At 65.9% G+C, this 56,294-nt stretch carries 55 protein-coding genes (1 of these 55 running past the window's edge); 28 read left to right on the top strand and 27 right to left on the bottom strand.

The window, feature by feature from the left end:
• From EA346_RS05455 to msrA, 8 genes are all read left to right on the top strand, one after another.
• Positions 1–985: the end of an ATP-binding protein gene (locus tag EA346_RS05455; RefSeq protein WP_296756438.1), read on the top strand. It extends 1,220 nt beyond the left edge of the window; only the last 985 of its 2,205 coding nucleotides appear in the window; its start codon lies beyond the left edge, outside the window; its stop codon occupies positions 983–985.
• Positions 982–2,364 carry a sigma-54 dependent transcriptional regulator gene (locus EA346_RS05450; protein WP_296756436.1) on the top strand — a complete coding sequence of 461 codons (1,383 nt, stop codon included), beginning with the start codon at positions 982–984 and terminating at the stop codon, positions 2,362–2,364. The genes EA346_RS05455 and EA346_RS05450 overlap by 4 nt, the downstream gene beginning before the upstream one ends.
• A 13-nt stretch (positions 2,365–2,377) precedes the next feature.
• Complete coding sequence (gene trkA / locus EA346_RS05445) at positions 2,378–3,757, top strand: Trk system potassium transporter TrkA (RefSeq protein WP_296756434.1); 1,380 nt, start codon at positions 2,378–2,380, stop codon at positions 3,755–3,757.
• Positions 3,758–3,844: 87 nt separating this feature from the next.
• Positions 3,845–4,186 (top strand): tetratricopeptide repeat protein, encoded by a 342-nt coding sequence (locus tag EA346_RS05440; protein WP_296756432.1) that lies wholly within the window; start codon positions 3,845–3,847, stop codon positions 4,184–4,186.
• Positions 4,183–5,157: a lipid A biosynthesis acyltransferase gene (locus tag EA346_RS05435; RefSeq protein WP_296756430.1), complete on the top strand. Its 975-nt coding sequence runs from the start codon at positions 4,183–4,185 to the stop codon at positions 5,155–5,157. The genes EA346_RS05440 and EA346_RS05435 overlap by 4 nt, the downstream gene beginning before the upstream one ends.
• A 69-nt stretch (positions 5,158–5,226) precedes the next feature.
• Positions 5,227–6,240, top strand: coding sequence for a CHAD domain-containing protein (locus EA346_RS05430; protein WP_296756428.1), 1,014 nt, complete (start codon positions 5,227–5,229; stop codon positions 6,238–6,240).
• 64 nt (positions 6,241–6,304) lie between these two features.
• Positions 6,305–7,459, top strand: a complete 1,155-nt coding sequence (locus tag EA346_RS05425; RefSeq protein WP_296756426.1) for a PQQ-dependent sugar dehydrogenase — start codon at positions 6,305–6,307, stop codon at positions 7,457–7,459.
• A 10-nt stretch (positions 7,460–7,469) separates the two neighbouring features.
• Entirely contained in the window at positions 7,470–8,114 is a 645-nt protein-coding gene (gene msrA, locus EA346_RS05420; RefSeq protein ID WP_296756424.1) for a peptide-methionine (S)-S-oxide reductase MsrA, read from the top strand.
• On the opposite strand, the gene EA346_RS05415 is transcribed toward msrA, so the two are convergent.
• Both EA346_RS05415 and EA346_RS05410 read right to left on the bottom strand, forming a co-directional pair.
• Positions 8,115–8,960, bottom strand: coding sequence for a gamma-glutamyl-gamma-aminobutyrate hydrolase family protein (locus EA346_RS05415; protein WP_296756422.1), 846 nt, complete (start codon positions 8,958–8,960; stop codon positions 8,115–8,117).
• On the bottom strand, positions 8,947–9,939 hold the full coding sequence (locus EA346_RS05410; protein WP_296756420.1) for an amidoligase family protein: 993 nt from the start codon (positions 9,937–9,939) through the stop codon (positions 8,947–8,949). Before EA346_RS05410 ends, EA346_RS05415 begins: the two co-directional genes overlap by 14 nt.
• Positions 9,940–10,207: 268 nt before the next feature.
• On the opposite strand from EA346_RS05410, the gene folB reads away from it, so the two are divergent.
• From folB to fetB, 6 genes are all read left to right on the top strand, one after another.
• Entirely contained in the window at positions 10,208–10,561 is a 354-nt protein-coding gene (folB, locus tag EA346_RS05405; protein WP_296756418.1) for a dihydroneopterin aldolase, read from the top strand.
• Positions 10,558–11,061, top strand: a complete 504-nt coding sequence (gene folK / locus EA346_RS05400) for a 2-amino-4-hydroxy-6-hydroxymethyldihydropteridine diphosphokinase (protein WP_296756416.1) — start codon at positions 10,558–10,560, stop codon at positions 11,059–11,061. The genes folB and folK overlap by 4 nt, the downstream gene beginning before the upstream one ends.
• A 316-nt stretch (positions 11,062–11,377) precedes the next feature.
• On the top strand, positions 11,378–11,716 hold the full coding sequence (locus EA346_RS05395) for a P-II family nitrogen regulator (protein WP_296756490.1): 339 nt from the start codon (positions 11,378–11,380) through the stop codon (positions 11,714–11,716).
• Positions 11,717–11,758: 42 nt separating this feature from the next.
• The gene (locus EA346_RS05390) at positions 11,759–13,006 is read left to right on the top strand and encodes an ammonium transporter (protein WP_296756414.1); all 1,248 of its coding nucleotides are present in this window, start codon (positions 11,759–11,761) and stop codon (positions 13,004–13,006) included.
• Positions 13,007–13,337: 331 nt separating this feature from the next.
• On the top strand, positions 13,338–13,946 hold the full coding sequence (locus tag EA346_RS05385) for an ATP-binding cassette domain-containing protein (RefSeq protein WP_296756488.1): 609 nt from the start codon (positions 13,338–13,340) through the stop codon (positions 13,944–13,946).
• Positions 13,947–14,256: 310 nt separating this feature from the next.
• A complete protein-coding gene (fetB, locus tag EA346_RS05380) occupies positions 14,257–15,060 on the top strand; it encodes an iron export ABC transporter permease subunit FetB (RefSeq protein WP_296756411.1) in 804 nt (267 codons plus the stop codon).
• Between the two features lie 263 nt (positions 15,061–15,323).
• Here the strand turns inward: fetB and argA are convergent, their stop codons facing one another.
• The 3 genes from argA to EA346_RS05365 all read right to left on the bottom strand — a co-directional run bounded on the left by argA (position 15,324) and on the right by EA346_RS05365 (position 18,963).
• Complete coding sequence (gene argA / locus EA346_RS05375) at positions 15,324–16,646, bottom strand: amino-acid N-acetyltransferase (RefSeq protein WP_296756408.1); 1,323 nt, start codon at positions 16,644–16,646, stop codon at positions 15,324–15,326.
• A gap of 248 nt (positions 16,647–16,894) precedes the next feature.
• Positions 16,895–18,220, bottom strand: a complete 1,326-nt coding sequence (locus EA346_RS05370) for an ATP-binding protein (RefSeq protein ID WP_296756406.1) — start codon at positions 18,218–18,220, stop codon at positions 16,895–16,897.
• 17 nt (positions 18,221–18,237) lie between these two features.
• On the bottom strand, positions 18,238–18,963 hold the full coding sequence (locus tag EA346_RS05365; protein ID WP_296756404.1) for a response regulator: 726 nt from the start codon (positions 18,961–18,963) through the stop codon (positions 18,238–18,240).
• A 523-nt stretch (positions 18,964–19,486) separates the two neighbouring features.
• Between EA346_RS05365 and EA346_RS05360 the strand changes: the two genes are divergently transcribed.
• Together EA346_RS05360 and EA346_RS05355 are read left to right on the top strand one after the other, a co-directional pair.
• Complete coding sequence (locus tag EA346_RS05360) at positions 19,487–20,704, top strand: GNAT family N-acetyltransferase/peptidase C39 family protein (RefSeq protein ID WP_296756402.1); 1,218 nt, start codon at positions 19,487–19,489, stop codon at positions 20,702–20,704.
• Complete coding sequence (locus EA346_RS05355; protein WP_296756401.1) at positions 20,697–22,211, top strand: RimK family protein; 1,515 nt, start codon at positions 20,697–20,699, stop codon at positions 22,209–22,211. The genes EA346_RS05360 and EA346_RS05355 overlap by 8 nt, the downstream gene beginning before the upstream one ends.
• A gap of 61 nt (positions 22,212–22,272) precedes the next feature.
• On the opposite strand, the gene EA346_RS05350 is transcribed toward EA346_RS05355, so the two are convergent.
• The gene (locus EA346_RS05350) at positions 22,273–22,629 is read right to left on the bottom strand and encodes a TusE/DsrC/DsvC family sulfur relay protein (RefSeq protein WP_296756399.1); all 357 of its coding nucleotides are present in this window, start codon (positions 22,627–22,629) and stop codon (positions 22,273–22,275) included.
• A gap of 128 nt (positions 22,630–22,757) precedes the next feature.
• Between EA346_RS05350 and EA346_RS05345 the strand changes: the two genes are divergently transcribed.
• Entirely contained in the window at positions 22,758–23,705 is a 948-nt protein-coding gene (locus tag EA346_RS05345) for a LysR substrate-binding domain-containing protein (RefSeq protein ID WP_296756397.1), read from the top strand.
• 114 nt (positions 23,706–23,819) lie between these two features.
• On the opposite strand, the gene EA346_RS05340 is transcribed toward EA346_RS05345, so the two are convergent.
• The 3 genes from EA346_RS05340 to EA346_RS05330 all read right to left on the bottom strand — a co-directional run bounded on the left by EA346_RS05340 (position 23,820) and on the right by EA346_RS05330 (position 28,159).
• The gene (locus EA346_RS05340) at positions 23,820–27,266 is read right to left on the bottom strand and encodes a mechanosensitive ion channel domain-containing protein (protein WP_296756395.1); all 3,447 of its coding nucleotides are present in this window, start codon (positions 27,264–27,266) and stop codon (positions 23,820–23,822) included.
• A gap of 123 nt (positions 27,267–27,389) precedes the next feature.
• The gene (locus EA346_RS05335) at positions 27,390–27,857 is read right to left on the bottom strand and encodes a DUF192 domain-containing protein (RefSeq protein WP_296756394.1); all 468 of its coding nucleotides are present in this window, start codon (positions 27,855–27,857) and stop codon (positions 27,390–27,392) included.
• A gap of 29 nt (positions 27,858–27,886) precedes the next feature.
• Positions 27,887–28,159 carry a heavy metal-associated domain-containing protein gene (locus EA346_RS05330; protein ID WP_296756392.1) on the bottom strand — a complete coding sequence of 91 codons (273 nt, stop codon included), beginning with the start codon at positions 28,157–28,159 and terminating at the stop codon, positions 27,887–27,889.
• A gap of 81 nt (positions 28,160–28,240) precedes the next feature.
• Between EA346_RS05330 and ilvD the strand changes: the two genes are divergently transcribed.
• Positions 28,241–30,145: a dihydroxy-acid dehydratase gene (ilvD, locus tag EA346_RS05325; RefSeq protein WP_296756390.1), complete on the top strand. Its 1,905-nt coding sequence runs from the start codon at positions 28,241–28,243 to the stop codon at positions 30,143–30,145.
• A 315-nt stretch (positions 30,146–30,460) separates the two neighbouring features.
• On the opposite strand, the gene EA346_RS05320 is transcribed toward ilvD, so the two are convergent.
• Both EA346_RS05320 and EA346_RS05315 read right to left on the bottom strand, forming a co-directional pair.
• Positions 30,461–31,213 (bottom strand): FKBP-type peptidyl-prolyl cis-trans isomerase, encoded by a 753-nt coding sequence (locus tag EA346_RS05320; RefSeq protein WP_296756486.1) that lies wholly within the window; start codon positions 31,211–31,213, stop codon positions 30,461–30,463.
• A gap of 98 nt (positions 31,214–31,311) precedes the next feature.
• Positions 31,312–31,908, bottom strand: coding sequence for a DUF502 domain-containing protein (locus tag EA346_RS05315; RefSeq protein ID WP_296756388.1), 597 nt, complete (start codon positions 31,906–31,908; stop codon positions 31,312–31,314).
• A 131-nt stretch (positions 31,909–32,039) separates the two neighbouring features.
• Here EA346_RS05315 and EA346_RS05310 point away from each other — a divergent pair, with 131 nt between their 5' ends.
• Positions 32,040–33,755, top strand: coding sequence for a potassium/proton antiporter (locus tag EA346_RS05310; protein ID WP_296756386.1), 1,716 nt, complete (start codon positions 32,040–32,042; stop codon positions 33,753–33,755).
• 164 nt (positions 33,756–33,919) lie between these two features.
• Here EA346_RS05310 and EA346_RS05305 read toward each other — a convergent pair whose 3' ends face one another.
• On the bottom strand, positions 33,920–35,935 hold the full coding sequence (locus EA346_RS05305) for a UvrD-helicase domain-containing protein (protein ID WP_296756384.1): 2,016 nt from the start codon (positions 35,933–35,935) through the stop codon (positions 33,920–33,922).
• Between the two features lie 221 nt (positions 35,936–36,156).
• Here EA346_RS05305 and EA346_RS05300 point away from each other — a divergent pair, with 221 nt between their 5' ends.
• From EA346_RS05300 to EA346_RS05290, 3 genes are all read left to right on the top strand, one after another.
• A complete protein-coding gene (locus tag EA346_RS05300; protein WP_296756484.1) occupies positions 36,157–36,285 on the top strand; it encodes an entericidin A/B family lipoprotein in 129 nt (42 codons plus the stop codon).
• Positions 36,286–36,351: 66 nt separating this feature from the next.
• Positions 36,352–36,924 carry a 1,6-anhydro-N-acetylmuramyl-L-alanine amidase AmpD gene (gene ampD, locus EA346_RS05295; protein ID WP_296756482.1) on the top strand — a complete coding sequence of 191 codons (573 nt, stop codon included), beginning with the start codon at positions 36,352–36,354 and terminating at the stop codon, positions 36,922–36,924.
• Positions 36,921–37,514 carry a histidine phosphatase family protein gene (locus EA346_RS05290; protein WP_296756382.1) on the top strand — a complete coding sequence of 198 codons (594 nt, stop codon included), beginning with the start codon at positions 36,921–36,923 and terminating at the stop codon, positions 37,512–37,514. Before ampD ends, EA346_RS05290 begins: the two co-directional genes overlap by 4 nt.
• On the opposite strand, the gene EA346_RS05285 is transcribed toward EA346_RS05290, so the two are convergent.
• Complete coding sequence (locus EA346_RS05285; RefSeq protein ID WP_296756381.1) at positions 37,511–37,840, bottom strand: DUF2322 family protein; 330 nt, start codon at positions 37,838–37,840, stop codon at positions 37,511–37,513. The two genes, EA346_RS05290 and EA346_RS05285, sit on opposite strands and share 4 nt — an antisense overlap.
• Before the next feature lie 144 nt (positions 37,841–37,984).
• On the opposite strand from EA346_RS05285, the gene EA346_RS05280 reads away from it, so the two are divergent.
• Entirely contained in the window at positions 37,985–38,749 is a 765-nt protein-coding gene (locus tag EA346_RS05280) for an inositol monophosphatase family protein (protein ID WP_296756480.1), read from the top strand.
• 50 nt (positions 38,750–38,799) lie between these two features.
• Here the strand turns inward: EA346_RS05280 and fis are convergent, their stop codons facing one another.
• The 13 genes from fis to EA346_RS05215 form a co-directional block, all read right to left on the bottom strand.
• Positions 38,800–39,081, bottom strand: coding sequence for a DNA-binding transcriptional regulator Fis (gene fis / locus EA346_RS05275; RefSeq protein ID WP_296756478.1), 282 nt, complete (start codon positions 39,079–39,081; stop codon positions 38,800–38,802).
• A 45-nt stretch (positions 39,082–39,126) separates the two neighbouring features.
• Positions 39,127–40,125 (bottom strand): tRNA dihydrouridine synthase DusB, encoded by a 999-nt coding sequence (dusB, locus tag EA346_RS05270; protein WP_296756380.1) that lies wholly within the window; start codon positions 40,123–40,125, stop codon positions 39,127–39,129.
• A gap of 19 nt (positions 40,126–40,144) precedes the next feature.
• The gene (locus EA346_RS05265; protein ID WP_296756377.1) at positions 40,145–40,639 is read right to left on the bottom strand and encodes a DUF3426 domain-containing protein; all 495 of its coding nucleotides are present in this window, start codon (positions 40,637–40,639) and stop codon (positions 40,145–40,147) included.
• Between the two features lie 361 nt (positions 40,640–41,000).
• Positions 41,001–41,885 carry a 50S ribosomal protein L11 methyltransferase gene (prmA, locus tag EA346_RS05260; RefSeq protein WP_296756375.1) on the bottom strand — a complete coding sequence of 295 codons (885 nt, stop codon included), beginning with the start codon at positions 41,883–41,885 and terminating at the stop codon, positions 41,001–41,003.
• Complete coding sequence (gene accC / locus EA346_RS05255; RefSeq protein WP_296756373.1) at positions 41,882–43,228, bottom strand: acetyl-CoA carboxylase biotin carboxylase subunit; 1,347 nt, start codon at positions 43,226–43,228, stop codon at positions 41,882–41,884. Before accC ends, prmA begins: the two co-directional genes overlap by 4 nt.
• A gap of 24 nt (positions 43,229–43,252) precedes the next feature.
• A complete protein-coding gene (gene accB / locus EA346_RS05250) occupies positions 43,253–43,708 on the bottom strand; it encodes an acetyl-CoA carboxylase biotin carboxyl carrier protein (RefSeq protein ID WP_296756371.1) in 456 nt (151 codons plus the stop codon).
• 6 nt (positions 43,709–43,714) lie between these two features.
• Positions 43,715–44,158: a type II 3-dehydroquinate dehydratase gene (gene aroQ, locus EA346_RS05245; protein ID WP_296756368.1), complete on the bottom strand. Its 444-nt coding sequence runs from the start codon at positions 44,156–44,158 to the stop codon at positions 43,715–43,717.
• Positions 44,159–44,637: 479 nt separating this feature from the next.
• Entirely contained in the window at positions 44,638–45,204 is a 567-nt protein-coding gene (locus EA346_RS05240) for a TlpA disulfide reductase family protein (protein ID WP_296756366.1), read from the bottom strand.
• Positions 45,201–47,495, bottom strand: a complete 2,295-nt coding sequence (gene dsbD / locus EA346_RS05235) for a protein-disulfide reductase DsbD (protein ID WP_296756364.1) — start codon at positions 47,493–47,495, stop codon at positions 45,201–45,203. The genes EA346_RS05240 and dsbD overlap by 4 nt, the downstream gene beginning before the upstream one ends.
• A complete protein-coding gene (gene cutA, locus EA346_RS05230; RefSeq protein WP_296756362.1) occupies positions 47,483–47,827 on the bottom strand; it encodes a divalent-cation tolerance protein CutA in 345 nt (114 codons plus the stop codon). Before cutA ends, dsbD begins: the two co-directional genes overlap by 13 nt.
• Positions 47,828–47,829: 2 nt before the next feature.
• The gene (locus EA346_RS05225) at positions 47,830–48,630 is read right to left on the bottom strand and encodes an efflux RND transporter periplasmic adaptor subunit (protein WP_296756361.1); all 801 of its coding nucleotides are present in this window, start codon (positions 48,628–48,630) and stop codon (positions 47,830–47,832) included.
• Between the two features lie 14 nt (positions 48,631–48,644).
• Complete coding sequence (locus EA346_RS05220; protein WP_296756476.1) at positions 48,645–49,922, bottom strand: TolC family protein; 1,278 nt, start codon at positions 49,920–49,922, stop codon at positions 48,645–48,647.
• 47 nt (positions 49,923–49,969) lie between these two features.
• Complete coding sequence (locus tag EA346_RS05215; RefSeq protein WP_296756359.1) at positions 49,970–50,512, bottom strand: thioredoxin family protein; 543 nt, start codon at positions 50,510–50,512, stop codon at positions 49,970–49,972.
• A gap of 165 nt (positions 50,513–50,677) precedes the next feature.
• Between EA346_RS05215 and EA346_RS05210 the strand changes: the two genes are divergently transcribed.
• From EA346_RS05210 to EA346_RS05190, 5 genes are all read left to right on the top strand, one after another.
• Positions 50,678–51,154, top strand: a complete 477-nt coding sequence (locus EA346_RS05210; RefSeq protein WP_296756357.1) for an FxsA family protein — start codon at positions 50,678–50,680, stop codon at positions 51,152–51,154.
• A 230-nt stretch (positions 51,155–51,384) separates the two neighbouring features.
• A complete protein-coding gene (groES, locus tag EA346_RS05205) occupies positions 51,385–51,675 on the top strand; it encodes a co-chaperone GroES (RefSeq protein WP_296756355.1) in 291 nt (96 codons plus the stop codon).
• A 55-nt stretch (positions 51,676–51,730) separates the two neighbouring features.
• Positions 51,731–53,389 carry a chaperonin GroEL gene (gene groL, locus EA346_RS05200; protein ID WP_296756353.1) on the top strand — a complete coding sequence of 553 codons (1,659 nt, stop codon included), beginning with the start codon at positions 51,731–51,733 and terminating at the stop codon, positions 53,387–53,389.
• Between the two features lie 287 nt (positions 53,390–53,676).
• Positions 53,677–54,303 (top strand): OmpA family protein, encoded by a 627-nt coding sequence (locus EA346_RS05195; protein WP_296756351.1) that lies wholly within the window; start codon positions 53,677–53,679, stop codon positions 54,301–54,303.
• Positions 54,304–54,489: 186 nt separating this feature from the next.
• Positions 54,490–55,452, top strand: a complete 963-nt coding sequence (locus EA346_RS05190; protein WP_296756474.1) for a sigma-54 dependent transcriptional regulator — start codon at positions 54,490–54,492, stop codon at positions 55,450–55,452.
• Between the two features lie 231 nt (positions 55,453–55,683).
• On the opposite strand, the gene EA346_RS05185 is transcribed toward EA346_RS05190, so the two are convergent.
• Positions 55,684–56,184 (bottom strand): nitrous oxide reductase accessory protein NosL, encoded by a 501-nt coding sequence (locus EA346_RS05185; RefSeq protein WP_296756350.1) that lies wholly within the window; start codon positions 56,182–56,184, stop codon positions 55,684–55,686.
• Positions 56,185–56,294 lie beyond the last annotated feature (110 nt).

Here is a 56,294-nt window from a genome sequence, read left to right as displayed (position 1 = left end):
CCTGGAATGTGATCTGCGCGCCGGACACAACCGCTTCCCCTCGGAATTCAACGAGGACTGCCCGCTGGTGGCCCAGTTTTTCGACGCCATCAGCGACGCCCTGACACGACGCGAAAAGGAGTGGTCGCGGGAGGTGGTGGTCTTTACACGCAGCGGCCGCAAGGTTCTGATGACCCGTGCGGTCTGGCTGCCCAACCCCGGCAACAACCGCGGGCTGCACGCCATCGTGTTCGACGATATGACCGAGTTCCTGCGTGCCCAGCGTGACGCGGCCTGGGGCGAGGTCGCCCGGCGTCTCGCGCACGAGATCAAGAATCCGCTGACGCCGATACAGTTGTCAGCGGAGCGGCTGTCACGCCGGCTCGGCAAGACCCTCGAGGGGGCGGACCGGGAGATGCTCGACCGTGCCACCCAGACCATCGTGCAGCAGGTGGAGGCCATGAAGACGCTGGTCAATGCCTTCCGCGACTACGCCCAGGCGCCGCGACTCGCGCTGGCGCCGCTGGACCTGAACGGTTTGCTGCGCGATGTCTGCGAACTCTATGACGGCGAAGGGCAGCCCGCACGGGTGGTGCTGGACCTCGCGCCCCGGGTGCCGACCATCCGGGCTGATGCGGGGCGCCTGCGCCAGTTGATGCACAACCTGGTCAAGAATGCCCTCGAAGCGGTGCAGGGACGTCCCGGCGGTGAGGTGCGCGTATCCACCCGCAGCCTCGAGGACGACCACGGTCGCCGCGTGGAGCTTCGCGTCGCCGATAATGGACCGGGGATCCGCCAGGACTTCCTCGAACGCATCTTCGAGCCCTATACGACGGACAAGCCGCGTGGCACCGGGTTGGGCCTGGCCGTGGCGCAAAAGATCGTGGAGGAACATGGCGGTATGATTGAATGCCATAATCAGCCGGAAGGGGGCGCCGTATTCGTGATCCGGATTCCGGTCAGTCACGGCGGTGACACCGGTGGTGTCGGAGAACAACGGGAATGAGTGGACCTTACATATTGGTGGTGGACGACGAGCCGGACATCCGCATGCTGTTGCGCGATGTGCTCGAGGACGAGGGTTACGAGGTTGCGCTGGCCGGTTCCGTCGCGGAGGCCAAGGCCGCGCGTCGCAGCCGCCGCCCGGATCTGATCCTGCTCGATGTCTGGATGCCGGACGGCGACGGCATCAGCCTGCTGAAGGAATGGAGCGATGAGGACGGGCTGCCCTGTCCGGTGGTGATGATGTCGGGGCACGGCAACGTCGAAACCGCGGTGGATGCCACGCGCCTCGGCGCCTATGACTTCATCGAGAAGCCCCTCTCCATCGACAAGCTGACCATCACCCTGAGCAACGCGCTGGCGTCGGACCGCCTGCAGCGGGAAAACCAGGGTCTTCGCCGTCACGGTGCCGCGACTGCCGACCCGGTCGGGGACAGCCCGGTGATGCAGAACCTGCGTGATCAGGTACAGCGTATGGCACAGCACGATACCTGGGTACTGATCTCGGGCGAGGCCGGCGTGGGCAAGCAGACCTTCGCGCGCTACCTGCATGCGCGCAGTGCCCGGCGGGAGAATCCGTTCATCATTGTCGCGGTCGGCTCGCTGACGGGAGAGGAATCCATCGCCGAACTGTTCGGCACCGAGCAGGGCGACCGGATCCGCTTCGGCCTGCTGGAGCAGGCGGCCGGCGGCCTGCTGTTCCTGGACGAGGTCGCGGAGATGGACCTGCAGACCCAGGGTCGCCTGCTGCATGCCCTGGACACCCAGCGCATCACCCGGATCGGCGGCAATCAGCCCATCGCAGTGAACGTCCGCGTCATCGCCGCCACCAAGGACGACCTCGCCGAGGCCGTCAGCGAAGGGCGCTTCCGCGAGGATCTCTACTACCGGCTGAACGTGCTGCCGCTGAAGATTCCGCCCCTGCGGGAACATCCGGAGGACATCCCGGCCCTGCTCGACTACCACATGACGCATCTGCATCAGCAGGAAGGTCTCCCGGCACGCCGTTTCCAGGCGGGGGCCCTGGACCGGCTGCGCCGCTATCACTGGCCCGGGAACGTGCGCGAGCTGCGCAACTTCGTGCAGCGGCTGATGATTCTCGGCTCCGGGGACGAGGTCACCAGCGACGAGGTCGAGCGCACGCTGTCGGGGCAGACGCTGCACGAGGCCGAGCTGGACGAAGCGAACCTGTTCCCGGATCTTCCGCTGCGCGAGGCGCGCGAGCAGTTCGAGCGGCAGTACCTGATCCATCAGCTCGAGCGCAGTGAGGGCAACATGACCCGGCTTGCGGAACGTGTGGGTCTCGAGCGCACCCATCTCTACCGCAAGTTCAAGACGCTGGGCATCGATCCGAAGAAGCTGAAGACGCCACTAGGCGTGTGACAGGACTCGCGGGATGAAGCGGATCGTGATCGTGGGTGCCGGCCAGGTCGGGCAGTCCCTCGCCGAGGCACTGAGCGGCGACGGTCACAACGTGACCGTCATCGACACCCGCAGCGACTGCCTCGAGGCGATCGAGAGCCACCTGGACATCCGTACCATCAACGGTTTCGGCTGCCATCCCGGCGTGCTGGAGTCGGCGGGGGCCCGGGATGCCGAGATGCTGATCGCGGTCACCGATTCGGACGAGGTGAACATGCTCGCCTGCCAGGTCGGATCCACGCTGTTCGGCATCGGGACCAAGATCGCGCGGGTGCGAGAGCGCAGCTACCACGAAAATCCGAAGCTCTTTGCCCCGGACGCGGTTCCGGTGGACATGCTGATCTCGCCGGAGGCCATCGTGACCAGCCAGATCCAGCGACTGGTCGAGCATCCAGGCGCGCTGCAGGTGCTGGACTTCGCCGACGGACTCGTTTCCCTGGTTGGCGTCAGGGCCTACTACGGCGGGCCGCTGGTCGGGCACGAGTTGCGCAATATCCGCACCGACATGCCAGGTATACAAACCCGCGTTGCCGCCATCTTCCGTCGCAATCAACCGATTGCTCCCGATGGGAACACCGTGATCGAGGCCGAGGACGAGGTCTTCTTCGTTGCGGCCAAGAAGAACATCCGGGCCGTCATGTCGGAGCTGCGGCGGTTGGAGAAGCCCTACAAGCGGATCCTGATCGGCGGCGGCGGCAATGTCGGTCGGCGCCTGGCGGAGGCGCTGACCGGGCGTTACGAGGTCAGGATCATCGAGCACGACCAACAACGCGCGGACTACCTGCGGCAGAAACTGCCCGCAGGCACCGAGGTGCTGGTTGGCGACGGCTCCGACGATCGCTTCCTGGACCGTGCCGGCATCGGCGACATGGATGTGTTCTGCGCGGTCACCAACGACGACCAGGCCAACATCTTCTCGGGCATGCTGGCGAAGCGCCGGGGCGTGCGCAAGGTCATGGCGCTGATCAACCGGCCGGGTTACGTGGATCTGATGCAGGACAGCGCGATCGATATCGCACTGTCCCCCCAGCAGGCCACGATCGGGGTGCTGCTGGCCCGGGTCCGCGAGGGTGGTACCGCCACCGTGCACAGTCTGCGCCGCGGCGCCGCGGAGGCGATCGAGACCATCGTCAATGGGGATGCCGGGAACTCGCGGGTGGTGGGCCGCCGGATCGACCAACTGAGTCTGCCCAAGGGCGCCAGCATCGGGGCCATCGTGCGCGACCGCGAGGTGATCATCCCGCACCACGACACCGTGATCCATGCGGGCGATCACGCGATCCTGTTCCTGACCGACCGTGATCGGCTGAAGGCGGTGCAGCGGTTGTTCCAGCCCCGTGCGAGCTTCTTCTGACCGTCGTGGGCGGGATGCCCGAACGGCTTCAAGAGCACCCTTCCAGCTGTGCTAACCTCCGCGCTGGGACAAACCGGAGTTACCTGAATGGCGGACATGATTGCGCGGTTCGAGGCTATGCTCGAAGCTGGCCAGGACTCGCCAATGCTGCGCCTTTCTCTGGGCAATGCCCTGGTCGCCGCCGGCAGGAGCGAGGAGGCCGTCGCGCACCTGGAGCAGGCGGTGACGCAGGACCCGGCCTATTCGGCCGCGTGGAAGCTGCTGTCCAGGCAATTGCTGGCCATCGGAGAACCCGCGCGCGCACTGCAGGCCTGTGAGCGGGGGATTGCCGTGGCCCGCGAAAAGGGCGATCTGCAGGCGGCCAGGGAGATGGAGGTCTTCGCCCGTAGGGCCCGGAAGCAGATGGAACCGCCCTCCAGTCAGCCATGAACCGTCCTGACGTGGCCGTTGCGGCAGCGGATGATGCCTACCGGGCGCCGCTGACTCGCGAGCACTTCGCCCCCCGTTTTTGGGGCACCTGGCTGGGGCTGGGTCTGGTCTGGCTGCTGCACGCCCTGCCGCGGCCGGTGCTGCGCGGCCCTGCGGCCCTGCTGGCGGTGCTGATGCGCGTCGGCGCGGCCAAGCGCCGGCGCATCGTACAGGCCAACCTGTCCTGGTGTTTCCCGGAATTGAGCGAGGCGCAGCGGCAGCACCTGCTGCGTGAGCATTACCGGTATGCCGCCCGCAGCCTGTTGGACTACGGAATGCTTTGGTTCGGCTCACCCGAGACGCATGCCGCACGCATCCGGATGGTTGGTGAGGAGCACTTCCAGCGCCTGCACGCACGCGGGATCCCGGTCATCGTGCTGGCACCGCATTCGGTGGCTCTGGATCATGGCGGCCTGCGCATGAGCCAGTCGTACGACGGGGTGTCGTTCGCGAAGCCGATGCGCAACCCGGTGGTGGAGTGGATCAACCACCGTTCCCGGACCCGCTACTCCGGCGACATCTTCACCCGTGCGCAGGGCCTGCGCCCCGCGATTCGCCAGATCCGCAAGGGACGCTTCTTCTATTACCTGCCGGACGAGGACCTCGGTGCCGAGGGTGCGGTCTTCGCCGACTTCTTCGGTAAGCCGAAGGCGACCTTGACGGCGCTGGGACGACTGGCCCGCCTGACGGGTGCGGCCGTCCTGCCCAGCTTTGCCTTTTACGACGACACGGTGGACCAGTACGTGCTGAAGCTCTGGCCTCCGCTGGAGGGTTTTCCCACTGGCGAGGCGCACGCGGATGCGGTTGCCATGAACGAGGCGATCGAGGCGTCGATCCGTGAGACACCGGCCCAGTACCTCTGGACCATGCGCATGTTCCGGACCCGCCCGGGTGGAGGGCCGCACCCATACCCGGCAAAGTCCGCGCACTGATGGGCCAAATCCAGCGACCACGGGTGGGCGAGGTGGAAACTGTAACAATGCCCGTATTACCGTAACGGGATGGTAGCCAAGGTCCTGACGATCAAGCCGTCCGATCTGCACCGGCCGGTGGGGCAGGTGGCGCGTCGATTGATGCGCAAGCGCCTCGCCGTGGCCGAATCCCTGTTGGCTTCCCTGCAGGATCCCGAGGCGGTGCACCAGTTCCGGGTCGCCATGCGGCGCGCCCGCAGCATCGAGGCGGCGTATCGGCCGTATCTCGCTGACGTCGTCACCCCGAAGCTGCGGCGGCGCCTGAAGGCCGTGGTCGCGGCGACCGGCGCAGCCCGGGATACGGAGGTGCAGCTGGCGCGGCTGGCGCAGCGTCGAGCGGATCCCAAGCCGCATCACCAGCCCGGCTTCGATTGGCTGCAGGAACGCCTGGAACGGCGCCTGGAGTCGGAATACGAGGAACTGCGTGCCTCGCTGGCGGAGCGGTTCCGACTGGTGCACAAGCCCCTGCGCGCACGGCTCAAGACCCGGGGCGAAGGAACGGAACCCGTTTTTGCCGAGGTCACCGCCGGCCTGCTGCTGGATGCCAGCGGTGAATTCTCGCTGCGCTGCGCGCAGATCCTCGTCGACAGTTCCGAGCAGCCGCTGCACATGGCGCGCATCAGCGGCAAGCGCCTGCGTTACCTGCTCGAACCGTTGACGCTCGCGTTCCCGCAGGCGGCGGAGCAGGTCGTTGCGCTCAAGGTGCTGCAGGAACTGCTCGGCGAGATCCATGACCTGCAGGTGTTTGGCAAAGAACTGGCCGAGGCCTCGGAGGAGGCGGGCGCGGCGCGCCTGCGCAAGCTGATCGAGTTGTCCCTGACCCTGCCGTTCGACGCCCCGGAACTCGAACTGGCGCGGCAGCAGGACGAGCGCGCTGGCCTGATGTCACTGGCGCGGGATCTGCAGACGCGCCAGATCGACCTCGTCGAACACCTGCGGGCCCGCCTGCGCGCCGGTGCGGCCGAGGCGTTGGTGGCCGCGGTTCGCGCCATCGCGCGCGACTGTGGCCGCGCGGGCATGCCGGATGCACCAGTAAGCCCCTGACGCGGAACCCTGCGGCCTTCCTGACGGACAAAAGCTGCATTGGCTCGAAAATCCTGGGGGAAACATGCTGCTGCCATTGCTCCGTCCCGCCCAGCTGTCGCTGCGCGCTGCCCTGCTTCTGTTCCTGGTGACGGTCGGCGCCTGTGCCGGGGAGACCAGCGGGCCATCCGCCGCCTCGGAAGACTACCGGGTCGTCTCGATGACCAGTGAACTGACGCATCCCTGGGCCATCGCCTTCCTGCCGGATGACAGCATGCTGATCAGCGAGCGCCCGGGCCGGCTGCGCATCTTCCGGGACGGGGCATTGCAGCCGGACCCCGTGCCCGGCCTGCCCGCGATCACAGCGATCGGGCAGGGCGGGCTGCTGGACCTGGCCCTGCATCCGGACTTCGAGCAGAACCGCTGGCTGTATTTCACCTATGCGGCATCGATGGACAACGGCGTGACTACCCGGCTGGCGCGGGCCCGCTTCGTGGACGATCGCCTCCACGACGTCGAGGTCCTGTTCACGGCCGAGCCCGCGAGCCGGGGTGGCCGTCATTTCGGCAGCCGCATCGTGTTCGACCGGGATGGCTACGTGTTCGTGTCCGTCGGCGACCGCGGCGACATGCCGCGCGCCCAGCGCCTCGATGACCATGCCGGAACGATCGTGCGCCTGCACGACGACGGGCGGGTCCCCGAAGACAACCCCTTCGTCGGACGCGGCGACGTGCTCCCGGAGATTTTCGCCTACGGGGTGCGCAATCCGCAGGGCATGGCCCTGCATCCACAGACCGGCGTACTCTGGGAACACGAGCACGGCCCGCGCGGTGGCGACGAGATCAATATCATCGAGGCCGGCCTGAACTATGGCTGGCCCGTGATCAGCCACGGCATCGACTATTCCGGCGCGCCGATCGGCGACGGCATCCGCGAAAAGGAAGGCATGGAGCAGCCGCTGCATCACTGGACCCCCTCGATTGCGCCCTCCGGCATGGCCTTCTATCGGGGCGACGCGTTCCCGGACTGGGAAGGCGACCTTCTGGTCGGGGCATTGGCGCACCGTCACCTGGCCCGTCTAAGCTTCGATGCCGGCAACGAGGTCGTGTCCGAGGTCCGCATGCTCGAGGCCTGGGGCAGCCGGATCCGCGACGTGCGCGTGCGCGACGGCCTGATCTACGTGCTGACCGATCACGATCCCGGGGAGCTGCTGCGGATCGAACCGGCCGGGAAACCCTGAGGAAACATCGATGCTGTTCGCCGCCATGCACAAGACCCGTATGCCCGACCCCTCCGAAGCCCTGCCCGGGCGTGATGCCGCGATGCCGGTCCCGGCGCGCCATGCGGTCCTGGACGCGCCTCTGGCGCCGCCGTATCCGGAGGGGATGCAGACGATCCACTTCGGCATGGGTTGTTTCTGGGGCGCTGAGCGGCTGTTCTGGACGAAGCCGGGCGTGTACACCACCGCAGTGGGCTACGGAGCGGGGTACACCCCGAATCCCACGTACAGGGAAGTGTGTTCCGGGCTGACCGGCCACAATGAAATCGTGCGGGTCGTCTTCGACCCGGAAAGCGTTTCGGTCGAGACCCTGCTCCAGGTTTTCTGGGAGGGGCACGACCCGACCCAGGGCATGCGCCAGGGCAACGATACCGGAACCCAGTACCGGTCCGGGATCTATGTCTCGGTCCCCGAGCATCTTCCGGTCGCGGAGGCGAGTCGCGAGCGCTTCGCGACGGCCCTGCGCAGTGCCGGGCGCGGCCCGGTCACCACCGAGATCGAACTGCTCGAGGCATTTTTCTTCGCCGAGGAGTATCACCAGCAGTACCTGGCGAAGAACCCCGGGGGTTATTGCGGCCTGGGCGGGTTGGACGTCCCTTATCCTGCGGAGGCCTGATCAGGCCCGCTCTTCCTCCATGCCCTCGGCTGCCGCCCGGACCAGGGCCCGAAAGAGGCGTTGCTGGGTCTCTTTCTGCGGCAGGTACTCGGGATGCCACTGCACCCCGACGCTCCAGCCCTGCACGGCCTCGATGGCCTGAACGACGCCGGTGGCCTCGCAGGCAGCTACCCGCAGCCCTGTTCCCAGCTTGTTCACCGACTGGTCGTGCAGTGCGTTCACCCACAGGTCTTCGCGATCGAAGACGCTTGCCAGCCGGGTCCCCGGTTTCAGGGTCACGTGCTTCACTGGCAGCAGGCTGCGGGCTTGAGGAGTCTCCACGTAGAAGCCATCCAGATTCCGGTTCAGGGTGCCGCCGAGCACGACGTTGATCAGCTGCATGCCGCGGCAGATGCCCAGCACCGGCTTGTGCTCGTCCAGTGCCCGGTTGATCAGGGCCTTCTCCAGGCGGTCCCGTTCCTTGTCCAGCGTGCCGCCGTGGGACTGGAACATGCGCCGCAGCAGCCAGAGGATGGGGTAGAAGGCATAACCGAAGATCCGCTGGGACCAGCGGCGCTCCGCCGCCTGGATGTCGCTCACGCCGGGACCCTCGAAATCCCCGTACAGGGAGGGGTCCACGTCGGCGCCGCCACCGACGATCAGGGCATCGAATCGGCAGTGGTGACAGGGGTGGGACGGACGGATGTGGACGGCGCGGCCACCCGCGCGACGCACGGCCAGGGCCGTGAAGAACCACGCCAGCCATCCGCCGCGGTCCGGACCGGTGATGACGACCAGCGGGCGCCGGGGCTTCACGCCCCCCCGATCCACCGCATCGGTGGCGTCGTGCCGTTCAGAACCAGTCACGGATGCGCTTCGCCCATTCGTCGGCGAATTGCCCCAGGGCCTGGGCCGGCCGCTGCAGGTATTCCGAGCCCGCTGCCGCCAGGCGCTCCGGGTCCGCGGCCAGGTGTTCCACCTGGGCCCAGCCATTGAACGGCCGCGCGAGGGTCCAGTCGGGGTCGTCGATCTCGCAGTTCGGCAGGCGGTAGTGCAGGGCCGGGCGGGGCTTGATCAGGTCGCGTTCCACCGCTGCCGCCATCACGCGGCCCCGGTCGATCCAGGCAAACAGGGGCAGCATGTCCAGAGGCCGATTGCGCGTTGGGTTGTGTTCGAGATAGTCATCGATCAGTTCCTGGATGTCGGGGCGGTAGCCGGGCTGCAGCACATGGCGCACGTAGCTGCCGGGAAAAGGCTTGATGTACGGTGAGAGTTGCCGCGAAAAATCGATGTTGCCGGCCTTGACCAGGGCGTCGTAGAGCAATACGAAGGCCTTGAGGATGGACGTCAGCCAGTCGGCTTCGAGGCTGTGGGCCTCGATGTTCAATTGCAGGCCGAAGGCATACAGCAGCGAGGACTCGGTTCCGCGTGCGCCCTTCTTCTGCAATGCGGCCCGTACCCGGTCGATGCGCGGCAGGACCTCCAGTGAAACCGGCGGGGCGACGATTTCGTGCGGAACGAGCCGGCCGGCAGCGTCGGCGAGCCAGCGGTCCAGCGTCGCACTGTCCTCGGCGTCCAGTTCGATCCCGAGCCGTTTCAGGTGCTCCCGGTAGCGCCTGTCCTTGAGTACCCGGGCATCCAGTTCGACCTCGAAATCGCCGAATTCGGTGTCGCGGACGTGGGTGACAAAGGGTCCCTCCGACGAGATCTGGCCCCCGAACTCGTCCCGCACGGCCTCGGCCATTACATCCAGCGCGACCCCGGCCATCTCGATCTCGACGCCGACCCGGCGTCGGCTGCCGTCAGGCGTTTGCTGCCAGGGAAGGTCTCTGAATCGAGTGGTCATCGCCAGATATGCTCCTGGGGTCGCCCATCCGTTCTTGCCCCTCTGTGTGCAGGTCGGGATCATAGCGTACCGTTCGCGGACCCATCGACCAGAGGTCTTTACGCGCGGGCGGCGGGTGGGCTCGTACCAGTACTCGTGGATCATCGAAGGCAGACGCGAGCTGCGCGTGGGCGGCAGGTGGTTGATCGAACGGCGGTGGCCGTCTCTGTCGGTTATTCTTGCGCATTCGCGCATCGTTTACACGTCCCGGCGGGAGGGGCTGCCTTTCATGGATCAGATCTATCTACGCGACCTGGAGGTCGAGGCCGTTATCGGCGTCTACGCCTGGGAGCAACGCATCCGGCGCCGCCTGCGCTTCGATGTGGAGATGGGAGCAGATACGCTCGTGGCTGCCCGTTCCGGCGACATCGCGGATACAGTCGACTACGAGGCCGTGGCGGACTGCATCCGCGCCATCGCCGCCCGGGAACCCCACGTGTTGCTCGAGAGCCTTGCCGAGGAGATCGCGCAGACGCTGCTCGACCGCTTCGGCAGTCGCTCGATCCGGCTGACGGTGGGCAAGCCGGGCGCGGTCCCCGGCGCCCGCGAGGTGGGCATCCGGATCGAGCGCGGTCGCTCTTGAACATCGACCAGCGGTCCCCGCGGCGGGCCTTCGTCGGCCTGGGCAGCAACGTCGATCCGGCGCGGAATCTGCGCTCGGCCCTGGTGGCGCTGGAGCGGACTTTTGGGGATCTGCGGCGCTCCCCCGTCTGCGTCAGTCCGGCCGAGGGTTATGACGGGCCGGACTACTGGAACCTCTGCGTCGGATTCGACACCGCGCTGCCCGCGGAGGCTCTGGTGCCTGTGCTGAAGGATCTGGAGCGCAGTCTGGGCCGGCAGCCGAATGAGCCGCGCCACGCCCCGAAGACGCTCGATGCCGACCTGCTCCTATTGGGCGACGAGACCTCCGTGGAACCGCCCCTGCCGCACCCCGAGATCCTGAGCCGGGCCTATGTGCTGGGCCCGCTGGCGATGCTGGCTCCGGGGCATCGGCTTCCGGGAGGCACACACCCGTTCAGCGATCTCTGGCGGAATTTTGCAGGGGCGGATGAGCTGACGGTTCTCGACCCGGACCCCCTCTAGATACGCCGAGATACTCCGCATTAGCCTTCTCCCGCAGGCGGCGAGGCCTCTCGCCGATCTGGCGCCGGGAAACCCATCGGCCCGGGGTTGGCCTCCACCATCCGCATTCGATCCGCACTGCACCATCGAGGTGCACTGCGGTCCCGCATTCCGTGCCGTGTTGGTGCAAATGCCTCGCAGGGACCCTCCTTCTGATCGAAAAAGCCCCGGCAGCGCCTTTCAGGCCTGTTGGCACGGGCCATGCAAGAGCCCGTCTGTCTGAATGACACAAATCGTCCCCCGTGGACACACCGGCTCTATCGAAAAGGAGTGAATGATGAAAATGATCACGGCGATCATCAAGCCGTTCAAGCTTGATGATGTTCGCGAAGCAATCTCGGAAATCGGCGTGCAGGGCATGACGATGACGGAAGTTAAGGGTTTTGGTCGCCAGCGGGGTCACACGGAGCTCTACCGTGGCGCCGAATACGTGGTCGACTTCCTGCCCAAGGTGAAGCTCGAGGTCGCCGTCGATGGCGACATGGTCGACCAGGTGGTGGAAGCGATCTCCAAGTCGGCGAGCACCGGCAAGATCGGTGACGGGAAGATCTTCATTTCGCCCATCGAGCAGGTGGTCCGCATCCGTACCGGCGAGACCGGTGCAGAGGCGCTTTGAAGCGCGGCAACTGAACTCACTTAACACTGGAGAAATCCGATTATGGAACAGCAAGTAACTGAACTTGCCTACGCGCTGGACACCTTTTATTTCCTGGTGTCGGGCGCGCTGGTCATGTGGATGGCCGCAGGTTTCACAATGCTCGAGGCGGGCATGGTCCGCACCAAGAGCGTCGCCGAGATCCTCACCAAGAACATCGCCCTGTATTCCATCGCCAGCATCATGTACATGATTGTCGGCTACAACATCATGTACGGCGAGGGTCTTTCCTCGATCATCCCGAGCATCGGTGCCTTCATCACCGGCGACAACACCGTCGAAGAGGTGATGGCGAGCAATGGCGACATCTACTACTCGGATCGTTCCGACTTCTTCTTCCAGGTGGTGTTCGTCGCCACCGCGATGTCGATCATCTCGGGTGCGGTCGCGGAACGCATGAAGCTGTGGGCCTTCCTCGCCTTCGCGGTGATCATGACCGGCTTCATCTACCCGATCCAGGGCTTCTGGACCTGGGGCGGCGGTTTCCTCGACGAACTGGGCTACCTAGACTTCGCTGGCTCGGGTATCGTCCACTTTACCGGTGCCGTCGCGGCCCTGGCTGGTGTGATTCTCCTCGGCGCTCGCAAGGGCAAGTACGGTCCGAACGGTGAGATCAACGCCATTCCGGGTTCCGCAATGCCGCTGGCCACCCTGGGTGTGCTGATCCTGTGGCTGGGCTGGTTCGGCTTCAACGGCGGTTCCGAGCTCAAGGTCTCCGACATCGAGTCGGCGAACAACGTCGCGGCGGTCTTCGCCAACACCAACCTGGCTGCCGCCGGTGGTGTGATGGGTGCACTGATCACCACGCGGCTGCTCTTCGGCAAGGCTGACCTGACCATGGCCCTGAACGGCGCCATCGCCGGTCTGGTAGCCATCACCGCCGAGCCACTGATGCCTTCGCCGCTGCTGGCGGCCATCATCGGCGCGATCGGCGGCGTGATCGTGGTCTTCTCGATCGTCGGCCTGGACAAGCTGCGGATCGACGATCCGGTCGGTGCGATCTCCGCCCACGGCACGGTGGGTATCTTCGGCGTGATGGCGGTGTTGCTGTCGAATCCGGATGCGACGGTCTTCGGCCAGGTGGCCGGTCTGGCGGTGATCTTCGCCTTCGTCTTCATCGCCAGCCTGATCGTGTGGGGCATCCTGAAGCTGGTGATGGGCATCCGCCTCTCGGAAGAGGACGAGTACATCGGCGCAGACATTTCCGAGTGCGGCCTGGAATCCTATCCGGAGTTCAGCAAGAAGTCCTGATAGCACGAACCGGGGTGCCCGGCCAGCGAGGCCGGGTATTCCAAAGGAGTCTCCTCCAGCACCGAATATAGAGTCTCCCAGGCTTGAAATCGGTGGTTCGCGGGCGCAACAGCGCCCGCTTTTTTTTGTGCGCCCAGCATGGGCGCACTCCTGCGACGCATGCCAAGAACGACGGTGCCTTGCTGCCGTGCCGAATCGCCTCGCCCGGTGGCGATGCTCGAATTGATTCCTCCAGATTTTCCTGCGCCTTGTCCGCAGGGGTGCCCACCCCGACTGGGGTAGAATCGCCCCTTGGCCAAGGCTGCGATCGACGAGGGGGGCCGCGGTGCTCATGGACTGCCTGCTCGAAATCGAGGGCCTGGAGACAGCGCATCTGGGCCCCGTGGATCTGTGCGTGCAGCCGGGTGAACTGGTGCAGATCACCGGTGCATCGGGCTCCGGCAAGTCGCTGCTGCTGAGGGCGATTGCGGATCTGGATCCGAATCGGGGCCGGGTTCGTCTCGAGGATCAGGACCGTGATGACCTGATTCCGACCGACTGGCGCCGGAAGGTGGCCTACGTGCCTGCCGAAACGGCCTGGTGGGCGCCGCAGGTCGCCGAGCATTTCCCGGCGGGCTGGATCCACGGGGAGGTCCAAAGCTGGCTGTACAGTTTCTCGTTGCCCGAAGAGTCACTGGAGTGGGAGGTCGAGCGGCTTTCCAGCGGAGAGCGGCAGCGCCTGGGCCTGCTGCGCGCCTTCCTGAATCATCCACGGGTCCTGCTGCTGGACGAACCGACCGCGAACCTCGACCTCGAAAACACGCGGCGGATCGAGCGCGCGGTGCGCGGGTATCTGGCCGAGCAGGCTGCGGGGGCGCTCTGGGTCAGCCACGACACGCTGCAGCGTAGCCGCCTGGGCGGTCGTATTCTCGAGATCCGCGCGGGGAGGCTGGATTCGTGACGGATGGCCGAATGCCTGCCTGGACCCCGCCCTCCAGGGGTCTGCAGCGACCGCTCCCGCACGGGCGCTCGCGGGCGCCGGGCGCACGCCCCCGGAGCCATCCGCAACCTGATGGTCACGCAAGCTCCACAGGCCGTTCTGTCGTGCAAAACGCACCCTCCGCATCAGCCTTCTTTCGTAGGAGGCGAGCCCTCTCGCCGATCTGGCGCCGGGAGGCCCATCGGCCAGGGGCTGGCCTCCTGCAGCCGCGCCCCTTCAGACAACACGAACCCGACCACCGGCAGCGCCTTCGTGATCATCAGGATCCGCGATGACCGTGATCAGCCTCAGTGCGCTCGATCTTGCCCTGGCGGCGCTGCTGGTGCTCGCGCTGGCAGCCTTGACGCTGTGGGCGCGATTGGGTGTCGGCCGCAGCCTGTTGATCGCGTCCGCCCGCACGGTATTGCAGCTGCTCCTGGTCGGCCTGGTGCTGCAGGCGCTGTTCGATCACGCCCGACTGGGTTGGGTGGCGTTGATGGCGCTGGTGATGCTGGCCGTCGCCGGGTACGAGGTGATGGCGCGGCAGGAACGGCGCTTCGCCGGGTTCTGGGGCTATGGCATCGGCGCGGCGACGATGTTCGTGTCTGCCTTCGCGGTGACCGTGCTTGCGCTGACGACGATGGTCGGTCCGACGCCGTGGTGGGAGCCGCAGTATGCGATCCCTCTGCTGGGTATGCTGCTCGGGAACACGATGACCGGCATTGCACTGGGGCTGGACCGGTTGACGCAGACGGTGTGGCGGGAACGGCGCGTGATCGAGGGCCGTCTGGCGCTCGGAGAGTCCTGGGTGAACGCCACCGCGACCATGCGTCGCGAGGCCTCGCGTAGCGGCCTGATGCCGACGATCAATGCGATGGCGGCCGCCGGGGTGGTGAGTCTGCCAGGCATGATGACCGGCCAGATCCTCGCCGGCGTGCCACCGGTGGAGGCGGTGAAATACCAGATCCTGATCATGTTCCTGATCGCTGCCGGCACCGGTTTCGGTGCCCTGGGTGCCGTCTGGTTCGCCTGCCGGCGCCTGTTCGACCACCGTTCGCGCCTGCGCCTCGACCGTCTGCGCGCTGGCCGGCGCTGACTTTCATGGCCCTGCGCCACCCCGGACGATGGAGCGCCGCAAAACGGCACGTCGGGTTACGCTTCGCTAACCCGACCTACGGGACTGGCGATGGAGCGCCGCAAACGGTAGGTCGGGTTAGCCCGAAGGGCGTAACCCGACGGGTCTCGCGTCCACGCATGGCTGCGCGGCAGCGTCGTCCCCGGCACGTCGGGTTACGCTTCGCTAACCCGACCTACGGGACTGGCGATGGAGCGCCGCAAACGGTAGTCTCGCTGCTTGCGTCAGGCCAGGTTCTTGACGAAGACCCTGGAGTTGCGGGCCTGGTTGTACAGGGCCTGTCGTGCGGGAGGGAGGTCCGTGACACTGCCCTGCTCGTAATCCCGCTCCTGGAACCAGTGCGCGGTGCGGGTCGTCAGCACGAAGACGCGGCGGTGCCCCCGCCTCAGCGCCAGCGCCTCCATGTGTTCCAGGATCTGGTCCCCGCGTCCACCGCCCCGATAATCGGGATGCAGGGCCAGGCAGGCGATCTCGGCGGTCCCGGCCTCGGGGAACGCATAGAGTGCTGCCGTGCCGATGATCAGCCCATCGGCGTCCAGCACCTGGAAGCAGTCGATTTCCAGCTCCAGGTGTTCGCGTGAGCGACGGACCAGGATACCCTCGCTCTCGAGTGGCTGGACCAGGTCGAAGATGCCGCCGACGTCGTCCATGGTCGCGGCGCGCAGCCGTTCCACGGGCTCGCGGCTCACCAGCGTCCCGATGCCCCGACGTGAGAACAGTTCGATCAGCAGCCCGCCGTCGATGTGCCGGTCCACGAGGTGCACGCGCAGATCGCGGATCGAGCAGACCTCGACCGCGCTGCGCAGGTGGCTGGCCAGTTCCTCCGGAAGCCGCCGGTCGCCGGCGAGAAGTCGCTCGGCGGCGGGAACGGTGAGTTGTGCCAGGGTGTCGTGGTGCTGGTCGCGCAGGGGCCCAGCCTCCGTCAGGAAGACGAGCTTGTCCGCCTTCAGCGCGAGCGCGACCTGCGTGGCCACGTCTTCGCCGGAAAGGTTGAAGACCTCGCCGGTCGGGGAGTACCCGAGCGGCGAGAGCAGCACGATCTGCCCGTCGTCGAGCAGACGCTCGATCGCCAGGGTGTCCACCCTTCGTACCTCGCCGGTGAACTGGAAGTCCACCCCGCCGCGCACCCCAAGCGGTCGTGCGGTGACGAAATTGCCGCTGGCCACGCGCAGTCGGGTGCCGACCGCGCTGGGGCTCCCCAGGTTGCGCGATAGCAGCCCCTCGATGTGCAGGCGCAGGCGCCCCGCCGCGTCACAGACCGCTTCCAGCGCCTGCGCGTCGGTGACACGCAATCCCTGCGCATAGCGCGGTGCAAGTCCGCGTTCGCGCAGGCGGGCCTCGATCTGCGGGCGCGCCCCGTGCACCAGCACCACGCGGGGGCCCAATGCCCGCAATTGCGCGATGTCGCGCAGCAGTGCCGGAAACTCCGGCGCCTGCGCGGCCTCCCCGGCGATGGCGATAACCATCGTCCGGTCCCGATGCGCTGCCACGTAGGGCACCGCGGCGCGAAACCAGTCGAGCCCGGTCTGTTGCTGGTCGTTGTCCATGTCTCGTCGATCCGCCGTTCCGCCGGCCCCTGGGAATGTCGCGCGCCCACCCATTCTGCCCGAATCGAGCGCCGGGGCAACACATGACCGCGAACATCCGGCGTAGGCTTGCCGGCAGGAGAAAGCGAAGGAGCCGGTCATCGATTGCAAGGAGGCAGCCAACGAAGACGTCGAGAGCCGCAAGCGCCGCGAGGGGATGTGCCGCGAGAGGTCCGCGCCATGCAGCGCCGCGATCAATATGCAGGGCGTTATGCCCTCGACTTCCGGCCTTGGTCGGCCGGCAGCAGAACGCGGGCCTCGGTGCCCCCGCCCTCGCGCGCGTGCAAAGTCACCGACCAGCCGTTGGCATTGGCCAATTGCCGGGTGATGGCAAGCCCGAGACCGCTGCCACCCGTCTGTGCGCTGCGGGAGCTGTCCAGCCGATGGAACGGCCGAAATACGGCCTCGAGCTGTTCTGCCGGAATGCCGGGGCCGCGGTCCATCACGTGGATGACCACCGTCGGGGCGCACTCCAGCAACACGTCCACGGGCTTGCCTTCGCCGTAGCGGACGGCATTTTCCACGAGGTTGGACAGTACGCGCTGCAGGGCGAGGGGGTTGATCTGCCGTAGGCAGATCCTGGCCACCCTGCTCAAGCGGATGTCGGCGTCGGTGCGACCTGCGTCCGCAGCGACCTGTTCGACCAGCGCCACGAGGTCCACCGTCTTCTCTTCACGCATCTCCAGGTCACGACTGAGCGCCAGCGTCTGTCCGATGATGCGGTCCATGACCTCGAGATCCTTGCAGAGACCGTCGATCAGCTTTGGATCCTGGACCTCGCGGAGCATCTCGAGCGACAGGCGCATGCGGGTCAGCGGCGTCCGCAGATCGTGCGAGATACCGGCCAGCAGCGTGGTCCGGTTCGCGAGCAGGTCGCGCACCTCCTGCGCCATGTGGTTGAAGTTCCGGGCCAGTGTCCTGACCTCATGGGCCCCCTTCTCGGGCAATGGCTCTGGCAGCTGCCCATGCGTTACGTCTGCGACCGCGGCAGACAGCAGGCGTATCCGCCGCGTGGTACGTCCGGCCATGAACACGGAGGTCACCAGGACCAGCAACACGGTAATGATGCCGACGGCCAGAACGCCCTCGACATGCCGTGTCTCGACACGGTCGAGCGGGAACCCGATGCGCAGGCTCTGGCCGCCGAAGGACAAATCCGCCCAAAACCATTGCTCGCCTTCACGCATCTGCGGCTGCAGGGGGAGATCGAAGCCGGCCCGGCGTGAAAGGGATTGCTCGACGAACTCCAGGTAGGGCAGCGGCAGCTTGTCCCCTGGCGGTATCGCTTCGGTGCGTTCCGTGATGTGCAGGCCGTGGTTGCGATACAGGCGATCATTGAAGTCGCCGCGTGCCTGCGGCGGGATCTCGGTCCAGCTGCGTGCCGAGAGCAGCATCAGCGCCGCGAGATCGTCGCCCGCGCTCCTGGCCAGGGGAATGATGGTGAAGTGGGCGACCGATGCCAGGATCAGGATCGCAAAGGTGAGAAAGGCGATCAGCAGGGTACCCGTGGTGCGCAGGAAGATCGAACTTGGCATGAGGGTTCTCGGGGCGTTCATGTCGTGACCTCGCTGCCGTCCGGGGCGAATAGGTAGCCGCGCCCCCACACGGTCCGGATGTAGCGCGGGTTGCCGGCATCGTCCTCGATCTTGCGCCGCAGACGGGCCACCCGCACATCGATGCTGCGATCGAAGGGCTGATGTTCATAGCCCTTGATCAGGTCGAGAAGGGTGTTGCGATCGAGAACGCGCTGAGGGTGTTCGACCAGGACCCGGAGCAGGGTGAATTCGCCCGTGGTCAGAGGTACCTCCTCGCCGGCGCGGAGCAGGCGCTGGGACGCCAATTGCATCTCGTACGGCCCAAAGCGGTGGACATCCCCAAGGGTCTCGTCCTCGTCGACCATGGACGAGCCCCGCCTCAGCACGGCCCGGACGCGCGCAAGGAGCTCCCGCGGGTTGAACGGCTTGGCGATGTAGTCGTCGGCGCCCACCTCCAGGCCGACGATCCGGTCGATGTCCTCGCCACGCGCCGAGACGATGATCACCGGCAGCGCATTCCGTGTGACCAGCCTGCGCAACAGCGAGAGCCCGTCTTCGCCCGGCAGCATGAGGTCGAGAATCAGCAGGTCGAACGCCGCCTTCGAGAGTGCGGCATCCATCGCCACGCCGTCCCGGACGGCGGTGACTTCATAGCCCTGTTCTTCGAGATAGCGCTGCAGCAGATCGCGCAGTCCCGGATCGTCGTCGACCACAAGAATTCGGGCGGGGCTGGTCGTTTCCATGGGTCCTTCCTGGGTAGCGCAAGAAACAAGGCGGTGAAACACACTGTTACATATTAAGCATATCAGGACATTCTAATGAAATGGTTGGCCCGTATGGTGGAAGCTGTACATGGTGACTGCGTCAGGAAGCGGACTGTTCGCCAACCGCGGCGCTCGGGCCGACCCAGCGGGATACCGTGAACATCATTCGATACGAAGCCAAATTACAGGAGAACTCATTATGCATTTCGACAATTTTACCTTGCTGGGCATCATGGCGGCCCTTGCGATCGGTGGTATGACCGTCCGTCTGATGGTGCCGGAGCGCAATGACGGCAACCGGACGCAATGACGGCACCCGAAAACGCGCAGCTCGGGGCGGCATGACCGACGAACGAAGCCGGTTCGTTCGCTCGTGACCGCTGCGCCCGGGGTGCAACCGGTGGCAATGTCCTGCCAGCGAAGCCTGCGGTGGGCGGGCTTTGGACCTCTTTGGATGGGATAGAATGGGGACCATGATGGTCGCCAGTCCGTGCGAGGAGCCATGACGACGGGAAAGGCCCGGATTCCGGAGCATTCTGCAGGGATACCGAAGGTCCCGGTTGCTCGCGATGATGGCCTGGCTCCGGGGAGCGTGACCATCCGCGAGGCGGGGGTCCAGGACGTGGATGCGCTGGTCGCACTGGAGCAGGCAGCCTTCCAGGGCGACCGGATCTCGCGTCGCCAGTTCCGCTACCTGCTGACCCGGGGCCATGCCCGGACACTGGTGGCTCCCGATCCCCTGGGTCGGGGGCTGCTGGGTTACGTGATGCTGCTGTTCAGCCGCGGAACCTCGCTGGCCCGCCTGTACTCGGTCGCCGTGGGCGACGCGGTCAGAGGCATGGGACTCGGGCGGGAACTGGTGCACGCCGCCGAGGAGGTGGCGAGCCGGAACGGCTGCGCCGACCTGCGCCTGGAGGTGCGTCGTGACAACCCCGTAAGCCTGGCCCTCTTTCGTGGCATGGGCTTCCGTGAATTCGGCACCATCGAGGACTATTACGAAGATCACATGGGTGCGCTGCGACTGCAGAAGTCGCTGGCCCCGGGACCCGATCCGGCCCTGGTTCGGGCGCCTTATTACGCGCAGACCCTGGACTTCACCTGCGGTCCCGCCGCGTTGATGATGGCCATGCGGGCGCTCGACCCGGCGCTGAAGCTCGACCGGCGGCTGGAATTGCGCCTGTGGCGCGAAGCGACAACGATCTTCATGACCTCTGGCCACGGCGGCTGCGGCCCGTACGGCCTGGCGCTGGCTGCCGCGCACCGCGGTCACGCAGTGGAACTGCTGGTTCGGGACAGCGGCGTGGCCTTCTTCGATTCGGTGCGCAGCGAGGAGAAAAAACGGGTGATGCGACTGGTCCAGGAAGACATGGTGGAGGAACTGGAGCAGCTCCGCGTGCCCATCATCCAGGGGCCGGTGAACGTTGCCGGGCTCGAGGCGCGGTTCCATGCCGGTCGGGTGCCGGTGGTGCTGATCAGCAGCGTTCGGATCTACGCGGAACGCTTCCCGCACTGGGTCACCGTGACGGGCTTCGACGATCGCTTCATCTATGTGCACGACCCCCTGGTCGACGTCGATGAAGGCGAGCGCGCGCTGGACTCGGTGAACATGCCCATCCTGCGCCGTGATTTCGAGCGCATGGCACGTTACGGTCGTGCCGGTCTTCAGGCGGCCGTGATCGTCGGGCCGCGGGACGCCGCCGGAGTTGCAACGCATGTCTGAACACCTGCTGCTGGTCGAACGCAAGGCCGACTGGAAGGAGCATTTCCCGGATCTGCCGGTGGCTGCGATCGACGACTACCTGAAGGAGCCTGCCGAGGCCTATCCGCCCAATCTCCGCGTGATCAATCTCTGTCGCAGCCAGCGTTATCTCTCCGAGGGTTATTACGGCTCGCTGCTCGCGGAGGCGCGCGGACACCGGGTCGTTCCCAGCGTCCGCACCCTGCAGGATCTGTCGCGCAAGGCCATCTACAGCCTGGATACGGAAGGCATCGACCGCAAGGTCGCCAGGGTGCTCGGCCGCAGCCGTGTCGGCCTGCAGCCCATCGTGCTGGAACTGACGGTGTTCTTCGGCCAGTGCGCACCCAGGGAGATGCAGGAGATTGCCGGACAGCTGTTCAGCCTGTTCCCGGCGCCGATGTTCAAGGTCGAGTTTCGCCTGCAGGGCCAGTGGCAGATTCACGCGCTGAAGCCGTTTGCACTGAACTCCCTGACGTCGGCCCAGGAGGGCGAGTTCTTCAGCGCGCTGGATGGTTACCTGAAAAAGCCCTGGCGCCGGCCGCCGCGGGGGGCCAGGAGTCATCGTTACGATCTGGCCATTCTGCACAATCCGGAGGAACAGCTCGCGCCGTCGAGTCCGGCAGCGCTGACCCGTTTCGTGCGGGCCGGACGCGCGCTCGGGGTCGATGTCGAACTCATCCAGGCGCGCGACTTCGGGCGTCTGGCCGAGTTCGACGCCCTGTTCATCCGGGAGACGACGCGGATCGACCATTACACCTACCGCTTCGCGCGCAAGGCCGAGGCCGAGCGCATGGTGGTGATCGACGATCCGAACTCCATTCTCCGTTGCACCAACAAGGTCTACCTGGCCGAGCGCCTGGCGGCGCAGAAGCTGCCGACGCCAAAGACGGTGATCCTGAACCGTGACACGATCCTGCGCGCCGAGGAGCTGATCGGCTACCCGGTGGTTCTGAAAATCCCGGACGGGAGTTTCTCGCGCGGGGTGTTCAAGGCGAGTACGCGTTCCGAGCTGGAGTCGATCGCGAAGAAGCTGCTGAAGGAGAGCGACCTGATCCTGGCGCAGGAATTCGTGTACACCGAGTTCGATTGGCGCATCGGCGTGCTGAACAAGAAGCCGCTTTATGCCTCGCAATATCTGATGTCGCGCAAGCATTGGCAGATCGTGAACCACGAGGCCAAGGGCGGGCCGCGCCATGGGGGCTTCCATACCGTGGACATCGGCGCAGCCCCGGCCGCTGTGGTGCGTACCGCAGTGAAGGCCGCCAACCTGATCGGAGACGGGCTCTACGGCGTCGACCTGAAGCTGACCGAACGCGGCGTGATGGTCATCGAGGTCAATGACAACCCCAACCTGGATGCCGGCGTCGAGGACAAGATCCTGGGCGAGGCCCTGTACAGGACCGTGATGGAGGACTTCATCCGGCGCCTGGATACCGCCCGCCGCAGTCAGGCCGCGGCCATCCGCGCACCGTCCCCGGATCCAGCCTAGTGGGCCATGCGGAAAGTTCGGTATCAGATCGCGGCGCCTGACACGCCGGCGACGATATTCGCTACATGTATGCCTTGGCTTCCTCGCCGGGGTTCGGCAGCCCCGCGATGCGCCAGACCGGAAGGCAGCCGCCGAAGAGGTCATGAACCTCGTCCCGCGACAGGCCCGTCGCCCGGCAGACCCGGCGTAGGCTGGGCAACCCGCCGAGGGCGAGGAACCGCTCGCGGACATGGCGTATGAGCCGCCAATGCGGTTCGTCCAGGTGCGCGATGCCTTCCCGCTGGGCGATGCGTTGCGCCAGCGCCTCGTTCCATTGTCCGAAATCCATGAGAAACCCGTCCTCGTCAAAGAGCAGGACCGGTTCCGTGAACAGGTTGGGGATCGGATTCGGGTTGCTGTGCAGCCGGGTATCGAGCATGGGGCACCTCCTGATCTGGATGTTGGGCCTTTCCGTATCGTTTCGATCGCGGAGCCTCAACTGCAGTATTGACGCCTCTTGGTATCAAGTAAAATAATGGATGTCTCGTTATCATCAGGAAAAATGATATGGAGCTCCGGCAACTTCGATCGCTGATCGCTCTCGCGGAGAACGGATTCAGCGTCAGCCGTGCCGCGGAACGGCTGCACCTGGTGCAACCGGCGGTTTCCCAGCACCTTCGGTTGCTGGAGGACGAACTCGGCGCGCCGCTTTTCGTGCGTACCGGGAAGCGCCTGACCGGACTCACCGACGCCGGCGGCAAGGTGCTGGCGCATGCGCGCAGCACCCTCGCGGAAGTGGCCAACATCGTTGCGATCGGGCGCGACCATGTGGAGGAGGGCCGCGGCGTGCTCCGCATCGGCAGCACGCACACCCAGGCGCGCTATGTGCTGCCCCCGGTACTGAGGCGCTTCAGCCAGGCGTATCCGGAGGTGGAGGTGCAGATTCTCCAGAGTACACCCGGGCAGTTGGTCGAGATGACGCTGACCGACCAGGTGGATCTGGCGATCTGTACCGAGGCCATCGGTGAACACCCGGCATTGACCACGCTGCCTTCGTATCGCTGGAATCGCTGCCTGATCGCGCCGCTCGGGCATCCGGTGCTGGCGCGGCGGCCGATCTCCCTGGGCGTGCTCTGCGAGTATCCGATGATCACCTATCTCTACGGATTCACCGGACGCGGCAGCCTCAGCAGTTCCTTCGCCAAGGTGGGGTTGCGCCCCAAGGTAGTTCTCAGCGCGGCGGATACCGATGTGATCAAGACGTACGTGCGCGAGGGTATGGGCATCGGCGTGATCGCGGACCTGGCCTTTCAGCCCGAGCAGGACGCCGACCTGGGGATGCGTGATCTCAGTCACCTGTTCCCCTGGGAGGTCACCAAGGTCGCTCATGTCCGGGAAAAGTATGTGCGTCGATTTCAGCAGCGTTTCATGGACCTGTTCCAGGAGGAGGCCAACCGGCTCGGGCGCAGGGTCCGGGTCCATAATGCCTCCGGGCCGGTTCCGGCTCCGGAATAAGCGGCGGCTTGCCGCCGCTTTAGGGCCTGTCCGGAGACCGGGTATTCATAGAGGCGCCGGGTTGCGGCCCCGGAGCAGAGGCGCGGAAGCGGGCTTCCGCGCGTCCGGGGGCTTTCAGTTGGCTGGGCGCGGGTCTGTCCGGTCGGGAGAGGGTGCGGGACTGGATGCTGCCCCGGCTCCCGGCGCGACATCCCGGATGTGCAGGTCCATCTGGGGGTACGCGATCTCGATGCCCTTCCTGCGGAACTCCTTGATGATGGTCTGATGCAGTGCGCTGATGGTGACCAGGCGATCCTTCATCTGGTTTACGTAGATGCGCAGCTCGAAGCTCAGGGCACTGTCCCCGAACTTGAGGAACAGCACGTTGGGCGGCGGCTCCTTCAGCACCAGCGGGCTGGCCTCGGCGATCTCGCGCAATGTCTTCATCACCTCGTCGACATCGGCGTCATAGCTGACGCCGACCGGCAGCACGATCCGGGTCATGGTGTCGGAGAGTGTCCAGTTGATCAGCCTTTCGGTGATGAAGTTCTTGTTCGGGATCACGATCTCGCGATTGTCCCAGTCGACGATGGTGGTGGCCCGGGTACGGATGCGCGATACCGTGCCGCTGTATTCGCCGATGGTGATGGTGTCGCCCACGCGCACCGGTCGTTCGAACAGCATGATGATGCCCGAGACGAAGTTGGCCACCACCTCCTGCAGGCCGAAGCCCAGTCCCAGGGTCAGTGCCGCGACCATCCACTGCAGCTCGCTCCAGCGCAATCCCAGCAGGGAAAACACGCTGATGACCGCGACCACGGCCAGCACGTAGCGCAGCAGCGTGGTGACGGTGTAGCGGCCGGCTGCGTCCATCTGGGTGCTGCGCGACAGCAGGATCTCCACCAGGCCCGGCAGGTTGCGGGCCGCCAGCGTGAACAGCACGCCCAGGAAGATCGCCAGCAGAAAGTCCTGGAGGCTGACGCGGCTCAGGATCTCCGTATCGCCCACGGCGATGGTGCGTGACCACAGCGTGACCCCGTCCAGCCAGGTCAGCGCAGGCAGGATGTCCGCCCAGACCCAGAACAACCCCAGCACCATTGCCGCCCCCGCGGTGACCCGGAGCAGGGTGCGGGTCTGCTGGTTGATGTTCTCGACGCTGAGGTGGGGTTCGGGCATGTCGATGACAGCGCCTTCGCCGACGGTGGACCCCGCCTCGATCGCCGCCGCCTTGACGCGCTGTTCGCGCATCCTGCGGATCATCAGGCGGGTTTCGCTGAGCACCAATGCGCGTTCTGCGAGATTGTAGCCAAGCCACACGGCGGCCACCACGATCAAGGTATTGATGGTCCGGCCCAGCAGGGTCGCGACCGTCAACAGGTAGCCGGCAAGGGTCAGACCGATCAGCACCGCCGCGAACCCCGTCAGCGCGATGCGCAACAGTCTTCGGCGCCGTTCCTGCCTCTCCGTGGCCTCGGATTCCCGTCGAGGCGCGAGCATGCGCCAGGCGAAGAGTCCGCTCACGAACGCCGCCCCGGCGAGCCCTGCCCGGGCGAATACGTCGTGAACCAGTTCGTTCGGATGCCCAAAGGTCAATGCGAGGAAGACGACGAGGAGCAGCAGCACCGGAAGATACCAGGCAAGATGGCGGCGCAGGCGCCGAACCACGAGCGGGTTCCAGTCGAGATGCGCCATGCCGACGCCGTTCCTGCTGGTGAACAGCAGGAAAATGTGCCCGGCCACCCACCACAGGGCGACACTGAACAGCACCAGCGCGAGCATCTCGACACCCGGTCCGATGTCCGGTATCCGCTCGAGGCGGAAGCCCGTGGCGGCGAGCAGGACGGGGATCGGGATCACGCGCAGGAGGCTCCATCCGATGGCCTGGAAGGTCAGACCGATCCGGTCGGTGAAGCGATGGGTGGTCATCTCCGCAAGACGCGCCAGGTGCCCCGGCGTACCCCGTCCCCACATCACCAGCAGCGCGGCTGCCAGCATGGAAAGCAACGCGCCGAAGGGGCTGCCGATGGTCACTTCGTACAATGCGTTGCGAAGCTCCTGCCAGGACGCGGGATCCAGGAACGCGACCACCGCCGATGGTAAGCGCGTCGCCCAGTCGATGCCCACCGGCGGGTGGCTCGGCCACCACAGCAGTGACTCCCGGAGGATCTGCGACAGCTCCTCGACCTGCAGTACGACGGTGCGCAGACGAGCCTCCACGAGGTGCAGCTGCTCGGTGAGCTGCTCATCCGCATGCAGCTGGGTCTCGATGACCTGACGCTGGAGTCGCTGCAGCTCGGCCCGGGCGCGGTCATCCATGACGACAGGAGGGTCCGCAGGCAGCGTGCGCAACTCATCGCGAAGGGTGATGTCTCGCAGTCGTGACTGGGCCAGTTCCCGCTCCAGGTCGCGCAGCACGTACTGCAGGTCGACCAGCCGCCGCAGGCGCCTCTCCTCTTCCACCAGCAGGCCACCGAGGACATCGGTCAGGCCACCAATCTCGAGCCTCTCCCTGACGCTGGCCAGCGTCAGCGAGAGGTCGTTCTCGATCTGCGCATAGAGTTCGCGGCTCTCCTGAAGGTCGCGGACACGGGCCTGGGTCTCGGCGATCCTGTCGATGCGCTGCAGCATGAGCTGGATCTGGGGGCCGAAGCGCTCCGCAGCGTCCGGTTCGCGTTCCACGAGGTTCCGGACCTCTGCGCGCAGTGACCGCAATTCCTCGCCCGCGCGCTCGATGAGTTCGCTGGCCAGCTGCCGCTGGCGTTGTCCCAGCCAGAGGCTCTTGGTTTCCAGGACCTGCAATTCGAGACGCAAGGTCTCCGTCCTTGGATCGATGGTCTCTGCGTCCAGTTGTGCCGTGATGATCCGCGCATCCGCGCGTCGTTCCTGCGCATGCTCCCAGGCCGTGAAGGCGTCCGCGAGGGTGGGCTCGTCAAGGGGACCCCAGGGTGTCGTATCCAGGTCTGTCGTGCGCTCCCGGCGCAGGCGCTGCAACGTCTCCTGCTGTGTGCGCGCCTGGGCCTCGAGACGCTCCAGGGTTTGCCGCTTCTGGTCCCTTTCCAGCGATAACTGGGTGCGTCGGGTTTCCAGCGACGCGATCTCCTGCTCGATGCGGGTCAGGCTGCGATCGTCTTCGTCGGGCGCCACCAGTCTGGCGTCGAGGATGTCGCGAATGCGTCGCTCGGCGTCGCCGAGGCGTTGCTCAGCCGCCAGGGCCAGTCCTGCGCGCTCCAGGGCTCCGCGAATACGCTCGATACCCGCCTGCTCGTTTTCCAGGGCAGCCTGCCAGATGCTTCGCTCGGGTGCGTCCGCGGCCGTTGCCTCGAGGCGCTCCGAGATGCGCTCCACTGGGCTCGCTTCAAGCCAGTCCTCAGCGGGGGTGGTGTCGATCGCATCGACCATCGGCATGACGCGCTCGAGCCCGGCGCGCAGGGCGGCGCGGAGGTCCACCAACTGCTGCGTCGTAACCATCGCCGGTGCCGCGCCGCCGTGGTCATTCCGTTCCTGTGCCGGCGCGCCTGCGGCCCACGGCAGCAGGAACGCGAGAAGCAGGAGTCGGTGGAGAAGGTTCGATGGCAGGCGCATGTTCAGGTCGGTTCCGGGCTCTTCGGATGCCTGCCGTTCCGGCAGGGATTACGGGGTTGCTGCTGTGTGTGCCCGGAGTTGGCTGCGGGCATTGCCGCGATCAGCCTCGGACGTGGCGACCCATCAATGCCGGCCGCCCGCGAGGTCCGTCAGCAGTCGCTCGAGGTCGTCGATACGGGTGCCGGTCTCGACACCGTGGCGGCCAAACCAGCCCTGGTTGACCTCGAGAGCATAGCGCGCCGGGCCATGCGAAGCGTGCGTCCGCAGTGAACGGGGTTCCATGTCGGCAATGTTCAGTACCCGGAAATCGCGATCGATGAACGCGACCGACAACGGGATCAGGGTGTTCTTCATCCACATCGCAACGACCTGGTCCCCGGGCCAGATGAAGAGCATCCCGTGCGCCTCGGGCATGTATTCGCGATACATCAGGCCCCTCGCCATCGCCTGCGGTGTGGCGGCGATCTCCACCGTCAGGATCTGATCGGCAACCTTGAGTTCTTCGGTAGGGAGCTCTGCCCGGGCGCCGCCGATCGCGAACCAGAGCAGCAGGACGGCAGCCCCTGCAGAAATCCATCCGCGCCGTGACATCGGCGGGGTTGTCGTGCCGTATCGAGGCATCACTCCTTGTCCATGCGGCCCACGGCGCAACTGACAAAGGATTTGGCCCGGGCCCCGGCAGACTTCAGCCCGCGCACGGTTCCGGTTTCGGGATAGCCCATGGCGGCGAGCTTGCGCGCGATTTCAGGACGGAGCCCGTCGTCCGCCTGCACCTCGACCACACCGCTCTCGATCTCCACGTCGACCGCGTCGACTCCGTCCAGGCCCATCAGGCCCTTCCGGATGCTGCCGGCGCAACCGCCGCACTTGATGTTTTCCACTTCGATGCGCATGGGATCCTCCAGGGGTTTCGTCACGATCGGGAAAGTGAAGGTATGATTTCACATTACGCCAAATGTTCAAGGGATTATCGAATGCCCCAGTATCGTTCCCGCACCACGACCCACGGCCGCAACATGGCCGGCGCCCGCGCGCTGTGGCGCGCGACCGGCATGAAGGACGGCGACTTCGGCAAGCCGATCATCGCGGTGGCCAACTCCTTCACCCAGTTCGTGCCAGGCCACGTGCACCTGAAGGACCTCGGCCAGCTGGTGGCGCGGGAGATCGAGGCGGCCGGCGGAGTGGCCAAGGAGTTCAACACCATCGCGGTGGATGACGGGATCGCGATGGGGCACGGGGGCATGCTTTATTCGCTGCCTTCGCGCGAGATCATCGCGGACAGCGTCGAGTACATGGCCAACGCCCACTGTGCCGACGCGCTGGTGTGCATCTCCAACTGCGACAAGATCACACCCGGGATGCTGATGGCCGCGATGCGCCTGAACATTCCCGCCGTCTTCGTTTCCGGCGGGCCGATGGAGGCCGGCAAGATCCAGCTTCGCGGCAAGGTGGTGCACCTGGATCTCGTCGACGCGATGGTGCAGGCGGCTGACCCCGATGCCACCGACGACGAGGTTGCGGCGGTGGAACGTTCCGCCTGCCCAACCTGCGGCTCGTGTTCCGGCATGTTCACCGCCAACTCGATGAACTGCCTGACGGAAGCCCTGGGCCTGTCCCTTCCCGGCAACGGTTCGCTGCTCGCGACCCACGCGGGCCGCAGGGATCTGTTCCTGGAGGCCGGGCGGCTGATCGTCGACCTGGCCCGGCGCCACTACGAACACGACGACAACTCGGTGTTGCCGCGATCCATCGCCAGTTTCCAGGCTTTCGAAAACGCGATGAGCCTGGACATCGCGATGGGCGGGTCGACCAATACCGTGCTGCATCTGCTTGCCGCCGCGCAGGAAGGCGAGGTGGACTTCACCATGGCCGACATCGACCGCCTGTCGCGCCGCGTCCCCAACATCTGCAAGGTCGCCCCGGCCACGCAGAAATACCACATGGAGGACGTGCATCGCGCCGGGGGGGTCGTCGGGATCCTCGGCGAGCTGGACCGCGGGGGGCTGATCCATCGGGACGTGCCCACCGTGCACAGTGCAACCCTCGGAACCGCGCTGGATCGCTGGGACGTGGTGCGTGCCGAGGTCGGCGAGGCGCGAACCCGCTACCTCGCCGCGCCGGGCGGTATCCCGACGCAGGTGGCCTTCTCACAGGCCGCGATGTGGGACGATCTGGACGTGGACCGCGCGGACGGCTGCATCCGCGATATCGAACATGCCTATTCCCGGGACGGCGGGCTGGCGGTGCTGTACGGCAACATCGCGCCCGAAGGCTGTATCGTGAAGACGGCCGGCATCGACGAGAGCATGTTCGAGACCGAGCAGCTGCGTTACACCACCAGTGTTCCGACCTCGTTGATCCGTGTGTTCACCGGCCCCGCCCGCATCTTCGAGAGCCAGGACGCGGCCGTGGAGGCCATACTCGGGGATCGGATCCGCCCGGGCGACGTGGTGGTGATCCGCTACGAGGGTCCGAAGGGTGGGCCGGGCATGCAGGAGATGCTCTATCCGACCAGCTACCTGAAGTCCAAGGGGCTGGGCAAGGATTGCGCCCTGATTACCGACGGGCGCTTCTCCGGCGGTACCTCGGGGCTGTCCATCGGCCACATCTCCCCGGAGGCGGCGGAGGGCGGCACGATCGGTCTGGTCGAGGAGGGCGATACCATCGAGATCGATATTCCCGGCCGCCGCATCGAGGTCCGCATCTCCGACGAAGAGCTGGCCGAGCGGCGCAGGCGCATGGAGGCCAGGGGTGAGCAGGCCTGGCAGCCCGTCCATCGTGAACGGGTGGTGAGCCAGGCGCTCAAGGCCTACGCCCTGCTGACGACATCGGCGGCGCGCGGGGCGGTTCGCGACGTCTCGCAGATCAAGACCCGCTAGGCGAAGTTCCTGCTCCGTTGTCCTTCGGCAATCTCACGCCGAAGGTGAGCATCCGCTGGCTGGTCGCTCTGAGCCTCTCGAACGGATGAATTGAATGGATCCGTTCGGCGTTCCCCCGGTGGATTGCGAGGGATCGTACCCTTCTTCTCCCAGCCCCGACGTTCGGAGAAGCGGGGTCGCGTGCCTGTCAGCGGGTGTCGGCAGCAGGGATGCTGCCGTCAAGCCTACAGGGACGTATTCACGGCGTCCCGCTGACAGGCACGCGACCCCGCTTCCTGCCGCGGACCGTATCCATCCCATGGGTGCGCGGGCGATTCAGCCCCGGCCCGCTTCGTCGGGGATCTCCCGGTTGACCACTTGGCCCTCGGCGATCCAGCGGGTGATGCCGTCGGTCACGTTGTAGACGTTCTGGTACTGCAGTTGCTCGGCGAGCGCCCGTGCGAGCGTCGCGGTGCGGCTTCCCGTGCGACAGATAAGGACCACCGGCTCGTCCCTGGCCACCAGTCCCTGGAACTCGGCGGGGAAACCGGGCACGACCCGCCCGTAGCGATCAAACGCGGTCAGAAGATGGCTGCCCTCGACCACTCCGGTCTGGTGCCATTCCTCGGGCCGGCGGATGTCGACGACCTTCACGCCCTGCGCGATCATCTCCGCGAGACCCCTGTTGTCCAGCTCGGAGAATGGCGGGGCGTTCACATCAAGGAGTTCCACCTCGAAGCGCAGAGTGGCGTTGGGCGGAATCACGCCGCCCGCGCCGCGGGCGCCGTACCCGAGTTCGGGCGGAATGATCAGTTCCCGGACCTCACCAACGCGCATGCCCTCGAGTCCCCTTTCCCAGCCGGGAATCACACGGCCGGCCCCCAGCGTCAGCGAGAAAGGTTCGTCGCGGTCGCGGCTGGAGTCGAACTTGGTGCCGTCCATCAACCACCCGGTGTAATGCACCGTGACCTCGGCACCCGGCACCGCCTCGGCACCATCGCCCGGTTGCAGCACATTGATCTGGAGTTCTTCGGCATTGGCGGAGGTCATAAGCAGGCTCAGCAGTAGTAGGAGAATGGGGCGGAACATCATTCGCGGTTCCTCTGCGGCGGGTAGAAGATCAAAACGGATGGTCGCATCATCGGCCAGGCGGGCAAAGAATCCTCGCGGGGTGCCGGGGCGTGTTCTCATTGGCTGCCCTTTTGGGCCGACACGCCAGCGGTCAACGTGTAGCGCATGGCGTCCTCCAGCGAGAGATCCAACGGCTCCACCCGCTCTCGCGGCAGCATCAGGGTATACCCACCGATCTGGTAGCTCATCGGCAGGTACACGGCGATCGTGCCTTCGGTCCCGAGCTGGTCCGGAAGGCCGGAGAAGTCTTCGCGGGTCACAAAGCCGATCAGGCGATAATCCGTGCCCGGGAGGGTCACCAGCACGGCCTCGCCGAATTGCTTCTCCCAGTCGCCGGAAACCACGTTCATTACATCGCGAACGATGCCGTAGATGGTCTTCACCAGCGGGATCCGCTGCACGAGACCTTCCAGCCAATTGAACAGGCCCTGCACCACGTAGGCACGGAGCAGAACGCCGACCGCAAAGATCAGGCCCAGACCCACGATCAGCCCGAGGCCGGGGAAGTAGAGGATGTCGGGCAGCAGTTTCTGCAGCAGTCCGCCGAGCAGGCTTTCCGCCGTGGCGCCCAGCCAGAACAGCAGTGCCACGGTGATGGCGATCGGCAGGATGGCCGCGAGGCCGGTCAGAAAGGTGCGGGTCACTCCCTTCACGGTGGACTCCTTCGTGTTTGCATTCGGGTGCGGGATACGCGCTTCCCGCACACTGTAACGGATTGCCGGCCAACCCGGAAAAGCGGTGTCCGGCGGGTCTTGCCGCGTTGCCGATCGGCTAACATGGCCCGATGGACTGGTCCAATCAAGTGATCTTTCTGGGCGCGCTGGTGATTCTGGGCAGCATCCTGTCCAGCGTGGTCACCTCACGCCTCGGGGTGCCGCTGCTGCTGGTGTTCCTGGGCATCGGCATGCTTCTTGGCCCCGAGGGTCCGGGAGGCCTGGTCTTCGAGAATATTCCGCTGGCGCACCTGATCGGTTCGGCGGCACTGGCGGTGATCCTGTTCGATGGCGGCCTGCGCACCCCCGTGCGCAATTTCCGCATCGCTTTGAAGCCTGCGCTGGGGCTCGCGACCGTCGGCGTGGTGCTGACCTCGGGTCTGACCGGGCTGTTCGCCTACTGGTGGCTGGGTCTGTCCTGGCTGGAGTCGCTGCTGCTGGGAGCCATCGTCGGTTCCACCGACGCTGCGGCGGTGTTTTCCCTGCTGCACTCACGCGGACTGGAACTCAAGAGCCGCGTCGGGGCGACCCTGGAGATCGAGTCGGGCAGCAACGACCCGATGGCCATCTTTCTGACGATCGTGCTGATCGAACTGATCCTGCTGCCGGATGCCGTTTTTGGCCTGGTGGTCGTGGTCGAGTTCGTGCAGCAGATGGGCCTGGGCGTCGTGTTAGGCCTGCTGGGCGGGTTCGCGCTGCTCGGATTGATCAACCGGCTGCCGATGTCCGCCGGCTTCTACCCGCTGGCGGCGATGGCGGGCGCGTTGACGATCTTCGGTCTGACCGGACTGCTCGGTGGCAGCGGCTTTCTTGCCGTGTATCTCGCCGGTCTGGTCGTCGGCAACCGGCCGCTGGAGGCCAGCCAGAACATCAAGCGTTTCCACGACGGCATCGCCTCGCTGGCGCAGATCGGGATGTTCCTGATGCTGGGAGTGATCGTGACCCCGTCGGCGTTGCCGCCGGTGGCGCTGGACGCCGGTCTCCTCGCGGCTGTACTGATCCTGGTCGCGCGCCCGCTGGCGGTCGCTATCTGCCTGTACCCGTTCCGCTTTCCGTGGCGGGAGCAGCTGTTCATCGCCTGGGTGGGCCTGCGCGGCGCGGTCCCGATCATCCTCGCGCTCTTCCCCCTGCTGGCGGGGCTGGAACTCGCGGGCTATTTCTTTCACGTGGTCTTCTTCGTGGTGCTGATCTCGCTGCTGGTGCAGGGCTGGACCGTTGCGCCGGCGGCGCGCTGGCTGAAGCTGGAATTGCCGCCAAGCCCGACCCGGGTGCAGCGGACCGAATTGGACATTCCCGGTCAGCAGGAGATGGAGCTGGTGGGCTACCGCCTGGCCGACAGTACGCCGGTGGTACGCGAGGCATGGTCCAGTTTCCGGCTGCCGAAGAGCGCGCGTCTGGTCGCCCACCTGCGCGGGGGGCGGCTGCTGGAGACCCTGGAGATCCTGGACCTTCGCGCCGGCGACCACCTCTACATCATGGTGGCGCCGGGAGACCTTTCCGATCTGGACCGGCTGTTCCTGGCCTCGGAAGTTCCGGAGCGCCTCAGCGAACGCAGCGTGTTCGGCGAGTTCGTGTTGAACGGCAACGCCCAGCTGGGCGCGGTGGCAGTTGCCTACGGTGCGGCCGTCCCGGCGGAGCAGCACGGTCTGACCCTGGAGGAATTCTTGCGCAAACGGCTTCAGGCCGAGCCCGTGGTCGGCGACGCGGTCGACCTCGATCGGGTGCGGCTGGTCGTGCGCGAGATGGACGGCGCGCGCATCACGCGCGTAGGTCTGAAGCTGCTTTGATGTGGGAGGCGAGCCCTCTCGGCGATTCTGTGGACCGCGGTGGGGGGTGGAGCCGGTCTCGCGTCCGCGGGTGTTGGCGGCATGGATGCTGCCATCAAGCCTACAGGGATGGTTTCACGGCGTCCCGCGGGCGCGAGACCGGCTCCGTCCTGCGTTCCCCGGACTCAGGTGCCGCTCTTCAGCATGGCCTTGAGCCCGGCCAGGTGGGCCTTGGCGGTCAGGCGCTGCGTCTCTGGATCGGGTGGTTTCGCGTCCGGCCATTCCAGGTGCTCGGCCGGCAGTTCATCCAGGAACCGCGACGGCAGGCATTCCACCGCCTCGCCGAAGCGGCTGCGCCGCGCCGCGTGGGTGAGGGTCAGCGTCTGCCGCGCCCGGGTCAGGCCCACATAGGCCAGCCTTCGCTCCTCCTCGACGCTGTCCTCCTCCAGACTGACGCGATGGGGCAGCAGTTCCTCTTCGAAGCCGACCAGGAAGACGTGGGGGAACTCCAGCCCCTTTGCCGTGTGCAGGGTAAGAAGCTGGACCGCATCCTCGTCGTTGCTCTCGCGTTGCCGCTCCAGCACGTCCATCAGGCTGATGCGCCCGACCACCTCCTCGAGGTTCAGTCCGCCGTCGCCATCCGGGTTGGCCCGGGAGACCCGCCCGATCCAGTCGATGAACTCCCGCACGCTGTCCATGCGCCGCGCTCCGGCCTTGGGATTCGGGCTGTTGTCGAGCAGCCAGGACTCGTAATCGGTGTCCTCGACGAGCCGGGCGAGCAGAGCCTCGGGAGCCGTGGTCGCCGCGCTCCCGCGCATCTCGTCCACCCAGTCGGCGAACCGGGTCATGCGCGCCTGGCCACGGGCGTCCATGTGTTCGCCGAGGCCCAGCCCGGCCGCCGCGCGCAGCAGGGAACAGCCCCGGGTCTGGGCGTATCGGCCCAGCTTCTCCAGCGTGGACGGACCGATCTCGCGGCGCGGCACGTTCACCACGCGCAGGAAGGCCGGGTTGTCGTCGGGGTTGACCAGCAGGCGAAGATAGGCGGCCAGGTCGCGGATCTCGGAACGTTCGAAGAACGACTGGCCGCCGCTGATCCGGTACGGGATGCCCTGCTCGCGCAGCAGCTTCTCGAACAGCCGTGACTGGTGATTGCTCCGGTACAGGATCGCGAAGTCCGACCACTGGGCGCGCAGTCGAAACCGCAGCCGCATGATCTCGGAGACCACCCGGGCGGTCTCGGCCTCGGCATCGGCACAGGGGATTACGCGGATGGGCTCGCCCTCGCCCAGCGCGCTCCAGAGCCGTTTTTCGAACAGGTGCGGGTTGTTGCCGATCAACTGGTTCGCCACGGCCAGAATCCGATTGGTGGAACGGTAGTTCTGCTCCAGCTTGATGACCTCCAGGCGCGGTATGTCCTTGCGCAGACGCGCAAGATTTTCGGGTCGGGCGCCGCGCCAGGCATAGATGGACTGGTCGTCGTCGCCGACCACGGTCAGTCCCGGGTTCACGCCCAACAGCAGCTGAACCAGGCGGTATTGCGCGCCATTGGTGTCCTGGTACTCATCGACGAGCAGGTGTCGGATCCGGTTCTGCCAGCGCTCGCGCAGGTCGGGGTTGCCGCTCAGCGCGTCTACCGGGCGCTTGATCAGATCGTCGAAGTCGACCGCGTTGTACGCGGCCAGGGCCTGTTCATAGCGCTGGTAGACGCGCGCCGCCTGTTGTGCGTCGGCGTCTGCAGCCTGCGCGAGTGCGTGCTCCGGAGACAGGAGTTCGTTTTTCCAGTCGCTGACCCGTGCCAGCAAGGGTTCCAGCTCGCCGGCATCGTCGTCGCGATGGGTGATCTCGCGCAGCAGCTGCCTGCAGTCAGCCGGGTCGAGTACCGAGAACCCTGTTCGGAGTTCCGATGCGCCCGGTTCCCGGCGCAGGAAATTCAGCCCGAAGGTGTGGAAGGTCGAGATGCCGAGCCCCCGGGTCTGGTCGCGGTCCAGGCGCCCGCGGACCCGTTCGCGCATCTCACGCGCGGCCTTGTTGGTGAAGGTGATGGCGACGATCGCGCGCGGCGGCAACTGCCTCTCCTCGATCAGGAAGGCGATTTTTTCCGTGATCACCCGGGTCTTGCCCGATCCGGCGCCGGCGATGACGAGGAGGGGATGGTCGCTGGTGATGACCGCGGCGCGTTGCTGGGGGTTCAGGTCAAACAAGTGAAGGTACCGGTTCAGGGGGGACGGCGCGTGGGGCACTTGCACCTTGGCAGAATCTACTATGATAAGGGAAAGAGTTGGTGACCCGGGCGCCAGGAGTCGTGAGGCCTGCGGGTCTGGCTCCCGTTCGGGACGTTCCTGTCCGGCCAGGCGGCCGGGCATGCCATCGATCCAAGTACACGGAGGAGAACATGCGACGAATCAAGGTTTTTGTAATCCTGATGCTGGGGCTGCTTGCCTTTGCCATCACCGGCCTGAGCGGCTGCGGCACCGTTGAAGGTTTCGGCAAGGACGTGCAGAGGGGGGGCGAGGCCATCGAGGGCGCGGCGGATCGCAACAAACCCGACTGACCGGAAGTCGCCGTAGCGATGCGCCGGGTCCTCGAGCCCACCCCGCACGCGCGGGGCGGCGAGCCCATGGGTGAGGCCGGCGCAACGGCCGGCCTGTGGTGGCCGGAGGCGGGTGTTTGTCCGAGTCCCAACCATGACGCCAGGCCGCTCGGCGTCGAGCCGGAGCTGATTGTCATTCATGCGATCAGTCTGCCGCCAGGAAATTTTGGCGGCCCCTTCATCGGGCAGCTGTTCACCAACACCCTGGATCCACAGATGCACCCCTTCTTTGCGGAGATCGCGGATCTTCGGGTCTCGGCGCATGTGGTGATCGGGCGTGATGGCCGCGCGACCCAATTCGTGCCCTTCGATGCGCGCGCCTGGCACGCCGGCGTTTCGAGCTGGAACGGCCGCGCGGGCTGCAACGACTTTTCCATCGGTATCGAGCTGGAGGGCTGCGACGATCGCCCGTTCACCGAGGCCCAGTATGCGGCGCTGGTACGGTTGATCCGCTGGCTGAGGGAGCGGTTTCCCCGGCTGGCCGCCGAGGCGGCCATCGCGGGACATTCGGATATCGCGCCCGGACGCAAGACCGACCCAGGCCCCCACTTCGACTGGGCCTACCTGGCCGGGCAACTCAAGGGAGACCTCACCGCATGATCATCGACCTGCTGCGCCACGGCGAACCCCGCGGTGGCGTCCGTTTTCGCGGAAACGGTTGTGACGATCCCCTGAATGAACAGGGCTGGCGGCAGATGTGGCAGGCCGTGGGCGAGTCGGTGCATTGGCCCTGGGATATGGTGCTGTCTTCGCCGCTGGCACGGTGCCGTGACTTTGCCGAGGCACTCTGCGCGCGCAAGCCGACGTCCCTGCGGATCGTCACCGACCTGCGCGAGGTGGGGTTCGGCGACTGGGAGGGCTGCACCCGGGACGAGATCCGGACAGGGCGGCCGGAACAATACCGGGCCTTTTACGCCGACCCCGTTGTCAATCGACCGCGTGGAGCAGAACCCCTGGTGGATTTCCGCCGACGGGTGGAATCGGCGCTCGCCTCCGAGACGGCCGCGGCGGGTGCCGGTCGTCTTCTCGTGGTCACGCATGCCGGCGTCATCCGCTCCGCGATCGGATGGGTTTTGGCGACGCCGGATGCACAGCTTTATCGCCTGGAATGCGAATACGCGAGCATGAGCCAGATCCGTCTCGATGCCGAGCGTGGCTGGACCGTCGCGTTCACCAACCGCCGGGATTAAGGCGCCGGTCGGGACGGGCGGCCCGCATCCTTCGGCACGGCATTCACCGAGAGGTGGCCATCGTTGGCAATGATCTCGAACAGGCGGTCGATGTTCGGGTGTTTTCCGGGATTCTTCCGCGCATCCTCGGCGTGGTCGCCATAGCGGAGCAGGGCCGAGTTGGCGGCCTTCGGACCGATTCCACCGAAGGCAATCGCTGCCTTGTAATAGATCTGCAGCGACAACCGCTGCCCCTCGCGGTTTTCGATCACCGCGACCGGTGTGTAGTCCTCGTCGAACAACTCCAGCCGATCGATGTGGCTGATGTCCGGAAGATCGCTGGCCATGAACGCATCCCCTGCTCGGAGTGTTGGCTGGATTATCACGGGTCGGCAAGGGCGCTACAAGCGGGTCCGGATGCGGCTTGACCGTCGAGGCAGTACACTCGCCGCTTTTGCGAAGGGAGCCAGGAAATGACGCAAAGCCCACTCATGGCCACTGCCCAAGCCGCTGCCGACGCCGCGGAGAAGGTGATCCGCCATTACTATGAGGCTGGCGTCGAGATCGAGATCAAGCCGGATGCCACACCGGTCACCCGTGCCGACGTGGAGAGCGAGGAGGCGATTCGCGCGGTCATCCGGGAGCGCTTCCCGGATCATGGTTTCTACGGGGAGGAGACCGGGCAGTCGGACATCGACGCGGATTACGTCTGGCTGATCGACCCCATCGACGGCACCAAGAGTTTCGTGCGTCGCTACCCGCTGTTTTCCACCCAGATTGCCCTGATGCACCGGGGCGATCTCGTGCTCGGTGTCTCGAATGCACCGCTTTTCGGCCAAAGGGCCTGGGCGGAGAAGGGGCAGGGGGCGTTTCTGAACGGTCGGCGTATCCAGGTTGCGCCGACGACCACGCTGGAGGAGGCCACGCTATCGACCGGCAACCTCAAGACCCTGGCGCTGAGCCCCTGTTGGGCGGATCTGGGCGCTCTGGTGGCGCAGGTGAATCGTGTGCGCGGTTACGGCGACTTCTATCATTACCATCTGCTGGCCAGTGGCAGCATCGACCTGGTGCTGGAATCGGATGTCAATATTCTCGATATCGCTGCCCTTGCAGTGATCGTGCGCGAAGCAGGGGGAGTGTTCACGGACCTCGCTGGCCAAGCGCTGAATCTCGGTACCCGCGACGCGCTGGCTGCGGCCAACCAGGGCCTGCACGATGCCGCACGCGCCTGCCTGCCCTGGTCGCACGCCCGCTGAGACGTCGGGCGCAGGACAGGGGCGACCGCGGCCCCGTTCCGGCACCGCGATCAGATCAGTTCGTGGGTGCGCAGCTTCTTGCGCAGGGTCGCGCGATTCAATCCCAGAAGACTTGCGGCCCGGGTCTGGTTACCGCCGCAATGTTCGAGCACGCAGGCGAGCAGCGGCCGTTCGACCTCGGACATCACCATGGTGTAGATGTCACCCGCATCCTCGCCGTCGAGGTTGGCGAAGTAGTCATCCATCGCGGTTTTGACATACTCCGCGAGCCGGCAGGTCGGGGCGATCGACTCCGGTGCGTTACCCATCCCTTGGTCTCGTGCAAACTGCATCAAGGAGCTCATGCGGCTTCTCCCCCCCTGGGATCGCTTGCCTTCTTATTGTAGTTCGGTATCCGGCCAGGGTGCGGCGACTGCAGATGCGCCGAACAGCTGCGATAAAGCGGCCAGCTGTCCGTGGGCATCGACGATGGCAAGGAACCGACGCCGGTCCACCCCCGGCCTGTTCCGTGCAAGATACCAGCCTATGTGCTTGCGCGCGATACGCAGGCCCTGCTCGGGGCCGTATTGGCGGTGCAAGGCCATCACGTGTTCGAGTACCAGCCGGGCCAGCGCCGGACCCACCGGCGCAGGCGGGATCGGTCGACCGCTGAGCGCGGCCCGGATCTGGCCGGGCAACCAGGGCCTGCCCTGGGCGCCACGACCCACCATCACGCCGGCCGCGCCGGTACGCTGGATCACGGCGCGGGCCTGTTCAGGCGTGGTGATGTCGCCATTGGCGAGGACCGGGATGGCAACGGCATCGACCACGCGGGCAATCGTGTCGTAATCGACCTCGCCGCGGTAGCCGCAGGTCCGGGTACGGCCGTGCACGCTGATCATCGCCACCCCCGCGGACTCGGCCAGGGTGGCAACCCGCACTGCGTTCAGGTGGTCACGGTCGATGCCCAGGCGCATCTTCAGCGTGACGGGCACCGATACCGCGGCGGTCAGGGCCCGCAGCAGTCGCTCCACCAGCGGTTCGTCCGCAAGGAGCGCTGACCCGGCTGCCTTGTTGCAGACCTTTTTCGCGGGGCAGCCGAGGTTCAGGTCGATGATGTCGGCACCATTCGCCACGTTTTCCTGCGCTGCCATGGCCAGCATCCCAGGCTCGTTGCCCAGGAGCTGCACGATCCTCGGGCCGGGTTCGCCCCGATGATCGAGGCGGTTGCGGCTCTTCGCGGTATGCCAGAGGCGGGTATCCGATGTCACCATCTCCGAAACCGCTGCGCTCGCGCCAAGGCTTCGGCACAGCATCCGAAACGGCCGGTCGCTGACACCCGCCATCGGTGCGAGGAAGACGATCGGGTCGGCGAGGTGGTGGTCACCGAGGATCATCGTTGTGGGCCCTTGCGTGTCACCGCACCCAGACCGCGATTCCCTCGACCTCGCCTTCCGGCGTGTCGATCACCAGCCGAAGCCGTCGTACCTCACCCGGCTCGAGCATGTGGATCGCTTCCGGCGCGGGATTGGACAGTCCGAGGTACTCGTTGGGGTGCCAGCGTCCCAGGCTGAGTGTCTGGCCAAAGCGGTCGGACAGGACCATCTCCAGCAATGGCCAGGGCTGTGGTCGTTGCAGGTGGTTGGTGACATGCATTTCCACGCGCAGCCAACCCTGCGCATGACGTTCCAGTTGCAGCGCGTCGACGCCGATTGCGCTTGGGACCCGCCGGCCCGGACCGGAACAGCGCAGATGCAGGCACAGGCTGTCACTGATGGCCAGCAGTTCAGGGTGGGCTGCGAGCGCGGCTCTCTCGTGCACCAGGAACTGTCCGACCAGTGTCGCGATCAGCGCCAGCCCCGCGAGGAAACCCGCCAGGCGCAGCGGCCAGTCACCCGATTCAGTCGGCACGGCGGCCCGGGGTTGAGCAACCGGAACTCTCCCGGCAACCGCCGTACGGCGGGGCTGCCCCACGAGCTCGATTTCAAGCGCGGGGAAGAACGGAAAGGTCTGGCTGCATGCGGGGCAGCGTTGCGTTCCGGGGTTGTGCCCGGGATGGTAGCGGACCGCATGGCCGGCGCCGCAATGCGGGCAGCGAATGATCATGGCCCACCAGTGGGCCATGCGGAAAGTTCGGTATCAGATCGCGGCGCCAGACACGCCGGCGCTGCGTTGGGCAAGTTTGAAATAGAGTGGCTATTCCTGCACTTGCCCGCCTTGCTCCGGCGCGTCTGGCTGTGCTCCATAGTTACCGAACTTCCCGCATGGCCCACTAGCGCCGCCGTCCCTCGAGCAGGACCCATCCTTCGCGTTCGTCCCCGATCTGAATCTCGAAGCCATCGCGGTAGGCTGCCATGACCGTTTCGGCCTGCCAATCCAGTAGTCCGGCCATCAGCAGCCGCGCGCCGGGCCGGGCGCTGCGGGTCAGGGTCGGCGCCAGCGCCACCAGGGGCGCGGCGAGGATGTTGGCCAGGATCAGGTCGAAGGATTCTGCCGGCGGTGCGACGTCCGCGAGCGTGGTCTCGAGTTGGCTGCTGGTGATGCCGTTACGTTCCGCGTTGGCGCGGGTCGCCTGCAGCGCCTGTGGGTCGATATCGACCCCCAGCGCGGATGCTGCACCCAGCTTCAGCGCCGCGATCGCCAGAATGCCCGAGCCGCAGCCATAGTCGAGTACGCGTTGCTCGAGCGGAGGGGTCTGCGCGAGCGCCGCGAGGCACATGCCCGTGGTTGGATGGCTGCCGGTCCCGAAGGCAAGTCCCGGGTCCAGATGAACAAACACACCGCCCCGCACTTCCGGCAGCGCTTCCCAGGACGGAACGATCCACAGCTTGCCCCCGCAGTGAATCCGGGTCAGCCCGGCGAGCCCGGCTCGAACCCAGTCCTGCTCGGCGATGGGCGAGACGCGCGCAACCGGCGCCGCGGCGCCGTCCGCGACCTCCAGTGCCGCGGCGGCAATCTTCGCCTGCAGGCTGTCGGTGAAGATGGCCTTGATGCGGATGGCCGACCAGAGGGGGTGCGTTCCGGGGGGTGGCTCGAACAGGGGTTCATCACCGGCGTCGAACAATTCGACACTGACTGCACCGAGCGCGAACAGCCGTTCCTCGACGGGTTCCGCCTGATCGGCCCGGATCTCGAGTTCCAGTTCGACCAGGCTCACGGGTGGTTCTTCAGCTTCTTTTCCAGATAATGGATGTTCGTGCCGCCCTTCTGGAAGTGCGCGTCACTCAACAGGTCGATGTGTAACGGAATGTTGGTCTTTATGCCGTCGATCACGATCTCCCCGAGTGCCCCCCGCATCCGCGCGATCGCGATCTCTCGAGTGGGGCCGTGGGCAATCAGCTTGGCGATCATGGAGTCGTAGTACTGAGGCACGGTGTAGCCGCTGTAAAGATGCGTGTCCACACGGATGCCAGGCCCCCCCGGGGCATGGTACTGGCTGACCGTCCCGGGGCTTGGGAAAAACTTCACCGGGTCTTCCGCGTTGATGCGGCATTCGATCGCATGGCCGTTGATGTGGACATCGGCCTGGGCGATGGACAGCGTTTCGCCAGCGGCGATGCGGATCTGCTCCCGGACCAGATCGATCCCGGTGACCTCCTCCGTCACCGGATGTTCGACCTGGAGTCGCGTGTTCATCTCCATGAAGAAGAACTCGCCGTTCTCGAACAGGAACTCGAAGGTGCCGGCGCCGCGGTAACCGATTTCCTGGCAGGCAAGGATGAGGCGCTGGACCATCCGCTCGCGCATCTCGGGAGTGATGCCCAGCGCAGGTGCCTCTTCGATGACTTTCTGGTGGCGCCGCTGCATCGAACAGTCGCGCTCACCGAGACAGACCGCGTTGCCATGGGTGTCGGCCAGGACCTGGAATTCCACGTGGCGCGGATGCTCCAGATATTTCTCCATGTACACGGCGTCGTTGGCGAAGAATTGCTTGGCCTCGTTTTTGGTCACCGCAATGGAACTGAGCAGGGACCCCTCGGTGTGCACCACGCGCATCCCGCGGCCACCTCCGCCCCCCGACGCCTTGACGATCACCGGATAGCCGATCTTGTCCGCCAGGCGCATGTTCTCATCGGGGTCGTCACCGAGGGCGCCCCCGGAACCGGGGACGCAGGGGACCCCGGCGGCAATCATCGCGTTCTTCGCCGAGACCTTGTCGCCCATCAGCCGGATCGTCTCGGCGCGCGGCCCAATGAAGGCAAAGCCGCTGGATTCCACCCGCTCGGCGAAGTCTGCGTTTTCGGACAGAAACCCGTAGCCCGGGTGGATCGCGCCGGAATCGGTGACCTCTGCAGCCGAGATGATCGCGGGGATGTTCAGATAACTCTCGGTCGACGACGCGGGCCCGATACAGACGGATTCGTCGGCCAGGCGTACGTGCTTGAGATCACGGTCCGCCTCCGAGTGCACGGCTACCGTGGCGATACCCATCTCCCGGCAGGCGCGGAGAATCCGGAGCGCGATCTCGCCCCGGTTGGCGATCAGGATCTTTTCCAGCATGAGAAGCCTCGCGTCGCCGGCCCGTTATTCGATGATGAACAGGGGTTGGCCGTATTCCACCGGATGGCCGTTTTCCACCAGTGCTTCGCGAACGGTGCCGGCCTTGTCGGCCTCGATCGGGTTCAGCATTTTCATCGCTTCGATGATGCACAGCGTATCGCCCACTTCGACGGCGGAACCGACCTCCACGAAGGGTCTTGCGCCGGGGCTGGGAGCCCGGTAGAAGGTGCCCACCATCGGTGCGGTGACCCGGTGCCCTGGCAGCTCCTTCGCAGCGGTCTCGGCAGGCGCTGTGGCAGCTGCGACGGGTGCTGCGGCGGTCGGGGCGACAGACATCGGCATCGGCGGCGCAAAATAGCCCTGGGGTCCGGACGCCGCTCGGGTGATGCGGACCGATTCCTCGCCCTCGTGAATCTCGATCTCGTTGATCCCGCTTTCTTCCAGCAGGTCGATCAATTTCTTGACCTTGCGAATGTCCATGGTGAACTAGGGCTCCTCGATAGCTGCAATGGCGGCGTCCAGCGCCAGCCGGTAGCCCGTTGTGCCAAGGCCGGCGATCGTCCCCGAGGCGATGTCCGCCAGGTAGGAATGGTGCCGAAAGGCCTCGCGGGCATGGATGTTGGTGATGTGGATCTCGATGAACGGAATGGCCGTCGCCAGCAGCGCATCACGCAGGCTGACGCTGGTGTGGGTCAGTCCGCCCGGATTGATCAATATCCAGGACACCTGCTCTGCGACTGCGGCATGGATACGGTCGATCAACGCACCTTCGTGATTGCTCTGGAAGCAGGCGAGTTGGTGTCCGGCGCGGGTTGCCTGCGTGGACAGCGTGGCCTCGAGTTGGGCCAGCGTCGTGGCGCCGTATCGCGCCGGCTCACGGCTCCCGAGCAGGTTCAGGTTGGGGCCGTTCAGCAGCAGGAGTTGAGCCATGGGCGGGGGGTATCGGTTGCGATCCGGTCATGAATCTGTGGGAAACGTGCAACAATTGCGCGATTCCGATGTTGCGATTCTGCCGCAGCCGGGTGGCTCTGTCCAGCGGGACGGAGCTGTTTTGCGATTCCAATGAGGCGTGCCCGAAGGCTGGCATTCAGCAGGGCAACCGAAGGGAGTGGTGCGGTTTTCCGCCCGCGCGACGGTACGTCCGCACGCCTTGCTGCTGGGTGACGAGGCTCCGAAAAACGGCCAACTGTAGGTCGGGTTAGCCCAACGGGCGTAACCCGACGGGCCTCGCACCCCACCCATGGGCGCAAAATAGCGTCGTCCCCGGGACGTCGTCGGGTTACGCTGCGCTAACCCGACCTACAGAAGCTTCACACTCAAGACCGCAAAGCAGCGTCGTCCCCGGGACCCCGGCACGTCGGGTTACGCTGCGCTAACCCGACCTACAGAAGTGGGCCGTGGCTTTCACGCTAGAGGTAGAGCCGCAGCCAGTTGTCGAGGTCAGCCTCGGAGACTTCGCCGCGGTGGGTTTCGCGGACGAGGCCATCACGGTCGATGATGACCGTGTAGGGCAGCGCGCCGATGCGGTTTCCGTATTCGCGGCCCGCCGCGACGGCGTCGTCCTGACCGATCAGGATCGGGAACTCGATGCCGAAGGTGTTGATGAACGCCTTTGTCTCCGCGAGTTCGTCCACCGCGACGGCGACGATCGTGAATCCCTGATCCGCGTACTCCTCGTAGCGCTCCTGGAACATCGGCATCTCCTTCTTGCAGGGCGGACACCAGGTCGCCCAGAAATTCAGGAGTACCAGATCCCCGTCCCACTCGCTGAGTTGCCGCGCTTCGCCGTCCAGGTCGGGCAGCGCGAAGTCGATACGCCGAAACGGCTCCGGGCCTGCCGCCGCCGTCTCCGCCGTTCCCCCGCTGGTGTCGCCCGTTCCCGCGCCTTCGTCGGGGGTGCCGCAGGCGGCCAGGGTAAAGGCCGAGATCCCGGCGAACAGGGCAGCCAGCGCTTTGTGGTGCAGGCAGCGGATCATGGCCGGACACCGATGCTTTGCTCGACGTGGGCGAGGAACCGCTCGGCGTTCATGTAGCCCACTGCACGATAGTTGCGCAGTTCCCTGCCGTCCTCATCGTAGAAGATCATGGCAGGCGGGCCGAACAGGTTGAAAGCGCGCATCAGATCACGATGCTCCGAGGTGTTGGCCGTCACGTCCGCCTTGAGCAGATGCACTTGGCTCATGGCCTGGATCACGCGCGGATCCTGGAAAGTCGTGCGCTCCAGCCGCACGCAGTCCACGCACCAGTCTGCATAGAAGTCCAGGAAGACCGGCTCGTTGCGCTCCTGTGCCGCCGCCACCTCTCGTTCCACGTCGGCAATGCTGTCGACCTTCGTGAACTCCATCTGCGTCGCGCGCTGCACGCCGTCGGCGCCGACGACCATGGTCGCTGGGGTGCTCAGGCCGGCGAGGGGCCGGAACATGTCCTTGCCTCCGGTGGCTGCACCAATCATCAGGATGACCCCGTAGACCAGCAGCACCAGCCCGACACCCTTCCAGAGCGTGCGCCAGCCCGAGGCGCTCTCGGGGACCGACTGCAACGCACCCATGTAGATGGCGGTCACGATGAACAGGCTGGACCAGAGGAACAGCGCGGCCTCGCCGGGGATCACCCGCTCGAGCAGCCAGACACCCATCGCCAGCAGGCCGACCCCGAACACGGCCTTGACCGCATCCATCCACGGCCCGGCCTTCGGCAGGATCTTGCCGGCGGAGGTGCCGATGGCGAGCAGCGGCGCGCCCATGCCCATGCTCAGCGAGAACAGCGCGATGCCGCCCAGTACCGCATCGCCGGTCTGGCTGATGTAAAGCAGTGCGCCGACCAGGGGTGCGGTGACGCAGGGGCCGACGATCAGGGCCGCCAGGAAGCCCATGATTGCCGCGCCCACCAGGGTGCCGCCTTGCTGCTTGTTGCTCAGGTTGGCCAGCCTGCTCTGGATGCCGGAGGGCATCTGCAGTTCGTAGAAGCCGAACATGGACATCGCCAGCGCGATGAACACGAGCACGAAGCCGCCGATGATCCAGGGGTTCTGGAAGGCCGCCTGCAGGTTGGCCCCGGCGAGTCCCGCGAAGACCCCGGCCAGGGTGTAGGTGAAGGCCATCGCGAGGACGAACGCCAACGAGATGAAGAAGGCCTTGCGCGTGGTCAGGTCCTTCTGCCCGACGATGATGTTCGACAGGATCGGGATCATCGGAAACACGCAGGGGGTGAAGGTCAGCAGCAGGCCAAAACCGAAGAACGCCAGCGCCACCAGCCAGATGCGGCCGTCGGCGAGCTGCGCGGCGATGCGGTCCTGCTCGGTCACCGGGCCCGTGTCGATCGTGGCCCGCTCGGTGCCGATCGCGGGCAGATCGTCGGCCTCGTCGGCGAGGGTTGCAGCGAAGGTGACGGCGACGTCCTGGGTCAGCGGTGGGTAGCAGACACCGAGGTCGGCACAGCCCTGGTAGTCGACGGCCAGCACGATCTCGGCGACATCGTCGGCGCCGCGCAGCACCGGCACCAGGATCTCGACGCTGTTGCGGTAGGTCTCGGTCTCCCCGAAGAACTCATCCTCGATCAGGGTGCCGTCGGGCGGGTTCACCGGCCCCAGCTCGATCCCCTCGCCCTCGGCGATCCGGAATCCCAGCTTGTCGCGGTACAGGTAGTAGCCCTCGGCGATGTCGAACCGCACGATCACGGCATTCTGGCTGATGGCCCGGGCGCTGGCGGCGAAGGCGATCTCGGGCTCGAGCAGTTCGTTGGCTTCGCCGAAATCGCCGGTGATTGCGCCCAGCGTCTCCAGAGCCGACCGGCTGCGCGGCTGTTCCGCGCGCGGGGTCGGCAGTTCCGGCAGCGTCAGGCTGACGGTCTGGAAGTGCGGGGGGTAACAGACGCCGAGGTCCGCGCAGCCCTGCGATCGTGCGGTCAGTTCGATCTGGCGGTCTTCGGCCGCGAGCACCGGCAATTCGATGTCGATGCGGTTGCGGTAGGTCTCGACCCGTCCGAAGAACTCGTCGTCCTTCACCGTTCCGTCGGGAATGCGCGGCTCTCCGAATTCCAGGCCGCTGCTCTCGGGCGTGAACCGGAACTGCTCGCGGTACATGTAATAACCGTCGGCAATGTTCCAGCTGATCCGAAGGGTGTTGCCATCGATCGCCTCGGCCTCGATGGCGAAGGCCTCGTCGGGGTCGAGCAGATCGTCCTCGAACAGCGCAGTCGCAAGGCCCGGGACCAGCGTCAGCGTCAAGAGCAGGAGAGAGAGCCAGTGCCTGAGGGTCATCGGGTGCATTGTTGAATCCAGTCTAGATAATCGGGCAGGCCCGCCGTGATCGGCAGGGCGATGATTTCGGGTGTGTCGTAGGGATGCCTTTGCACCAGCCAATCCTGCAGAGTGCCATACCGGGCCACGGTAGTCTTGATCAGCAGGGTGTGCTCCCGCGCCTCTTCGACCTGCCCCTGCCAGAGGTACACCGACCGTCCGGCAGGTACAACATGGACACAGGCGGCGAGCCGTTGTTCCACGGCCTCTCCCGCGAGCAGCCGCGCCGTGTCCTCGTCATCGACGGTGGTGATCACCAGCAGGGGTTGCGTTGGTTCTGGTCGGTCCACGGCGGAAGCCACGGTTATTCGTCAGCGACAGCGGGCAGGGAAACCCGTGCGCTCTGGCCGGCCCGCAGTCGGGCGGTCTCGGGTGCGGAGAAATGGACCGCCAGACGATAGCCGTCGCCGAAACCGATGTCCTCGACCTGCCAACCGACGCTGGCCACGGAGCCATCGAAGGCTTCCCCGGTATCCAGCCGGACGCGTGCCGGCTGACCCGGCTGCAGGCGCCCGGCGGTGTCGGCATCGACGGTGGTCTCTGCGCGCATCGGGTCCGTGCTGCCAAGGACGGCCAGCACCGCCGGCGCCAGCGCCGGACTGACCGCCTCTCCCATGGATACGGTTACCGAAAGGATGCGCCCCGCTGCCGGGGCACGGACCACGCTGTCCTCCAGATCGACGCGGGTCTTCTGCAATTCCGCATCGGCACGGGCCAGCCGGGCCGCGGCCATCGCGCGCTGGATGCGGCTCAGTTCCAGTTCACGCAGTGCGATCAGGGTGCGGTCATAGAGTTCTTCAGCGCGTTCGACCTCCCGGTCGGCCTCGGCAAGTTCCAGGTGCAGCCTTTCCCGTTCGGCCTCGCCGGCACGGGCATCGGCGCGCAGCCGGCGCGTGTCCAGCGTGAACAGCGTCTGGCCCTCGGTGACCCGGTCCCCTGGCTGGATGGAAATCTCCCGTACGATGCCGGCGAGCGGCGCCGAGACGGTATACCGCTGGCCCCAGTCGATCCGGGCCTCCCGCTCGTCGGCAGCAACCGGCTGGGTCAGCACCAGGCCAAGACCGGTCAGGGCGGCGGCAAGGATCAGGCTACGGGATGCACCCATGGTTCACGGCTCCATCAGGAATCGGGGGAGAACGGGCTCAGGGAACGATCGCCGACCATCAGCGCAAGGCGTTCGAAGGCCAGCGCCAGCGCGTACTCGGTAGCCGCGTTGAAATGTGCGGCAGCGCTCTGCTGGACCATGGAGTCCCCCAGGTCAGCGGCTTCCTCCAGGTCGTACAGCGCCCTGGCGCGGTCGATGTAAAGTTCGCGATAGTCCATACGCGCCGTCACCTCATCGCGCTGGATCAGCAGGGCCTCGATCTCGTAGTACAGGTCCCGCACCGCACTGCGCACCTCGGCCATGGCCAGATCGAGGTCGGCCTGCGCCTGGTGCCGCTCGGCGGTCGCCTGGCCTACCGCGGCGCTCAGGCGGCGGCCCTGGTACAGGGGGATTTCCAGCACCAGGCCGACGGCTGCCGGATTGCGATCGCCCCCGAATTCGCGCACCCACGCACCCACCTGTGCCTCCGCACTCAGGCGGGGCCGGTGCTGCGTTCGTGCTGCCGCCACCCGCCGTTGGGCCACTTCCACCTCCCCCCGGCGGATCGCGATTTCGGGGCTCTGGCGGTCCACCGCTTCGAGCAGGCGGCCGATGTCGGGCAGTCCCGGCAGGGCCAGCGGCAGGGCAGGCCCGAGCACCTGGGCCGGAGCCTCCCCCGGCCGGTTCAGTATTTCGCCCAGTTCCGCCCGGGTCCGGCGCTGCTCCTGCTGGGAACGCAGCCGGACCGCGCGCGCGGTCTGGTAGCGGGCCTCGAGTTCGAACAGGTCGATGTCCGAGACCTGGCCCAGCTCGTTGCGCTCCCGCGCGCGGTTCAGGCTGACGAAGGCCGAGGCCATGGCCTCGTTGTCGCGGGCGAACGCCAGGTCTGCGAGCAGGACATCGAAATACCGCTGCAGCACCGCCAGCCGGTGCCGGGTATGAGACAGCTCTTCTTCGGCGAGGCTGAGGTCGGCCTGGCGCTGGCTGGCCGCAATCCGGTTGCTGCTGTGACCGAAGTCGCTGAGCAGCTTGCGGGCGTTGACGACGGCCCGCGAGTCGTCGTTGCCGTCGACGGGGACCAGGTCGTTGGGGTCGACCCAGCGGGCCTCGAGACGAGCCTCCAGTTCGATGTCCGAAGCCGCCCGTTCTGCTTCCAGCTCGCGCTCGGCCCTCTCGCGCAACGCCCGGGCGCGGCGCAGCGAGGGGTAGTCGGCGTCGATGACCGCGAGGGCCGACTCCAGGCGCAGGGGCTGCGGCAAGGGCTCCTGGCCGGCATCCGCTGCGGCCGGCTGACCCGCGAGCAGGATGAGAATGACGGCCAGTGCCGGCGCAGGGGTCATCCGGGTCTGCATCGGTGTGTCTACCGCGCCTCCCGCTTGAAGCGTGTGAAGTTCATCTCTTCGTGGTGCCCCTCGGCGACGAATTCACCGAGTTGGAGGAATTCACGGACGTCGCGGGTCGCGCCGGTGAAACGGACGATCGGTTCGCCGTCGAGGTTGAAGAACTGGAATACCGGGGTCGCCCGCACCCGGAACTCGCGGAACGCGAAATCGGACTGGCGCATGGTGTTGCCCTGGAAGTCGGTGATCTCGACATCCCCCTCCACGTCGACGCTGAAGATCGCGAAGTGCTCCCGGAAATAGTCCTGGACCTCGGGCTGGTTCAGAACCTGCTGCTTCATCCGGTGACAGAAGGGGCACTCATCCATTTCAAAGAAAATCAGGATGGCCTTCTTGCCGTCCGCCCGGGCCTCGTCGAGTTCCTCCTGGAAATCCCCGAAGGTGGGTTGGAAGAAGTGGTCGTAGGGGTTCCGGGGATCGGCCGCAGCGAGGAGGCCGAGTGGGACCAGCGTCAGTGCCAGCAGGGCGAGCTGGAAAATGGTCCGGGTAGCGTGGGTCGTCATTCGGCAACTCCTGAAGCTGCAGACAGAGAAGGCAACCTACAAGACGGCCAGCGGTCCCCGAAAATTCCGCCGGGGCAGGGCGGCATCATAGCCGCTGCGTCGCTCCAACTCGACAGCGGTGGCACAAGAATGTTGCAATGAAAGGTCGCTTCCTGGGAGTTTCCGATGCGCCACCCCTTGATACCTCTGTTCGTGCTGCTGGGTGCCGTGCTCCTGGAAATCTATGGTTTCGCCTGGGTTGGCGGGACTGTCGGTGCCCTGTCGACCGTCATCCTGGTTGTACTCACCGCTGCCATTGGCCTTTGGATCTTCCGGATCCAGGGCATCACGCACTGGCGCCGCATGCAGCAGATGCTCTCGCAGGGTGAGATCCCGGCGCGGCATCTGCTGGAGGCCTGGCTGCTGATGCTGGCCGCGGTGCTCCTGCTGCTGCCCGGGTTTTTCTCCGATGCCGTGGGATTCGCCCTCCTTGTGCCTCCGATCCGCTCGGGGGCGGCCGGATGGCTGCTCAAGCGGCGTTCGGTCTGGGTGGCTGCCGCGCGGGGTTCGGCCAGTGCGCAGGGCGAGACCATCGAGGGCGAGTACCGCAAGCGCGAGAGCGAGCGCCTCCAGGACAAGCAGGATCAAAAGCACGATCAATAGCGTCGCTTTCCTGAGACCTGCCACCAGGACATTCACAGCCGCTTCGCTTCCATCATGCCTGCGCCGGTAACGGAATCCGGCGCACTCCATGGTTGGGGTCGCTACCGCCCCCCCTTGACAGACGCGGCTTTGATCCTATCATTAGCACTCATTCGGGCCGGGTGCTAACAGCGCCGCTGCCGAATCCCTCTCAACCCCTAAACAAGACTACTGGATAAGGAGTTCGCACCATGAATCTGCGGCCTTTGCATGATCGCGTCATCGTGAAGCGTATGGAAGAAGAACGCACGTCGCCGGGCGGGATCGTAATCCCCGACTCTGCGGCCGAGAAGCCCATCCGTGGCGAAGTCATCGCCGTCGGCAATGGCAAGATTCTCGAGAATGGCGAAGTCCGCGCCCTGGACGTGAAGGCAGGCGACAAGGTCCTCTTCGGCAAATACTCCGGAACCGAGGTGAAGGTCGATGGCAACGACGTCCTGGTGATGCGCGAAGACGACATCATGGCGGTCATCGAGGGCTGAGGCCCTCCCGCCGTCCGGTCACCCCAATCAAAATGGTTCAGGAGAGAATTCTGCTATGAGTGCGAAAGAAGTTCGTTTCGGTAATGATGCCCGTTCCCGCATGGTCAAGGGGATCAACGTCCTTGCCAACGCGGTCAAGGTCACCCTCGGTCCCAAGGGCCGCAACGTGGTCCTCGACAAGGCTTTCGGGTCCCCGTTCGTGACCAAGGACGGCGTGTCCGTCGCCAAGGAGATCGAACTCGAGGACAAGTTCGAGAACATGGGCGCGCAGTTGGTGAAGGAAGTCTCGTCCCAGACCTCTGACGCCGCCGGTGACGGCACCACCACCGCGACCGTGCTGGCCCAGGCCATCGTCCGCGAAGGCATGAAGGCGGTCACCGCCGGCATGAACCCCATGGATCTCAAGCGGGGCATCGACCGCGCCGTGATCGCCGCCGTCGAGGAACTGAAGAAGCTGTCGAAGCCCTGCACCGACAGCAAGGCCGTTGCGCAGGTCGGTTCGATCTCTGCGAACTCCGACGAGTCGATCGGCCAGATCATTGCCGAGGCGATGGAGAAGGTCGGCAAGGAAGGCGTGATCACGGTCGAGGAAGGCACTTCGCTGGACAACGAGCTCGATGTCGTCGAGGGCATGCAGTTCGATCGCGGCTACCTCTCGCCCTACTTCATCAATAACCAGCAGAGCATGAGTGCCGAACTCGAGGACTGCTTCGTGCTGCTGTACGACAAGAAGATCTCCAACATCCGCGACCTGCTCCCCGTACTGGAGGGTGTCGCCAAGGCCGGCAAGCCGCTGCTGATCGTGGCCGAGGACGTCGAGGGCGAGGCCCTGGCGACGCTGGTCGTGAACACCATGCGTGGCATCGTCAAGGTCGCGGCCGTCAAGGCCCCGGGCTTTGGTGACCGCCGCAAGGCCATGCTGCAGGACATCGCGGTACTGACCGGTGGTCAGGTGATTTCCGAAGAAGTGGGGCTGTCGCTGGAGAAGGCCACGATCGAAGATCTGGGTTATGCCAAGAAGGTGCAGGTCACCAAGGAAAACACCACGATCATCGATGGCGCCGGCAATGCCGGTGACATCAAGGCTCGCGTCGACCAGATCCGTGCGCAGATCGAGGAGGCGACTTCCGATTACGACAAGGAGAAGCTGCAGGAGCGGGTGGCCAAGCTCGCCGGCGGTGTTGCCGTGATCAAGGTCGGTGCTGCCACGGAAGTCGAGATGAAGGAGAAGAAGGCGCGTGTCGAGGACGCCCTGCATGCGACCCGGGCCGCGGTGGAAGAAGGCGTGGTCCCCGGTGGTGGCGTGGCCCTGCTGCGCGCGCGCGTAGCGATCGCCGACCTGACCAGCGACAATCACGACCAGGCGATGGGCATCAATATCGCCCGGCGTGCGATGGAAGAGCCGCTGCGCCAGATCGTGTTCAACTGCGGCGAGGAGCAGTCGGTCGTACTGAACAAGGTCCTGGAAGGTACCGGCAACTACGGCTACAACGCTGCATCCAGCGAGTTCGGCGACATGATCGAGATGGGTATCCTCGATCCGACCAAGGTGACCCGGACCGCGCTGCAGAACGCGGCCTCCGTGGCCAGCCTGATCATCACCACCGAGGCCATGGTGGCGGAGACGCCGAAGAAGGATGACAAGGGCGGCGCCGGAGCCGGCATGGATGACATGGGCGGCATGGGTGGCATGGGTGGCATGGGTATGATGTAAGCCCCTGCGGACGACCCGTCTGCATGAAGAGGCCCCGCAACAGCGGGGTCTTTTCGTTTCTGAGCGCTGACCTCCTGATCGTGCTGTCTCAAATATGTGACACGCGTTGCCATATGGACACATTTTTTTGCAAAAAGGGGTGCAAAACCGTCACCGTTGTGCCAATATCAAGGTGTTGCGGGATATCTGTCCGAATTGGCTTCCGTGTTTGGTTCGACCCGTGGAAGGTGCAGTGCAGGTGGGTCATTTTCCGGGTTATCCGGTTTACTTCTGAGGAGACTGAAAATATGCATAGCAAACTGATCAAGAATATCCTGGCGCTTTCTGCCGCCAGCCTGGCCCTCGGCGGTATGGCGTCCGTCAGCGCCGCTCCGCCTGCCAACATCACCGATTCGGCCGGTGCCACGGTGATGAGCGCGAGTGACTGCGTGCGTACAAGCCAGTGGAGCCCCGAGGGCGTAGTGGACCCGGCGTGCTCCGGTTACATCGAGCCTGTCGTGGCCCCCGCGCCCGCTCCCACGCCGCCGCCTCCGGCCCCGGCTCCCGAGTTCACGACCACCACGCTGAGCGCTGAGACGCTGTTCGACTTCGACAGTGCCACTCTGCGCGCGCAGGGTCGTGAAACGCTCCGTGAACTGGCCTCCACGCTGACCTCGGCTGACGTCACCTACACCTCGGTGTTGGTTGAAGGCCACACCTGCTCCATTGGTCCGGCGGCCTACAACCAGGGCCTGTCCGAGCGACGCGCCCAGAGCGTGGTTGACTACCTCGTCGGCGAGGGTGTCCGTCCCGACGCGGTCCGTATGGTCGGTTATGGCGAAGAGCGTCCGACCGCCGACAACGCGACCCGCGAGGGCCGTGAGCTGAACCGCCGCGTGGAAGTGACCACCGACGTTCGCAAGCGCGTCCAGTAAGTCTCCATACGACGCGCGTGTCCACCCGGCCCTGGGCCGGGTGGAGCGAGAGGGCCCCGCTTGCGGGGCCCTTTTTTTGGTGCGCCCAGCATGGGCGCGGGCGCTACGGGTCGTCCCGCTGACAGGTCCGCCGGACGCCGGATTTTGCTAGACTGAAGGGCCGCAGAAGACGCGATGGCACCTGTGATGCGCACCGAAACCATCCTCGGCCACTCCCCGGAACTGGAGGCGGTGCTGCGCGCCGCCCAGCTGGTCGCGAAGGTTGATTGCCCCGTGCTGATCCTCGGCGAGAGCGGCACCGGAAAGGAGGAGCTCGCACGGATGCTGCACCGGCTGAGTCCGCGCTCCGGTCGGCCCTTCATTGCGGTGAACTGCGGAGCGCTGCCCGCGGAACTCGCGGAATCAGAACTCTTCGGTCACCGGCGCGGTGCCTTCACCGGGGCGGACCGGGACCACCTCGGATTCGTGGGTGCGGCGGAGGGTGGAACCCTGTTTCTCGATGAGATCGGTGACCTGCCGCTGGCGCTGCAGCCAAAGCTGTTGCGTTTTCTCGAGCATGGCGAACGCCAGGCCCTCGGGGATCCCCGCGCCCGACGAGCGGACGTGCGGGTGCTGGCGGCGACCCACCGGGACCTGCACGCGGCCTCCGACCAGGGGTCCTTCCGCCGCGATCTTTTCTACCGGCTGCACGTGGTGCCGCTGGAACTGCCGCCGTTGCGCCTGCGCGGCAACGACGTGCTGCTGCTCGCCGCACACTTCCTGTCCGAATTCGCCCGGACGCACCAGACGGCGGCGCCGCGCCTGAACAGGTCCGCACGCCGTGCGCTGCTTGCCCATCCCTGGCCCGGTAACGTGCGCGAGCTACGGCACCTTTGTGAACGCCTCGCACTGCTGCTCCCGGGCCAGATGCTCGGGCCGGAAAACCTGGGTCTTCGGCACGGGAGCGGGGCGCGTCAAACGCCCTCCGGCGAGACCGGGAGCCTGGTGCAGCTGCCCGCGGAAGGCCTCGAGTTCGAGGCGCTGGAACACGACCTGCTCCGCCAGGCGATGGAGCGGACCCGGGGCTGCAAGGCCAGGGCCGCCCGTCTTCTCGGCTTGAGCCGCAATACCCTGCTGTACCGGCTGAAGAAGCACGCGATCGAGAGCTGATCGCCTGGTGGGCCATGCGGGAAGTTCGTTATCAGATCGCGGCGCCAGACACGCCGGCGCTGCGTTGGGCAAGTTTGCAATAGAGTGGCTATGCCTGCACTTGCCCGCCTTGCTCCGGCGCGTCTGGCTGTGCTCCATCGTTACCGAACTTCCTGCATGGCCCACTAGGGCAACGTTGAAGCAAGCTGCAGATCGCATTTGCAGCGCAGTGTGCGGTGAAAAGGGATGGCTTTATTCACCGCTTCCCTGGCGGACTTCGCCGGCATCCAACCGCTCCAGCAGCTCCGGCGTGACCTCGTCGAACCGCAGGATGCGGCTGCCGTGGTGATCCTCCATGAACTCTTCTGCGTCGGCCCGGGTTTCCAGTGGAACCAGTTCGTGGCCCATCGGGCCCAGCACGTCGGAGCCGATCACGTACCAGGCCGAATGGGCATCGATGCGCGTGAGCCCGTAGTACTCGGTCACACCGATCGCGCTGATCTCCCCGGTGCTTCGTCCCGGCGCATAACGCGGCAGATCGAACAGGTACTTGAACAGGTCCTTTGCACCATCGAAGTGATCCGCGTGACCGTCCTCGTACAGCACGGTGGCGATCCAGGCCGGGTAGCGAGCGACCAGCATCCCGCAGACCGGGCAGGTATCCCGCAGCTGCGGGTCCGGCACGTCGACGTCGGCGGCCGCTCCCGGCACCGGTGTCAGCAAAAGCAGAAACAGCAAAGCGATACCACGCATCACAACCTCCTACGGCCAGCTCGATTGGTTAGCGTGAAAGTCACGGCCCCGTTCGGTAGGTCGGGTTAGCGTAGCGTAACCCGACGTGCCGGGGTGCCGGGGACGGCGCT

It is taken from the genome of Thioalkalivibrio sp. (assembly GCF_007692535.1).
In the GTDB taxonomy this organism is placed as follows: domain Bacteria; phylum Pseudomonadota; class Gammaproteobacteria; order Ectothiorhodospirales; family Ectothiorhodospiraceae; genus Thioalkalivibrio.
The sequence above is the reverse complement of the archived record's forward strand: the minus strand, read 5'-3'. Positions and strand labels throughout refer to the sequence as shown.

Bases quoted from the DNA above. Each gene is read 5' to 3' on its own strand.
- msrA (WP_296756424.1), top strand. From the start codon at position 7,470: ATGCTGTTCGCCGCCATGCACAAGACCCGTATGCCCGACCCCTCCGAA.
- EA346_RS05365 (WP_296756404.1), bottom strand. From the start codon at position 18,963: ATGGAAACGACCAGCCCCGCCCGAATTCTTGTGGTCGACGACGATCCG.
- aroQ (WP_296756368.1), bottom strand. From the start codon at position 44,158: ATGGCTCAACTCCTGCTGCTGAACGGCCCCAACCTGAACCTGCTCGGG.
- EA346_RS05450 (WP_296756436.1), top strand. From the start codon at position 982: ATGAGTGGACCTTACATATTGGTGGTGGACGACGAGCCGGACATCCGC.
- EA346_RS05335 (WP_296756394.1), bottom strand. From the start codon at position 27,857: ATGTCACGGCGCGGATGGATTTCTGCAGGGGCTGCCGTCCTGCTGCTC.
- EA346_RS05410 (WP_296756420.1), bottom strand. From the start codon at position 9,939: ATGACCACTCGATTCAGAGACCTTCCCTGGCAGCAAACGCCTGACGGC.
- EA346_RS05290 (WP_296756382.1), top strand. From the start codon at position 36,921: ATGATCATCGACCTGCTGCGCCACGGCGAACCCCGCGGTGGCGTCCGT.
- fetB (WP_296756411.1), top strand. From the start codon at position 14,257: ATGACCGTGATCAGCCTCAGTGCGCTCGATCTTGCCCTGGCGGCGCTG.
- EA346_RS05320 (WP_296756486.1), bottom strand. From the start codon at position 31,213: ATGTTCCGCCCCATTCTCCTACTACTGCTGAGCCTGCTTATGACCTCC.
- EA346_RS05350 (WP_296756399.1), bottom strand. From the start codon at position 22,629: ATGCTCGATACCCGGCTGCACAGCAACCCGAATCCGATCCCCAACCTG.
- EA346_RS05425 (WP_296756426.1), top strand. From the start codon at position 6,305: ATGCTGCTGCCATTGCTCCGTCCCGCCCAGCTGTCGCTGCGCGCTGCC.
- EA346_RS05185 (WP_296756350.1), bottom strand. From the start codon at position 56,184: ATGCGTGGTATCGCTTTGCTGTTTCTGCTTTTGCTGACACCGGTGCCG.
- EA346_RS05340 (WP_296756395.1), bottom strand. From the start codon at position 27,266: ATGCGCCTGCCATCGAACCTTCTCCACCGACTCCTGCTTCTCGCGTTC.
- folB (WP_296756418.1), top strand. From the start codon at position 10,208: ATGGATCAGATCTATCTACGCGACCTGGAGGTCGAGGCCGTTATCGGC.
- ampD (WP_296756482.1), top strand. From the start codon at position 36,352: ATGGGTGAGGCCGGCGCAACGGCCGGCCTGTGGTGGCCGGAGGCGGGT.
- EA346_RS05300 (WP_296756484.1), top strand. From the start codon at position 36,157: ATGCTGGGGCTGCTTGCCTTTGCCATCACCGGCCTGAGCGGCTGCGGC.
- EA346_RS05395 (WP_296756490.1), top strand. From the start codon at position 11,378: ATGAAAATGATCACGGCGATCATCAAGCCGTTCAAGCTTGATGATGTT.
- EA346_RS05280 (WP_296756480.1), top strand. From the start codon at position 37,985: ATGGCCACTGCCCAAGCCGCTGCCGACGCCGCGGAGAAGGTGATCCGC.
- dsbD (WP_296756364.1), bottom strand. From the start codon at position 47,495: ATGCACCCGATGACCCTCAGGCACTGGCTCTCTCTCCTGCTCTTGACG.
- accB (WP_296756371.1), bottom strand. From the start codon at position 43,708: ATGGACATTCGCAAGGTCAAGAAATTGATCGACCTGCTGGAAGAAAGC.
- EA346_RS05390 (WP_296756414.1), top strand. From the start codon at position 11,759: ATGGAACAGCAAGTAACTGAACTTGCCTACGCGCTGGACACCTTTTAT.
- argA (WP_296756408.1), bottom strand. From the start codon at position 16,646: ATGGACAACGACCAGCAACAGACCGGGCTCGACTGGTTTCGCGCCGCG.
- EA346_RS05440 (WP_296756432.1), top strand. From the start codon at position 3,845: ATGGCGGACATGATTGCGCGGTTCGAGGCTATGCTCGAAGCTGGCCAG.
- EA346_RS05370 (WP_296756406.1), bottom strand. From the start codon at position 18,220: ATGCCAAGTTCGATCTTCCTGCGCACCACGGGTACCCTGCTGATCGCC.
- EA346_RS05190 (WP_296756474.1), top strand. From the start codon at position 54,490: ATGCGCACCGAAACCATCCTCGGCCACTCCCCGGAACTGGAGGCGGTG.
- trkA (WP_296756434.1), top strand. From the start codon at position 2,378: ATGAAGCGGATCGTGATCGTGGGTGCCGGCCAGGTCGGGCAGTCCCTC.
- fis (WP_296756478.1), bottom strand. From the start codon at position 39,081: ATGCAGTTTGCACGAGACCAAGGGATGGGTAACGCACCGGAGTCGATC.
- groES (WP_296756355.1), top strand. From the start codon at position 51,385: ATGAATCTGCGGCCTTTGCATGATCGCGTCATCGTGAAGCGTATGGAA.
- EA346_RS05225 (WP_296756361.1), bottom strand. From the start codon at position 48,630: ATGGGTGCATCCCGTAGCCTGATCCTTGCCGCCGCCCTGACCGGTCTT.
- groL (WP_296756353.1), top strand. From the start codon at position 51,731: ATGAGTGCGAAAGAAGTTCGTTTCGGTAATGATGCCCGTTCCCGCATG.
- ilvD (WP_296756390.1), top strand. From the start codon at position 28,241: ATGCCCCAGTATCGTTCCCGCACCACGACCCACGGCCGCAACATGGCC.
- EA346_RS05345 (WP_296756397.1), top strand. From the start codon at position 22,758: ATGGAGCTCCGGCAACTTCGATCGCTGATCGCTCTCGCGGAGAACGGA.
- EA346_RS05195 (WP_296756351.1), top strand. From the start codon at position 53,677: ATGCATAGCAAACTGATCAAGAATATCCTGGCGCTTTCTGCCGCCAGC.
- EA346_RS05355 (WP_296756401.1), top strand. From the start codon at position 20,697: ATGTCTGAACACCTGCTGCTGGTCGAACGCAAGGCCGACTGGAAGGAG.
- accC (WP_296756373.1), bottom strand. From the start codon at position 43,228: ATGCTGGAAAAGATCCTGATCGCCAACCGGGGCGAGATCGCGCTCCGG.
- EA346_RS05210 (WP_296756357.1), top strand. From the start codon at position 50,678: ATGCGCCACCCCTTGATACCTCTGTTCGTGCTGCTGGGTGCCGTGCTC.
- EA346_RS05385 (WP_296756488.1), top strand. From the start codon at position 13,338: ATGGACTGCCTGCTCGAAATCGAGGGCCTGGAGACAGCGCATCTGGGC.
- EA346_RS05360 (WP_296756402.1), top strand. From the start codon at position 19,487: ATGACGACGGGAAAGGCCCGGATTCCGGAGCATTCTGCAGGGATACCG.
- EA346_RS05330 (WP_296756392.1), bottom strand. From the start codon at position 28,159: ATGCGCATCGAAGTGGAAAACATCAAGTGCGGCGGTTGCGCCGGCAGC.
- EA346_RS05435 (WP_296756430.1), top strand. From the start codon at position 4,183: ATGAACCGTCCTGACGTGGCCGTTGCGGCAGCGGATGATGCCTACCGG.
- EA346_RS05215 (WP_296756359.1), bottom strand. From the start codon at position 50,512: ATGACGACCCACGCTACCCGGACCATTTTCCAGCTCGCCCTGCTGGCA.
- EA346_RS05310 (WP_296756386.1), top strand. From the start codon at position 32,040: ATGGACTGGTCCAATCAAGTGATCTTTCTGGGCGCGCTGGTGATTCTG.
- EA346_RS05240 (WP_296756366.1), bottom strand. From the start codon at position 45,204: ATGATCCGCTGCCTGCACCACAAAGCGCTGGCTGCCCTGTTCGCCGGG.
- EA346_RS05430 (WP_296756428.1), top strand. From the start codon at position 5,227: ATGGTAGCCAAGGTCCTGACGATCAAGCCGTCCGATCTGCACCGGCCG.
- dusB (WP_296756380.1), bottom strand. From the start codon at position 40,125: ATGATCCTCGGTGACCACCACCTCGCCGACCCGATCGTCTTCCTCGCA.
- EA346_RS05285 (WP_296756381.1), bottom strand. From the start codon at position 37,840: ATGGCCAGCGATCTTCCGGACATCAGCCACATCGATCGGCTGGAGTTG.